This is a genomic window from Stratiformator vulcanicus (genome assembly GCF_007744515.1).
Lineage (GTDB): Bacteria > Planctomycetota > Planctomycetia > Planctomycetales > Planctomycetaceae > Stratiformator > Stratiformator vulcanicus.
On sequence record NZ_CP036268.1, the window covers coordinates 2742182 to 2799852 of the forward strand.

Annotated in this window: 38 protein-coding genes and 1 tRNA gene (2 of these 39 running past the window's edge); 14 read left to right on the forward strand and 25 right to left on the reverse strand. The window is 57.9% G+C overall.

Features of this window, described 5'->3' with window-relative positions:
- A protein-coding gene (locus Pan189_RS10780) for a hypothetical protein (protein WP_145363926.1) crosses the window boundary here: on the reverse strand, positions 1–317 show its 5' end (the start). It extends 574 nt beyond the left edge of the window; the window shows 317 of its 891 coding nt (coding positions 1–317); the start codon lies at positions 315–317; its stop codon lies off the left edge, out of view.
- A 112-nt stretch (positions 318–429) separates the two neighbouring features.
- On the opposite strand from Pan189_RS10780, the gene Pan189_RS21360 reads away from it, so the two are divergent.
- The 5 genes from Pan189_RS21360 (at position 430) to Pan189_RS10805 (ending at position 4694) form a co-directional block, all read left to right on the forward strand.
- The gene (locus Pan189_RS21360) at positions 430–594 is read left to right on the forward strand and encodes a hypothetical protein (RefSeq protein WP_310820323.1); all 165 of its coding nucleotides are present in this window, start codon (positions 430–432) and stop codon (positions 592–594) included.
- A gap of 92 nt (positions 595–686) precedes the next feature.
- Positions 687–1127 (forward strand): YkgJ family cysteine cluster protein, encoded by a 441-nt coding sequence (locus tag Pan189_RS10785; protein ID WP_145363927.1) that lies wholly within the window; start codon positions 687–689, stop codon positions 1125–1127.
- Positions 1128–1297: 170 nt separating this feature from the next.
- Complete coding sequence (gene hisS / locus Pan189_RS10790; RefSeq protein ID WP_145363928.1) at positions 1298–2656, forward strand: histidine--tRNA ligase; 1359 nt, start codon at positions 1298–1300, stop codon at positions 2654–2656.
- Positions 2656–3222: an HYExAFE family protein gene (locus tag Pan189_RS10795; protein WP_145363929.1), complete on the forward strand. Its 567-nt coding sequence runs from the start codon at positions 2656–2658 to the stop codon at positions 3220–3222. Before hisS ends, Pan189_RS10795 begins: the two co-directional genes overlap by 1 nt.
- A 224-nt stretch (positions 3223–3446) precedes the next feature.
- Positions 3447–4694 (forward strand): beta-ketoacyl-[acyl-carrier-protein] synthase family protein, encoded by a 1248-nt coding sequence (locus Pan189_RS10805; protein ID WP_145363931.1) that lies wholly within the window; start codon positions 3447–3449, stop codon positions 4692–4694.
- An 81-nt stretch (positions 4695–4775) separates the two neighbouring features.
- Here the strand turns inward: Pan189_RS10805 and Pan189_RS10810 are convergent, their stop codons facing one another.
- Positions 4776–6404 (reverse strand): HD-GYP domain-containing protein, encoded by a 1629-nt coding sequence (locus tag Pan189_RS10810; protein ID WP_310820324.1) that lies wholly within the window; start codon positions 6402–6404, stop codon positions 4776–4778.
- A gap of 274 nt (positions 6405–6678) precedes the next feature.
- Complete coding sequence (locus tag Pan189_RS10815; RefSeq protein WP_145363933.1) at positions 6679–7662, reverse strand: M50 family metallopeptidase; 984 nt, start codon at positions 7660–7662, stop codon at positions 6679–6681.
- Positions 7663–7948: 286 nt separating this feature from the next.
- Between Pan189_RS10815 and Pan189_RS10820 the strand changes: the two genes are divergently transcribed.
- Complete coding sequence (locus Pan189_RS10820) at positions 7949–10423, forward strand: zinc ribbon domain-containing protein (RefSeq protein WP_145363934.1); 2475 nt, start codon at positions 7949–7951, stop codon at positions 10421–10423.
- A 214-nt stretch (positions 10424–10637) separates the two neighbouring features.
- The gene (locus tag Pan189_RS10825) at positions 10638–12374 is read left to right on the forward strand and encodes a hypothetical protein (RefSeq protein WP_145363935.1); all 1737 of its coding nucleotides are present in this window, start codon (positions 10638–10640) and stop codon (positions 12372–12374) included.
- A gap of 157 nt (positions 12375–12531) precedes the next feature.
- Here the strand turns inward: Pan189_RS10825 and Pan189_RS10830 are convergent, their stop codons facing one another.
- The gene (locus Pan189_RS10830) at positions 12532–13650 is read right to left on the reverse strand and encodes a GNAT family N-acetyltransferase (protein ID WP_145363936.1); all 1119 of its coding nucleotides are present in this window, start codon (positions 13648–13650) and stop codon (positions 12532–12534) included.
- A 210-nt stretch (positions 13651–13860) separates the two neighbouring features.
- On the reverse strand, positions 13861–15882 hold the full coding sequence (locus tag Pan189_RS10835; RefSeq protein ID WP_310820325.1) for a HEAT repeat domain-containing protein: 2022 nt from the start codon (positions 15880–15882) through the stop codon (positions 13861–13863).
- Between the two features lie 166 nt (positions 15883–16048).
- Here Pan189_RS10835 and Pan189_RS10840 point away from each other — a divergent pair, with 166 nt between their 5' ends.
- From Pan189_RS10840 to Pan189_RS10850, 3 genes are read left to right on the forward strand one after another with little or no spacing between them, the layout of a single operon-like run.
- Positions 16049–16783 carry a hypothetical protein gene (locus Pan189_RS10840; RefSeq protein WP_145363938.1) on the forward strand — a complete coding sequence of 245 codons (735 nt, stop codon included), beginning with the start codon at positions 16049–16051 and terminating at the stop codon, positions 16781–16783.
- A 46-nt stretch (positions 16784–16829) separates the two neighbouring features.
- A complete protein-coding gene (locus tag Pan189_RS10845; RefSeq protein ID WP_145363939.1) occupies positions 16830–18584 on the forward strand; it encodes a fatty acid CoA ligase family protein in 1755 nt (584 codons plus the stop codon).
- Complete coding sequence (locus tag Pan189_RS10850; protein WP_145363940.1) at positions 18581–19588, forward strand: NAD-dependent epimerase/dehydratase family protein; 1008 nt, start codon at positions 18581–18583, stop codon at positions 19586–19588. Before Pan189_RS10845 ends, Pan189_RS10850 begins: the two co-directional genes overlap by 4 nt.
- An 83-nt stretch (positions 19589–19671) precedes the next feature.
- Here Pan189_RS10850 and lpxK read toward each other — a convergent pair whose 3' ends face one another.
- Complete coding sequence (gene lpxK, locus Pan189_RS10855; protein WP_145363941.1) at positions 19672–20763, reverse strand: tetraacyldisaccharide 4'-kinase; 1092 nt, start codon at positions 20761–20763, stop codon at positions 19672–19674.
- A 207-nt stretch (positions 20764–20970) separates the two neighbouring features.
- Here lpxK and Pan189_RS10860 point away from each other — a divergent pair, with 207 nt between their 5' ends.
- Entirely contained in the window at positions 20971–21972 is a 1002-nt protein-coding gene (locus tag Pan189_RS10860; protein WP_145363942.1) for a cation diffusion facilitator family transporter, read from the forward strand.
- Between the two features lie 57 nt (positions 21973–22029).
- Here the strand turns inward: Pan189_RS10860 and Pan189_RS10865 are convergent, their stop codons facing one another.
- Positions 22030–23628 carry a sensor histidine kinase gene (locus Pan189_RS10865; protein WP_310820326.1) on the reverse strand — a complete coding sequence of 533 codons (1599 nt, stop codon included), beginning with the start codon at positions 23626–23628 and terminating at the stop codon, positions 22030–22032.
- Positions 23629–23852: 224 nt separating this feature from the next.
- Between Pan189_RS10865 and Pan189_RS10870 the strand changes: the two genes are divergently transcribed.
- Positions 23853–24440 (forward strand): leucine-rich repeat domain-containing protein, encoded by a 588-nt coding sequence (locus Pan189_RS10870; RefSeq protein WP_145363944.1) that lies wholly within the window; start codon positions 23853–23855, stop codon positions 24438–24440.
- Between the two features lie 77 nt (positions 24441–24517).
- On the opposite strand, the gene Pan189_RS10875 is transcribed toward Pan189_RS10870, so the two are convergent.
- Positions 24518–26329, reverse strand: coding sequence for a PQQ-binding-like beta-propeller repeat protein (locus tag Pan189_RS10875; RefSeq protein WP_145363945.1), 1812 nt, complete (start codon positions 26327–26329; stop codon positions 24518–24520).
- A 78-nt stretch (positions 26330–26407) separates the two neighbouring features.
- Positions 26408–26866 carry a thiol-disulfide oxidoreductase DCC family protein gene (locus Pan189_RS10880; protein WP_145363946.1) on the reverse strand — a complete coding sequence of 153 codons (459 nt, stop codon included), beginning with the start codon at positions 26864–26866 and terminating at the stop codon, positions 26408–26410.
- 215 nt (positions 26867–27081) lie between these two features.
- On the opposite strand from Pan189_RS10880, the gene Pan189_RS10885 reads away from it, so the two are divergent.
- On the forward strand, positions 27082–28713 hold the full coding sequence (locus tag Pan189_RS10885; RefSeq protein WP_145363947.1) for an AMP-binding protein: 1632 nt from the start codon (positions 27082–27084) through the stop codon (positions 28711–28713).
- Between the two features lie 93 nt (positions 28714–28806).
- Positions 28807–28879 (forward strand) — tRNA-Ala (locus Pan189_RS10890).
- Between the two features lie 373 nt (positions 28880–29252).
- Here the strand turns inward: Pan189_RS10890 and Pan189_RS10895 are convergent.
- From Pan189_RS10895 to Pan189_RS10970, 16 genes are all read right to left on the reverse strand, one after another.
- The gene (locus Pan189_RS10895) at positions 29253–30743 is read right to left on the reverse strand and encodes a DUF1501 domain-containing protein (RefSeq protein WP_145363948.1); all 1491 of its coding nucleotides are present in this window, start codon (positions 30741–30743) and stop codon (positions 29253–29255) included.
- The gene (locus Pan189_RS10900; RefSeq protein ID WP_145363949.1) at positions 30740–34579 is read right to left on the reverse strand and encodes a DUF1553 domain-containing protein; all 3840 of its coding nucleotides are present in this window, start codon (positions 34577–34579) and stop codon (positions 30740–30742) included. The genes Pan189_RS10895 and Pan189_RS10900 overlap by 4 nt, the downstream gene beginning before the upstream one ends.
- A 57-nt stretch (positions 34580–34636) precedes the next feature.
- Complete coding sequence (locus tag Pan189_RS10905; protein ID WP_145363950.1) at positions 34637–35158, reverse strand: sigma-70 family RNA polymerase sigma factor; 522 nt, start codon at positions 35156–35158, stop codon at positions 34637–34639.
- A gap of 343 nt (positions 35159–35501) precedes the next feature.
- Complete coding sequence (locus Pan189_RS10910; RefSeq protein WP_145363951.1) at positions 35502–37151, reverse strand: arylsulfatase; 1650 nt, start codon at positions 37149–37151, stop codon at positions 35502–35504.
- 27 nt (positions 37152–37178) lie between these two features.
- Positions 37179–38678: a family 43 glycosylhydrolase gene (locus Pan189_RS10915; protein ID WP_145363952.1), complete on the reverse strand. Its 1500-nt coding sequence runs from the start codon at positions 38676–38678 to the stop codon at positions 37179–37181.
- Positions 38669–40066 (reverse strand): arylsulfatase, encoded by a 1398-nt coding sequence (locus tag Pan189_RS10920; RefSeq protein ID WP_310820327.1) that lies wholly within the window; start codon positions 40064–40066, stop codon positions 38669–38671. The genes Pan189_RS10915 and Pan189_RS10920 overlap by 10 nt, the downstream gene beginning before the upstream one ends.
- A 267-nt stretch (positions 40067–40333) precedes the next feature.
- Entirely contained in the window at positions 40334–41302 is a 969-nt protein-coding gene (locus Pan189_RS10925; RefSeq protein WP_145363954.1) for a hypothetical protein, read from the reverse strand.
- A 188-nt stretch (positions 41303–41490) separates the two neighbouring features.
- The gene (locus Pan189_RS10930; RefSeq protein WP_145363955.1) at positions 41491–42798 is read right to left on the reverse strand and encodes a DUF1552 domain-containing protein; all 1308 of its coding nucleotides are present in this window, start codon (positions 42796–42798) and stop codon (positions 41491–41493) included.
- Entirely contained in the window at positions 42795–44885 is a 2091-nt protein-coding gene (locus Pan189_RS10935; protein WP_145363956.1) for a DUF1592 domain-containing protein, read from the reverse strand. Before Pan189_RS10935 ends, Pan189_RS10930 begins: the two co-directional genes overlap by 4 nt.
- Before the next feature lie 54 nt (positions 44886–44939).
- Positions 44940–46364 carry a DUF1501 domain-containing protein gene (locus Pan189_RS10940; RefSeq protein WP_145363957.1) on the reverse strand — a complete coding sequence of 475 codons (1425 nt, stop codon included), beginning with the start codon at positions 46362–46364 and terminating at the stop codon, positions 44940–44942.
- An 83-nt stretch (positions 46365–46447) separates the two neighbouring features.
- Positions 46448–48931, reverse strand: a complete 2484-nt coding sequence (locus Pan189_RS10945; RefSeq protein WP_145363958.1) for a PSD1 and planctomycete cytochrome C domain-containing protein — start codon at positions 48929–48931, stop codon at positions 46448–46450.
- 168 nt (positions 48932–49099) lie between these two features.
- A complete protein-coding gene (locus Pan189_RS10950) occupies positions 49100–52351 on the reverse strand; it encodes a serine/threonine-protein kinase (protein ID WP_145363959.1) in 3252 nt (1083 codons plus the stop codon).
- A 24-nt stretch (positions 52352–52375) separates the two neighbouring features.
- A complete protein-coding gene (locus Pan189_RS10955) occupies positions 52376–52939 on the reverse strand; it encodes a sigma-70 family RNA polymerase sigma factor (protein WP_145363960.1) in 564 nt (187 codons plus the stop codon).
- 150 nt (positions 52940–53089) lie between these two features.
- The gene (locus Pan189_RS10960; RefSeq protein WP_145363961.1) at positions 53090–55453 is read right to left on the reverse strand and encodes a DUF1592 domain-containing protein; all 2364 of its coding nucleotides are present in this window, start codon (positions 55451–55453) and stop codon (positions 53090–53092) included.
- Positions 55454–55535: 82 nt separating this feature from the next.
- The gene (locus Pan189_RS10965; protein ID WP_145363962.1) at positions 55536–56810 is read right to left on the reverse strand and encodes a DUF1552 domain-containing protein; all 1275 of its coding nucleotides are present in this window, start codon (positions 56808–56810) and stop codon (positions 55536–55538) included.
- Between the two features lie 297 nt (positions 56811–57107).
- Positions 57108–57671 carry the 3' portion of a DUF1501 domain-containing protein gene (locus tag Pan189_RS10970; RefSeq protein ID WP_145363963.1) on the reverse strand. 927 nt of this gene lie beyond the right edge of the window, so the window shows 564 of its 1491 coding nt (coding positions 928–1491); its start codon lies beyond the right edge, outside the window — the gene reads right to left on this strand; it ends in the stop codon at positions 57108–57110.

Genomic DNA, 57671 nt, shown 5'->3' on the forward strand with positions numbered 1-57671 from the left:
CGCCCGGTGCCAACACCGAACCCCTGATCCTGTCCCAACTGGGCCGTGACCAATCCGGTTGGCTGCTCGACATTCGTCGCCGGTGAGATGTGGGGATCGGACCAGTTGAGCTGAAACCGTGCGAACTTTGTTTCCAAGTCGCGGACGGCTCGCTCTTGCTTGGCGACCTGTTCCTCCAGCCCGGAGATCGACTGCTCAGCCTGCTTGACCTGACTCATCCACGAATTGCGAACGTTGATCAGTTTCGAAGTCAACAAGACTGCCGCAACGCCCAGACAGAAGGCGATTCCAAGCATGACTTTGCCGAGGACGTGCATTCCGGCTTCCGGGTTGGGCTACCACGACCAAAGCGCGGCAACCATTCGCCACGCAAACACTGAATGTAATAAGTGATTAGAGTATCGGCGCCTCGCAGGGTCAAGAACGACCATGCGAGGAAGTTTTGCGTGGGGGGCCGATCTCGCCACGATAACATGCTGGCTCGGTGACGCCGGTCGCAACGATCGCAAGCAAACTCCCGATTTCGACGACGATCACGATGCCGCGGGCGAATCGCAAGGGCCGAATGGTTTCGCCACGGCGAAGAACCGGTAGAATTGGCCGCGGCGGTTGATCTGCTCAGGAGCATCACGGCGGCTCACTCGACCGCAATCAGGGAGATTCGATTGTTTGAACCGAACGGCCCAATGACACAGCGTGTCCGTAGAGAAGACCTGAAACCGGGCGAGAATCTGTGCTCGTACTGCACGGCCAAATGCTGTCGATATTTTGCGCTGCCCATCGAAACCCCCTCAGAGTGGAAGGACTTCGACTTCATCCGCTGGTATATGATCCACGGGCGGGTCGCGGTCTTCGTGGATGAGGGTTCGTGGTTCCTGCAGGTCTTTGCGGACTGCCGGCACCTCAAAGAGGATTACGGCTGCGGGGCGTATGAAAAGAGACCTCATATCTGTCGCGAGTACTCGACCGACAATTGCGAGTACGACGGTGACGGGACCCATGAACGCTACTTCGAAACACCGGAGCAAATTTGGGAATATGCTGAAGCGGTCCTCCCGCCGGCCGAGCGACGCAGCGTTGGCAAAACCCTCTCCCTGCCAGTGATCGAGCCTTTAGCGCCGCGCTAGTCGAAACATCAGGAATCCAAAACTCTGCGGACATCCCAAACCGTTACCGTCGTTTCCTCTGCGTCGTCCTGATTCGAGCCGACCTGTCATAGCAACTCTCGGTTGCTCTCGAAGTCCGCAAGCCCGACGTTTTCCACAATCCTTTTTCTCCAAGCGAAGCAAAGAGTCCGGTGGCCAAACTGATCCCCAATCGCACGCTCAAGGGGTTTCGCGATTTCCTACCGACGCAAGCGATTGCGCGAGAACGGCTGATCGACACCGCCAAGGCGGTCTATCGAAGCTACGGTTTCGCGCCGATCGACACGCCCGCGCTCGAGTACGCCGAAGTGCTGCTCGGCAAAGGCGGGGTCGAGTCTGACAAGCAGATGTTTCGGTTCGAAGATCAAGGAGGTCGCGACGTCGCGATGCGGTTCGATCTGACCATCCCGTTCGCGAGATACGCCTCGCTAAACATGAACGAGATCGGCACTCCCTTTAAGCGGTATCACATCGGAAGCGTGTGGCGTGGTGAATCTCCGCAGCGAGGCCGGTACCGCGAATTTACGCAGTGTGACTTCGACACGATCGGGACTCGGTCGACCGCCAGCGATGTCGAAACTCTGCTCGTCATCCACGATCTGCTCGATCGTCTCGGCGTCGAAAACTTCACGATCCGAATCAACAACCGGCAAGTTCTCAACGGGTTGCTTGAGCAGTTTGATCTGTCCGACCGCTCGGCCGAGGTGCTGCGGGCACTTGACAAACTTCCCAAGATCGGGCGAGACGCGGTGCTCGAAGAGCTTTCCGAACGGGCCGGCGTTCCGACCGCGGCCGCCGAGCAGATTTTGGCCTCCGTCGAACTCGAAGGCGAGCCAGAGTCTATTCTCGCAGAACTCGAATCGATGACGACGGCGAGCGAGGCCGGACAGAGCGGCGTCGCCACCCTCAGAGAGATTTTCGATATCGTAACACGTTCCGGCATCTCAGCGGGGAGGGTTCGGCTCGATCCCTCGATCGCGCGGGGCCTCGACTATTACACCGGCACGATTTACGAGACGTTTCTCGACGACCTCCCCGGCATCGGCAGTGTCTGCTCCGGCGGTCGGTACGATAATCTCGCGCAACTTTTCACAAATCAGGAACTTCCGGGTGTCGGGGCGAGCCTGGGCGTCGATAGGCTCTTGGCAGCTTTTGAGGAATTATCACTGATTGACGGTCGTTCGACGCCCTGCCGCGTGCTGATCACGCAGTTCGATCGGGGTCGGTTGGCCGATTACGTCGGGATCGCAAGGGAGCTGCGATCTGCGGGCATCGATGTCGAGCTTTATCCGGACGACAAAGCCATCGGCAAGCAATTGAAGTATGCCAACCGCAAAGGCTTTGCACTGGCGATTCTGGCAGGGGCAGACGAACTCGATGCCGGGATTCGGCAGCTCAAGGTCTTGAAGACCGGCACTCAAATCGAAGTTGAAGCCGAGCGTCTTGTCGACGAGATCAAAGAGCGATTGGCGGACGAGCGATCTTCGATCGGCAGCGTGGAAATCGAATAATGGCGATCCTTTCGAACCCGTACGAAAGTGCGTTCGAAGCCTACTTGAAGAGTCGGCAGATGCCCTATGTCGCCGTCGACGAGTCAAGAAGAGTATTGCTGCGAAATGCCTCGCTGAAATCGATCGACTTCGTGGTGGAACATCCGACGCGCGGACAACTGCTGATCGACGTCAAGGGGCGGCGTTTTCCGTCGGGCGGTCCGCGGTCAAAGCATCGTTGGGAGAACTGGGTCACGAACGACGACGTCGAAAGTCTCTCGAATTGGGAAGAAATTTTCGGCAATTCGTCACAAGCGATGTTCGTTTTCGCTTACGAATTGGGAGAGCCTCGATTCGAGGCCGAACACGCCGAAGTGTTCGGTTGGGACGATCGGAAGTATGCCTTTTACGGGGTGACTGTGGCCGATTATCAGGCCGCGATGACGTTGCGTTCCCCACGTTGGGACACCTCGTTCGTTGCCCGCGCCACCTTCGATCGTCTACGATTTCCGTTTGCTCAACTGCTCGCAACGAACGACGAAAACCACGAAGAGAATCACAACGGGCGAACATGGGTCAACATGTGATGGGTCACTTCCTACGACGACGAGTTCTTCCTGCCGCTCTGCTGATGTGGATCAGCGCGAGTTCCGCATTCGCTCAGGACGCAGGGGCCGTAACTGTTCCGCCCCCGGTCTCGACTCGCAATTACATGGTCGACGCCGCCATTTATCTCGCTTTGGCAGGGGCGGCTCTGGCCGCCGTTTGCCACTCGAGTCGACGAACGTAGATAGATAACGGCGTAAGGGTCATGCCTGGGTCGGCAGAAGACATCGTCATCACCGGTATCGGCTGCGCAACGCCGCTCGGTCCCGACTGGGAATCGTCGTGGCGTCGCCTCGCCGCCGGCGAAGTGGCAACTCGTCGGCTTGATGCATGGGCGATCGACGATGACGCGCTCCCTCCGGCGGCTGACTTCGCCGGCGCGCCGCTTTTCCCGGATTCGCGATTTCGTCCGTCGAGTGAATCGACTGATACCGCCTTTGCCGATCCGGTCTACGGGCTCAGCGAGGCGATACTCACCGAAGCCCTTGAGCGGTCGGGTCTCAGTGAAGGCGAACTTACCGATCCGCAGACGAGCTTGATCTTCGGCAACAGCAAAGGCTCGGTGTGGGGGCAGAGTATCGAGTCTCGTGGAATGGCGGCTGGGAATTCGGACTTCTTCAGTTTATTCCCCGCCGGTCCATCAACGTATTTGGCCGGGAAGTTTGGGATTCGCGGGCCGGTGTTGGCTCCGGTTGCGGCCTGCGCGACCGGCTTGGTCTGCCTGATTCGCAGCGCCGACATGCTTCGGCATGGCACCGCGGACCGCGTCATCTGCGGGGCGGCGGACGCGTCTCTTCACCCGGCCATCTTGGCGTCGGCTCATCGTCTTGGCGTCAGCTCCCACGAGGATGATCCGCGTAGAGCCTGCCGTCCGTTTGAGCGCCGCCGCTCCGGTTTCCTGGTCGGCGAGGGCGGAGCGGCATTTGTCTTGGAACGAAGGAGAGCAGCCGAAAAACGGGGTGCGGAGATATTGGCCGTTTGGAGGGGAGGCCTCTGTGGAACCGACCCCACGGCTCTGACAGCGTTGGATGAATCGGGCCGAACCCTCGGCGACCTGATGATCCGCACGCTGCAATCCTCTGAGACAGCTCCCGGGGATATCGACTACATCAATTACCACGGGACCGCGACAATCGCGAATGATCTGACGGAGAGCCGTGCCGTCCGTCGGGCCTTCCCGAGACACGCGGAACAGACCAAAGGTTCTTCCGCCAAAGGTCAGATCGGACACCTGCTCGGAGCGGCCGGAGCCGTGGAAACGGCAATGACGATTGCGGCGATCCGACATGATACCATTCCGCCGACGGCGAATCTCGACGAGGTCGATCCGGAATGCGGGCTCGACTACACGCCGCTGCGACCCGCGCTGCATCCGATCAAACACGCTCTGAAGCTATCACTCGGCTTCGGCGGGACGATCGCCACGGCGTTGTTGTCAGCACCGGACGGCTGATTGTTGCCGCGGGTGCCGTCAGACAATCTCTCTCGACGAATTTTCTTCGTCGACGAATCGAGACTCAGCATTCGAGCGAGATTAGCGATCCAGTGAAATTGTCGACAGACTTCCGTCGATCGGAGCACCCGCTTCTAAAGAATAGGTGGCATAGATGTTGAGAATGTCTTCTCGACACGCGAAATACGCATCGATGACATTGGGGTCCCACTGCTCATTTCGACCTTTCCGGAAAATCTCCTCAATCTTTTGATTGGGCATTCCCTTTCGATAGGGCCGATCGCTCCCCATCGCGTCGTAGCCATCGGCAACAGCAAGAATCCGGGCCATGAGCGGAATATCGTCGCCGGCCAGCTTGTCGGGGTAGCCGGTGCCATCAAAGTTTTCATGATGGTTCCGGACGCCGGGCAAGATGTGCTGCAAGTTGCTCAGGCCCTTCAAAATGTTGTACCCGATCGTTGGATGGGCTTTGACGGCCTCAAACTCCGCGTCGGTGAGTCGACCCGGTTTCCGCAAGATGCGATCGTCGATCCCGATCTTGCCGACATCGTGCAACAGGCCTGAGAGATAAATGTCTCGCAGGTCACCTTCGGGCAATTTCATGTGCTTGCCGATCCGCCGCGCGATCAACGCGACACGCTCGCTGTGACCGCGCGTGTAAGGATCTTTGGCGTCCAATGACGAAACGAGGGAACGGACAAACCCGATCAGGAGGTCCTGATTCTGCTGATACAGTTCGGTGTTGCGGACGTGTGTTCCCAGTATCGTCGCGACCGAATTCATGAAGCCGGCTTCAACGGTTCCGAATTCCTGTCCGTGTGTTCGATTGCAGCAAAAGACCCAACCCTTGCGGTGTTGGCCTTCTTGGATGGGGACGAGAATGAAATTGCTCAGCCGCGGGTAGTCGGCCCCCAGAAGCGTCTTGCCGACGTGGTTGCGAACGAGGGGCCTTGACCATTCGACGTCGGAAAACGACTCGATCAGTGTTTCAAGTTCCCGTGGTTCGAACGGCAAAACGCCGCGGGAATGAAGCAGATTTCGTCGCGATCGATCATTGATCAGGATCAGACTTCCGCCCGCGTCGACCAGCGCGTGCAGCCGGCGGACACACAGATCGGCCAAGGACGTCGGCCCCTGTGATACCTGCAGATTGCGACTGAGGTCGTGTAAAAGACTGATCTCCTCGTACGTATGATCCAGTTGGCAGGTCACATGGTCGAGTTCATCTTCCAATCGCAATCTCGCCGAACGTCCCGAGAGGTGCTCTGCCGCGAGCGTGATGAGTCGCTCGACGACGTTTCCAGACAGAGCCTCGCATTCGTTCCAAAAATGACGAAGCTGTCGAGCGGACCAACCGGCCTGTGAGCCGGCGATGATCAGGTCAGCCGGCGGCTCGCAGCGCGTTACTTGAGCGACGGATGCCTTGGCTGACGGAATGTATCCGAGCGCCGCATACCGTGTGCGATTCTCCACGCAAAATGGGACGGCATAAAAAACCATCCCCGCGTTGGTCTCCCACTTTTTCGGGTGCGTCAATTGTTGCAGTTCCTCTCGGACGCAATCGGGAATCATCGGCGGAAGTTGCCCGGCCACTTCGACAACGCACCGACTATCGATGCGGACTGCGAAAAACGGCAAACCAGTGCAGGCCCGCAGTTCGTCGACCGTCCCCGCAACCTGTTCCGACGCGACGGCCGGGAGGTCGGACATGGAGATTTCTGATCGGACTACGGTGCCGAGCGGCATAGCAAGACCTGTGCATAGAGAGGATTCTCTACAAGCTAGGTCACGGCAGGCCCCGATGTTCTGCGAACGCAACGTATCGGCCGGAGTGTGTTCGCTTTAGGAACGCCGATCGATACAGCGAAGCGATTTGCGCCAATAGTCCGGTCGCGCGGACTGTGACACGTCTGCGGGCGACACCCGCGGAGAAAACCTGCAATCTCAGCAAGAAACCGGTCGAAAGAAAATTTCGACTCAAGATTCAGCGATCGCCCTGTTGCCGATACCGCGCTGATGCGCGGCGCAATCGACGGCGCTCTGATTCCGTCAAACCACGTAGTCCGCTTTCGTGAACTTTCGACAGAAGGCGGTCGATCTCCTGTTCGTCGAGTGCATCTCGTTCTCGACGCCGTCGCTCTCGCCGTGTGCGGCGATCTCGGAGCCAGCGTTCCATGAAATTAGGCTGAGCCGTCGGCTCGCCCGCACGCTCTTGCTCGAGACTGGTGTATCCGGCTGAAAAATCGTACCCGAGAAATGTTTCGTCAAACGTTTCACTGTCGTCGCTGCGTTCCACTCGCGGCCGGTTGAAGAGCGCGAGGTAGCCGGAGATCGCCAAAGCCCAAAGTTGGCCACACGCCAGCGATGCAATCGCGAGTCCGATTGAAATCGCAAAACCGAAATGGTTTCGACGCGCCGGGACCGTCTTCACTTCAGGAAGGCGAACGGACAGCAGCTTGGCTGCATCGAGGGGCCGCGCGGGAATGAGGTTCAACAGCAACAGCAACCAGTTGACATGAAAATTGATCAGGCAGACTTCCGTGAATCCGACTGACGATCCGGCCTCGATCGGGAAGGTGAACGGATTCAGGCCGTCTTGCCAGACACCTTCGTGCAACACGGTCGGCAGGAAGGCCACAACGGCTAGCGAATGCACGACATAGCCGCCCATCGCAACGGCCAAACGGGAGACAATGGTCGGACCGCCTTCGATGCCAGACCCTTCGCCGCAGACACCAAACGACAATTCACGGACGTATCCGCCGGTCAGCCGCGCCGCGAGTGCGTGCCCAAACGTATGCACGGCGACCCAGAGGGCGTAGAATCCGAAGAAAGCTAGGCCCATTGTGAACCCGGGCAGACGGATCACCAAAATGGGGAGCAACAGTACTAAGACCCAACTCAGCCGGATCGGGACGCCGAAGAGCCGACCAATGCCGAACGTCCAACCTTCGACGCGTTCATTCATGAGAATGGTCTGAAGTGATTCGAGTGAGGATTCCGTCGAACGCGACCTGACTCCCACATGCCGTCTCGCCGTATTATAAATTTAGTCTGCGGACCGACCCTGTTCAATCGGGTGGTTGTCTCCGAAACCGCGAATTGAACCAATGTCGCAGCCGCAGCCCCAGATTTTCTTGACGAAACTTCGATGACGAATTCAACCGAGATCGTCGGCAACTCCGTTCGGCGTTGGGTTTCTGCACGCTTGGTTGACCTCAGACAAATACTGAAACTTCTGCTCGAAAGCTCTCATGGCTCTTAACCGCTGTCCCGCATGCAAGGCATCAGTTCTCGACGACGATGCGACGCAGTGCCCGTTTTGCGGTGCTTCGATGTCGGCATCGGCTGGTGGCACGACCTCCGGTAAGACGACTGCCGCGGCCTCGAAACCGCAACGGGCGCCGGCATCGCAGAAGAAAACAGCCAAAGCGGATGACCCGTTTGGGTCTGAACTCGATCCGGACAAAGCGGCGTCCTCAGCGATCGCCTTGGCTCCCAAGCCGATGAAGGGCCGGCGACATGAGGTCGTTTGCCCAATGTGCGAGACGGTCGGTTTCGCTCCATCAAAGGCGAGCGGAAGCAACGTCAAGTGCCGCAATTCCGACTGCATGGTTCCTGTTTTCAAAGCGCCGCGTTTTGCGATCGAGCCGGAACCGGAACCCGAATCGAAGTCTTCCGGATCTGGAATCACGTTCATTGTCGGAAGTGCAGTATTGCTACTGGCAGTGCTCGGCGGCGCCGGTTGGTTCGTATTCGGTTCCGGCTCCAATAAGACGAACCTCGGCGATGTGCCACCAAACGTGCAGCCGGTTCCGCCGCTAACGACGGACGGCATTAATAAAACGAACGGCGAAGTCAGCGAGAACCCAGAGACAAACGGAACTGGTGAGCCGACAAAGACGCCGGCGCAGATTCGAGAGGAGATTCTCGAAAGAACGCTGGCCCGCATTCCGGGAATTGCCAGGGACACATCTCAGAATCTTCGCAAGCAGGATCGTCGACGCGATGCAGCCCTCGCCTTTGCCGCCGCAAGCCGAGCCGATGGGGTGATGAATCAAATCGAAGCCTTGCGGGCGCTGACGCCTCCAATTCCGTATTTCGAGATTTCTCCGCTCGTCGCGTCTGCCTGGTCCAATCTGGAAGCCGGAGATCGCGATGCCGCATTGCCGCTCTTCACAAAGGCCGCCGAGCTTTCGGACGAAATTCCGCAGCGGGGGCCGAACGCCCTCGATGCGGGGATCGACCTTGCTGCGCTGGCAATTGCTTTGTCTCAGGATGATGTTGCCCGTAAGGCGCTCGAGAGCGTCCGCGATACGGCTTCTGGCGAACAAGCACGCTACGTCGCAGATCGAGCCGAAGTCCTGTTTGACGGACGCTTCGACAAATCGAATCGCGTTGCGTCAGTCTGGCGAATGCCGGGTCCTGCTTATGGGTCAGTGGCCTATCGACTTGCCGGACACGGTGATACTGCCGCCGCTTACACATGGGCCGCGACGATTACCGATCCCGACGGCAAAATCGGCGCGATGTCTGCACTGGCGGAAGTGACAGCCTGTCCCTCCGACTCCGCGAACGATGTCGACCGACCGCAACTGTCGGACTTGACCACGTTGCTCGCCGACGCGAGTCCGGGAGTGCGCGCCTTCGTCCTGTCCCGGGCCGGACGTGTTGCGATCGCGACGGGAGCAAATTCGAATGTCGCGGAATTGGTCGCGGCCGCCCGCACAGCGGCCGATGACATCCCCGATGCGGACGCGCCGCAGGAACCGACCCTTCGCAGCTTGACCGCAGCGGCCCCTCCAAATCCTGAAGTGTATTTTCTGCGTGCGGCCGCTCTTGCAGAACTCGCGAAAGCCGAAGCCGATGCAGGCGATTCGACGCGGGCTGAGGCGGCTCTTGATCGGTTGTTCGCGCAATTGCGCGGCTCGACGCCCGCTCCGACAGTCCTCGCTGATTTCACGGATCGCCTCGAATCTGTCGGCACATTGGGTATGCGGTCACAACTGGCCTCCGAACTCAATATTTCTTCCGACACCGAAGCCCGTAACGCCGTCAACGATTTCCGGCGCAACCTGCGAACGGCGACAGAATACGCCAAGCAGCGAAGTACCCTCGCCGTAGACTTTCTGGCAGAGTTCGCGGAACAGAAAAACGCCGACTTCGCCCAGAAGTATTTGGTCGAGATGGCTTCGTCCGATGAACTCGGCGTGCAGGAACCGCTCTCGCGAGTCGAAGCGGGGTGGACCGCGGCGTCGCTTGCCGAGACTTGGGGGATGCCAGATATCGCTGCGGCAACTCGGCCGAATGCCCAAAAGCTGCCACGGCCTTGGGAATTAGATGTCAGTGAGAAATCCGCTGAAGCAATGGCTGAACAGCAGTGGCGGCGGGCGGCCGAAGTCATCAACAAATCGGATGATGCGGTTGAAGACGGTTCGCGATGGCGCCTGGCCGCCGCGACAGCATTTGAGATCTACGAGCAAGCCGGGCTGAACGCGGCCCTCGACTTCACCCTGACCATCGAACGGGCGCACATTCGGGAGGCCGTCCTCGTCCCCCTTTGCACTCATATCGTCAAACGGGAGGGGCCCGCCGCGTTGGAGAGTGAGTCGCAGACGCGACGCGTACTCCCGACAGACCGGATCGCGATGTGTTTGGGAATCGTGCGCGGCATTTCTGAATCAAATCAAAAGGACACTCCGGAAAATCCCGATGCGGAATCCGCCTGATCGCTCTGACTCGAACGGATATTGCGATTCGGCATATTGAAGTCGGAAATTTCGCCGCTTTTCAGCGGTTGCCGCTGTGGTGTAGCATCTTGAGTTGTCGAATCGATGTGCCGAAGAGATCGCTCCCGACTGTAGCGACCGAACTGATCGTTCATCGGTTGACCCTCACCTAAAACTCTGTTGTCTCGCCTGTCGAGCAGCCGGAAAGCCTTTGATGCAGAGTCTCGAATCCTACGGTGCTTACGGCCGGTACTTTCGGCGCCCCGAACGACTCATTGGGCAAATCATTGCAATCGCCGCAGCGGTTTTGGCCGTAGGCTCAGCCGTCGCTGCGCCGCCCCAAATCGAATTGTCGATCGCCGATACTGATCGAGCCGGACGTTACGCGCGGCACCTTGCCGAGTTGGGGGCCGAAATTGATCGGCCACAAGGCGAAGTGCTGCAGCAGTTCATCGACATTTTCCTGATCGGCGTCGATACCGCTAAGCCGGCCCGAGCGGATCTCATTACCGATGAAGCGCCGACACGCTATCGCCTGCATGTGCCGGTGAAGGACATCAGAGATTTTCGAACTCAGAATTTGAAACCGGTCGGCATTCCGTCAAGCCAGTCTTTTAGGGACCGCGAGTTGTTTAAGCTTGGCGGGCGTCGCGGAGCCGCATTCGACGGCTGGATGCGCTACGGAAACCCCGCGGGGGGGGAATACGCGTTTATCGCCGAAAAGCAAGACGAGGTCCCGGCGACTTTGGCAGACCCCAGTGACGAAATCCGCAAAAAGCTAAACGGCCAATACGATGCGGTCTTCTCTCTGACGAACGATCCGACCGAAGAAGGATTGGAGCAAGCTGTTCAAGAGCGGCTCGGGCGCTATCTGGCCGAACGCGATGAAGCGATCGAGGCGTTAAAGCCCGCGAAAGGCGAGACGCCCGAAGAGTTTGAGTATCGAAAAATGCTGGCGAGCCATCAGTTTGATGACTACGCCATGCTGTACGCCGAATCCAAACTCTTGGAAGCCTTCTCGAAACTTGATATCGAGAACAATTCGGCTCGGGTCGACGCATCGCTCGAAGCCCTGCCATCGACGCGATTGGAAGGCATGATGAGGCTGTTGGGGCAATCGGCCTCGCGGTTCGCCGCCGTTCCGCTCGGGTCGAATCCGGTGCTCAGCGGCCGAGTGAACATCAAGCTCGATCAGTACCGCACCGATCAGTTTCTAGCGCAACTGCGAGCGTGGCGCGCCGCAACGATTTCCGGAATCAAAGCCGATCAAGATCGAACGGCGGAAGAGAAAACGTCGGGCGAGGATGCCGTCAGCCGACTGGTCGACTCGATGCGGAAGGTCGTGGTCGCGGGCTCTCTCGATGGCTTCCTCGAAATCGCTGACAGTACCGCCGGTCGCCAAACCTTCGGGGGAATTCATGTTCCGAACGGAGAGGATTTCTTTGAAGCGCTCAAGGCATTTGAGAACACGAAATCGATTTCGAAACTGGAACTGAATGTCGACAAAATCGGCGAGCTTGACGTTCATCGGGTTGGTGTCAGCGAAGGCATGTTCTCCGACTTAGTGACCTTGGCCGGCACTTCCGAAATGTTAGTGGCGATTGCCCCTGACACTTTATGGATGGCCGCCGGGCCTGATGCCCGCAATACGCTGGAACAGACGATCAATCAGCTCGACGGTGAAGCGGCGATCGCAGACGAACTCGTGTTTCGACTCGACGCCAAGCTCGCCACAATCGCCGATGCCGTCATCAACCAACTTCCCGAAACAGACGACCCGGCGATCCGACAGATGATCAAAGCCGCGCTGGCGACCGGCAATGATTCGCTCTTTCTCAACTTCAGCGTCGAGGACGCGAAAATGACCGGCGAAATGGAAATAAAGAGCGGCATCCTCGGATTCATCGGTCGCTATATCGCCCGCTTTTCGCGAGAGAATCTCGACGGCTGACCATCGCAAACGCCTCTGCGTCCAAACAACTTGCGCAGAAGGCTCGACGCAAGCAGAACAGTCTCACGGAATCGATGCGTTTACGCTGCTGCAAGCATCGAGAGCGGATAACTCAGGCGTGTGGCTGAAGCCGTCGACTCTGTCGGCTACATGCGCTCTAAGTCCCCACAACGCGGAGTTCCGGCGCCGGACGGGTCGGCGTCTCATTACGATGCCACAATTGCGATGCCGCGCGACCGATCCGAAGAAACTGAGCCTTCGTGCTGTACTTCGCAAAGCAGACCCGCTGCGACAGCGGCAGTCGCTCCAGCGCCCAGCCATCCAGAGGATGGTCGTCACTCTCCGACCAAGTCACGTCACGGTCGCCTCGTCGACCGCCGTCGACGAGCAATTCCTGGACAAGCTTTGACGCGACGGTCGTTCGATCATGATCGGTAACCGCACCATAGATGGAGACCACACGGTCGCCGACGACCGCATTAATCATCGAAGCAACGGGTAGCGAATCGCGGTATAGCAGACAGATATCGGCCCGGCCGTCTGCCGACAACGATTGGGTGATTTCCTTCAGGAAGTCTCGGCGTGTCTGACTCACCCGCGGTCCGCCCGAAATATGAAAGGCTTCTTCGAGCAGGGTCTCGATGTCATCTGCGCTACCGGGGCAAGTCGGCCCGCTGCGATGGCGCACGAACTCGTAGCGATTGTCGTGACCGACGTTGTGCTGGCTGCGATAGAGGGACAGACGTGTTGTCGCGTCGGTCTCGGCGAGAAAGTCTGGCCAGCGGGCAACGATTTCAAAGCGTCCCAGCGAACCGACCGCCTGCGTTGCCGGTCGCCACCCCGCGAATCGCATCGCGGTATGAACTCGATTTCCGCTCAGGCCGTCGAGCGTTCTTTCGGTGATCTCGATCACGTCCCAGTCGGCACGTCGGTGCCGCAGATACGTCATTGCCGATCCGAGCGTGGCTGACCGATTCTTGCCGACCACGCCGCAGAGGCCTAAACCCGGTTCATCCGGCAATCCGAGGATTCGCGGGGAGCCGTCGCGGAATGAACCCCGCTTGAGAACGAGCGGTAATATACCGAGAACGTCGCCCGCAGCCTTCGCCACAATGATGCGAGGTTCGATAAATGACGGGCTTGTCCGGCAATAAGCGCGATACCAATCGAGCGTCTGCGCTACAGTCGGCTCGGCCGATTCTACCCACAAGCGCGACCAGTCGTCGGCCAATGAGTCGAGTTCGGAAAGTGATCGAATTTCGGTGACAGAAAGCATGTCGCACCTGCGAGTGGGTCAGACCTCAATGGCTGACTCACTTACGCAAACGTAATGCCAGCGACGCAAGGACCAAAAAATCGGCTCCGGTGGCTGACTAATCAGCAAATCTGGCTGCAGTTTCGTTAGAACCGGAAATGTCTGGTTCGAACAAACGACCGCCCGTGTTGCCAATTCGCCGCACCGCAACATCAATGTGGCGAAAAGGAGTCACTTGCTACCCAGTGCTTTTTCGATTTCCGCTTTCACGTCGGAATCGGACTCGGTTTCCAGATGCTGACGAAGTGCCTCAGTGACATCATCTCGGTCGGCAAAGATCGCGAGCGCATCGACGACACCTGCTCGGATCTTCGGTTCGGGGTGCTGCAGACCGGTCAGCAAAATCTCGACCGACTCGTCCGGCTTCGGACCGCCGTCGGTAATCTTCACCAGAGCCCACGCCGAGATCAGTTTCTCAAATTCGTCACGGCTGTTGAGGTTCTGAACGAAGACAGGCACGACTTCAGAAGCGGACTTCCCGGCCAAACCGAGCGCGTAGGCTGCCGCGTAACGAACCGAGGGGGTCGGTGATTCGAGCAACTTGACAACAGTGGGGAGCAAGTCGGGACCGATCGCTCCAATCTTGGCGAGGGCGACAACCGCTTCGCCCTGTACGTCAGGGCTCGAGTCCGACAGCCGAGCCGCCAACGCGGACTTTGCCACAGCCGCACGCGGCCCGATTTCGCCCAGCATCCGAGCCAACTCGACTCGCACGCGTGGAACCTCGTGATCGAGTTTCGCGATGAAAAGCGGGATGGCCGAAGAAGCGACGGCTTCGTCATCAGGCTTTAGTTGCACTAACGAGTACGAAGCCGCCAAAGGCAACAAGTCCTCCGACGTGTCGTTGACGAGTTGTTTGAGAAGCGGCACGGCATCGGCATCACCAATATTGCCCAGTGCGTAAACGGCACCGGCCCGTCGTTCGTTCTTGGGATTCTTTGCGTATTCGACCAACCGTTCCACAGCCTGCGGGCCGGCTTTCTTTCCGATATCAGCGATAGCCACGAAGATTTCGGTCAGCAAATCGCCATCAGCCTCATCCAGCAAATCAAGGATTCGTGGTGTGGCAGGAGCTGCATCGGGGCCGATTTGCGACAGTGCCGACAGGGCTAACGCCCGGCTCTGCATTTGATTCAACGCCTCGGCTAGTGCGTCGACTGCAGGTTTTCCGATTGACGCGAGCGAATCGGTCGCCGCCAACGCTCTGGCCGGCTCTGAAGACATCAGATCATCGACAAGCAGAGGGACCAATGGCCCGGCTTGTGATCCGAGACGTCCGGCTGCCGTAATCGCCTCAATTTGCACCGAGTCATCGGGATCCTGCAGCAACGTCTTCAACGGTTCGACGACCTCTTCGGGCGAAACAGCAGCGAATTCTCCCATCGCACTCGCGACAGCCAACCGCACGGGGACGGCCTTGTCTTCGGTCAGCGATGCCACTTCGGGAACATAGTTTTCCGAAATTGCAGCCAGACAGCGGACCGCTGACGCACGCAACTGTGGGTTTTCCGAATTGATCAAATTCTTCAGCGGGCCGACCGCTCCGCTCGCGGCGGAACCGATTCCGGATAAGGCCTCGGTCGCGTAGATCGAAGTGATCGGGTCACTCTCAGCGATGGCTTTGGTCAGCGGCATCGCGGCCGGTTCGCCAATTCGCGAGAGTGCGTACGAGGCGTCTGCCCTCACCGTGATCTTCTGGTTGTTCAGTTCGTCGATAAGAACGTCAATGACTTCGCCGCGTTTTTCCCCATCGACACCGATCGAGACGAGGGAGTTGGCTGCCGCGAGCCGCAAATAAGCGGACTCGGCCGTTAGAAAAGATTCGAGACCCGATAGCACTTCGTCGCTCTTCTCGCCGATGCGTCCCAACGCGACGATGGAGGAGTGCTGGAGCACCGGCGAATCGGTCTTGAGCAGCGGAAGCAAATCAGGAACGGTGGAACGAGCGGATTGCCCCATGCGACCGAGTGCGATCGCGGCTTCGTGCTGGAGGACCAAGTCCTCGCCGGAAAGGAACTTCGCTAATTTCGGCACAGCCGCTTCGGCGAACGGTCCTAACTCGCCCAGCGCGACGATTGCCGCAAGTTGGTCCTGCCGCTCTTCAGAATCCAATCCTGCAATCAACGCGCTAACGTCAGGCTCGTCGGCCTGAGCGCCATCAGGCAGTGCCGCGAACGCAACGATGGCGAGCATCCCGCCCGCCAAGAGTCGGAGGTCGGGAAAATCTGGACCAATTCGACGCACACGTCACCTCTCAGTCGATTAGGAGTGGAAACTCACCGGTTGCAGTCGTTAGTTTATAAGGAGTTGAGGCGTTCGCCAGCATCGGCGGAGGCAAATAGAGAAACAGGGGGGAATCGTGGGAACGCAACTGAAACTTGTCGCGCTGTCGATCGCCGCGATCGCGATGGTAACGTCTGAGACAATCGCTGAGGCTCAGGTCTTCGGTGTGACCCGTGGTTACGGCCTGCGAGGGGCCGGCCCATTCAGTCGCACCTACGGGCCGGGTGCCTACCGCGGCGGCTTTGGTTACGGCGGATATGGGGGATACGGCATCGATCCGGTGACCGGGAGTCGCCTCGGCGCCGCCGCCATGATCCGGGCACAGGGCCAATACAACGAGTCGACCGCCAATGCGGCCTCGACACTCGAGACGGCAAGATCGAAATACATCGAGAATCAGGTTGAATGGCTAAAGGCCTATCAGGAACGAAAACGACTTGGAGAAGCGGAACGCAATCGCGAATACGACCAAGAACGAGCAGCTCGCGACCAGTGGCTGGCGAAAACTTCCGGGCAAGAATCTGAGCGGCTGACCAATTCAGAGTACAATGAGCGAACCGGCGAACTGGACTGGCCGATCGTCTTCGACACCCCACGCTATGCGAAGGCCAAAGAGACGATCGATCAGGCGATGGTCATCGACGCCTACTCCTCAGGTGCGGAACGGGCGACGAAACAGGTCATCGATCTGGCTGAGGAGATGCTCGAAGCATTGAAGGGAGAGATTGCGGTCCTCGATCCGGACGAATACATCTCAGGCCGACGATTTCTAGAGCACCTGATCGGCGAATTGAAATCGCGACGCGGTTAAGAACTTCCCCGGTCAGTCGAAATCGATTTCCGCACGGATCGCGTTGATGCAGCCAAGTGCAGCGAGTCTTGCCGATTCGCAGTCCGAATCGGCGCCGAGTGACGATTCGAATATTTCAACGCGTTTGCGGCAATGGGCCGAACAGCAGCCGCACTCACTCGCGATTATCGAACCGAACGGACGTGACCGGCTCGGTCGCCCGATTGTTCGTCAGCTCTCGTTCGCTGGGCTCGACCGAGAGGTGGACGAACTTGCCGCCGGGTTCTCAGAATATGGAATCCAGCCCGGCGACCCCATCGTCTTGATGGTGAGAGCCGGGCTCGATTTTATTTCTCTCACGTTTGCCCTGTTTCGAGCGGGCGCTGTCGTCGTGCTGATCGACCCCGGAATGGGGCTCCGCTCAGTCTTTCGCTGCCTCGACGAAGTCGATCCCGCCGGATTCGTTGCGATCCCGCCTGTGCAAGTCGCGCGAGCGCTGCGATGGAATGCCTTTCGGAATGCGACGAAAAACGTCTGCGTCGGTCCGAAGGTATTCGGCTCGGAATCGATCGCCGCAATTTCGAAGCTGGGACGCGGGAGACTCTCGCAAGATGGTCGATCGCGGTTCAACGTAACGACCGGTGACTCGGACCCGGCTGCGATCATTTTTACCAGCGGCAGCACCGGTCCGGCGAAGGGAGTCTGTTATGAGCACAAAATGTTTGCGGCTCAAGCCGAGATGATTCGCAGTCGATTCAAGATCGAGCCCGGAGACATCGACCTGCCATGCTTTCCCCTATTCGGACTGTTCGCCGCAGCAATCGGTGTGACCACGGTGATCCCGGAGATGAATCCGACGAAACCGGCCGAAGTCGACCCCGCCAAGATCGTCGATGCGATTCGTGATTTCGGCGTCACTCAGGCCTTCGGTTCGCCCGCGGTATGGAACCGCGTCGGCCCTTACTGCGAGAAAAACGGGATTCGGTTCCCCGGCCTCAAGCGCGTGCTCTCGGCGGGAGCACCGGTTCCCATTTCCGTGTTGGAGTCGATGTCGCACTGCCTGACATTCCAGGGCGCTGAGTTGCATACCCCCTATGGAGCGACCGAGTCCCTGCCGGTGACGAGCATTGGCTCGCGGGAAGTGCTTGAAGAGACGCGTGCGCTGACGGAGCGCGGTCGAGGCACTTGCGTCGGCCGTCCCTTCGATGGCGTGGCGGTGAAGGTCATCCAACCGGTCGATGGTCCCATCGATTCCATCGACGACGTCGAAACTCTGCCAGCGGGAGAGATCGGCGAGATTATCGTGTCGAGCCGCTCGACGACGCGGCAGTACTTTCGTCGCGTCGAACAGACGGCAGCCGCCAAAGTTGATGACCCGTCGGAGCCCGGACGGATATGGCACCGGATGGGTGATATGGGTTCGCTGGACGATCAGGGCCGCCTCTGGTTTTGCGGACGAAAAGCGCACGTCGTTCATACGAAATCAGGCCCCCTCTATTCCGTTTGCTGTGAAGCACCATTCTTGACGCTCGATTTCGTCGGCCGGGCTGCCTTAGTCGGGGTGGGGGATCGAGGAAGCCAGCGACCTGTGATCGTCATCGAATTGGCTAAATCCTCGGGCCGTAAAACTTCAAATGAAGAGTTCATTGATCGGCTTGTCGCGAAAGCCGCCGAGCACGATGTCACACGGTCGATTGAAAGATTTCTGTTTCATCCCTCGTTTCCCGTCGACATTCGTCACAACGTGAAGATTAATCGAGAGGCTCTGGCTGAGTGGGCAAAGACCCGCGTTGCCTCCGGCGAGATGGCGGAGCGGAAATGAGTGGTTTGAGCCTCGTCACCGGCGGCGGCGGTTTCCTCGGCCGATACATCGTTGAGCAACTCGTCGCGAAGGGGCTTCCCGTCCGCGTGTTCTGCCGAGGTGACTATGACTTTCTGGACGAATTAGGCGTCGAGACTTTCCGTGGTGATTTGACCGATGAGAACGCGATCCGGGCGGCTTGCGAAGGCTGCGAGACCGTGTTTCACGTGGCGGCGCTTCCCGGCGTTTGGGGACCGCGGTCGGTCTATGAGGCGACCAACCTAACCGGCACAGAGCATGTCATCGAAGGATGCCGAAGTGCCGGAGTGCGAAAGCTGATTTTCACAAGCTCCCCCAGCGTGGTTTTTGACGGAGCCGAGCATGTCGATGCCAACGAAGAAGTGCGCTATCCGGCCCAATACCTGTGCCACTACCCGGCGACAAAGGCGGCTGCCGAGCGGGCCGTCTTGAAGGCCAATGACCCTCCCAATTTGGTCACTGCGGCCTTACGACCTCATCTAATTTGGGGACCGCGAGATCCTCACCTCCTGCCTCGACTCATCGAACGGGCGAAATCGGGCCGCCTGCGTCGGGTCGGCAGCGGGGAGAACGTCGTTTCGGTCGCCTACGTCGAAAACGCCGCCGCCGCCCATTTGCAGCTTGCCGATACGCTCGAAGAAAGTTCACCCGCCGCGGGCCACGCCTACTTCATCAACGACCCCGATTCCGTCCTGCTCTGGGATTGGGTCAATGAACTGCTGGCGATCGCAAATCTACCGCCGATCAGACGCTCTATTTCTGCAAAGGCAGCATACGGAGTGGGAGCGATGTTGGAAGGGGCTTGGTCAGCTCTTCGATTAAGCGGAGAGCCGCCCATGACGCGATTCGTGGCTCAGCAGCTTTCGCGATCCCACAGCTACTCGATCGAAGGAGCCCGACGCGACTTCGGTTATCAACCGCTCGTCGACCACAAAGAAGCGATGCGACGGACGACTCCCTATTTGAAGCAACTGGGAAGCCGCTGAAGAGGCGGCGGTATTACCCATCCGGCAATTCCTCGGCGATGCGTCTTTGTCGTTGAGCCAAGCGAAGCAGCCCGGGTGGCGCTTCACGCTGCGACCGACCCACGTTCGGGCAATACATTTCGCAGTGCTCGAATGACCTCTTCGGGCTCTTGCGAAAACGTCGTCCCGATTTCGACGGACCACAGCGGTGTTTCACCGAGAGTTGTGCGTTCGATTTTCACGAGGTCTTTCAATGTGCACAAGACCGCGTCGACGGGTTCGTCGCGGAGTTGATCGATCAGTCTCGCCAAATCGAGGGCTGTGTAAGCATGATGATCTCCAAATTCCTTTAGCCATGCCGGTTCGAAGCCGCTGGCCGAAAGCGTTTTTCGGAACGCGACCGGATTCCCGATACCGCAGAAGGCGCCAACTCGATTTAAGGCGAGTGACTCGACCGGTTGAGTCTGTCCGTGAGCGTTCCGCAGGCCGACGACGGGAAAGCTGGTTTCGAGGATCGGCACCGTTTGGTGATGCAGCGCGATCGTCTTTTTGATGTTCGACACGTCGTCCTGACTGACAGCATCGCACCGCGTGAGCAATACGATATCAGCCCTCCGTAGCGAACTGAGAGGCTCTCGCAACAACCCCCGCGGCAACAGGTGTCCGTAGCCCCAAGGATTCGTCGCATCGATGAGGACGATATTCACGTCGCGATGGAGACGACGATGTTGAAAGCCGTCGTCGAGGATCAAGACGTCCAATTCCGCGACCTGGCACGCGTGCTTGGCGGCGGCAACGCGGTCTCGATGCTGCCAGTGCGGAACCTGCGGGCAAATGGTTCGAAGGACTCGTTTTTCATCATTGCCGGCATCGCTTTCTGACAGCGAATTGCCGCGCGAACTATAACCACGGCTGATCAAACCGACGCGATAGCCCCACGACGTCATCAACTGGGCCAAATGGCCGACCACCGGAGTCTTCCCCGTACCACCGGCGGTCAGGTTTCCGACGCTGACGACCGGAACCGGGGCCCTGCCGATTTCGCCAGATGTTACGCGAACGTCGTATTGCAGATTCTTGCGCGCAATCACCCCGCGATAGACATGCGAAGCAGCCCAAAATGCGCTTCGGGCCGCGCTTGGCAAAATCCCCCGCGAGGTTCCCGAGATCGTATCGAGATAGGCACGCTCGATCATCGATCGAATTTCGTTGCATTAGCGAGGTAGAGGAGTCGGCAAAGCTCTTGTCCGACATCAACGCGCGGGTTGTAGTCTGAGAGAGGTGAGCGCGTCCAGAAAGATCGTCAGGTCGATCGAGTTCGAACTGTCGTTCTTCAAAATTTCGGGCCGTCAAAATTCACAAGGGCAATTGCCAGTTCGGGCAATTTGCGGCAGTCTTTGCGTATGCTCGCCGCACGATCAAATTCTCATCACCCGCAAGACGCTCCAACCTCGTCTGAGGCCAGCGTCGAGTTTCCGGAACCGGTGGCCCCGCCTGAGGAGGTGAGCGAGGCGCGGACCGGCCGGACCAATCGACTCCTGTGGATTGCCGGGGCCGGCATCTCGGTTCGGCTGCTTGTCATTGCCGCCGAGTTGACGGCCGTCGTTTTGCTTGGATCGGCTGCGTTATTCGTCGATGCGATGGCAACACTGGCGGATGTCATCGCCTCAATCGGCCTGATCGTCGCGATCAAGCTGGCGGAACGACCGCCCGATGACGACCACCCGTTCGGACACGGCCGCTATGAGCCACTAGCCGGGCTGCAGTTGGGGACGTTGATCACATTGGGCGGCGGAGCGCTCTTCATCTCGCAATTGATTTCAGCGGCGCAGCCTCATCAGGCCAAGACTTATTCGATCGTTCTGGCCATCATCCCTGCCGCGGCCGCGGTGTTGCTGGAGATCGCCTGCCGCTGGGTCCATTCGTACGGCCGCCGCGAGAGCAGTTCCGCCTTGATTGCTGAAGCCTATCACTATCGGGTCGATGCGATTACGAGCGTTTTGGCAGCGGTCGGCATGTTGGTCGCGGTCCTGCTTCCGAATTTAGGGCACTTGACCGATCACGTGTTTGCCTTGCTGTTGGCCGGAATCATGACGTGGCTCGGAATCGGCGCCTGCCGCGAGAACATGCACCAACTACTCGATCGCACGCCGGACGAATCAGCATTTGAGCGTGTGCGTACCGCGGCTGCGCGAATCGATGGCGTGCTCGACATCGAGAAAATTCGGATCCAGCAGGCCGGGCCCGATGCCCACGTCGACATTGACGTCGAAGTCGACCCGCAGATGACGGTCGATGACGCCCACCGAATCGCCCAGTTCGTGCGGCGTGAAATCCAGTCAGACTGGCCGTTTGTTCGCGAGGTCGTCGTGCATATCGAGCCCTATTTCGCCGACGACCATTAAATGGTTCTCAGCGGAGTGAGGCGTTCGACAGGCAGGCACTCGAAGTCGGAAACCGAATCACGCCGCCTTCAAGGCAGTGCCGGCTGCGAATGCGACTTTTCGCGGCAGTCGAACACGGAACGTACTTCCGCAGCCCTCGCCTTCACTGTGGACTTCGATCGTGCCGTCATGGTCGGAGACGATGCGATGGCTGATCGACATCCCGAGGCCGGTGCCGCGACCATCTTTCTGTTTGGTGAAAAACGGTTCGAAGAGGTTTTCCAGCGTCTCCTCGCACATCCCGCAGCCTTCGTCTTCAAAGACCATCGTGCAGCTTTCGGATTGCGACTCGATCGAAATGGTAAGCTTCCGCCCGGCATCCATCGCGTTGAGCGCATTCGAGACGAAGTTCAGAATGACTTGTTTCACTTCCGCCCCATTAACTTCCGCCGTGCAGTCTTCGACCGGCGAGAAATCAATTTCACGGTCTTTAAAGCGGCTCATGTGTCGAACCATTTCCAAGACCTCGCCGACCAACAGGTTGAGATCGTGAGTGGTTCGCTGGCCGTCGTTGCCGCGGGCAAAGTCGAGCAGGCGACGCGTGATGCCCTGACAGCGAAATGACTCCCGCTGCATCATCCCGAGATACTCTTTGAGCACCGTGCCGCTTTCCTCCGGAATTTCTTCGCGAAGTTCGGCAACGCGGTACTCAAGTGACTCGGCTGCCATCGAGATTGCCGAGAGCGGATTGTTAATTTCATGGGCGACACCGGCCGCGAGAAAGCCGATTCCGGCCAGTCGCTCGCTGCGGACGAGTTGTCGACTGCGTTCCTGAACCTGCGAATCGAGGTCATCGCGAACTTCACGGAAGCGCGCCGTCATCTGATTGAACGCTTCCGCCAATTCGGCGATCTCGTCCCCGGTTTCCATTTTAATCGTGTAGTGAAAATCACCCTGTGCGACTCGGCGAGCACCCTTGTGCAATCGGCGGAGCGGGGCGAACACTTGCCGGTATACGAACGCGATCAATCCCATAAACAGGATTGCGACCAATCCGCTCGTAATCAGAAACCAACGCACGCGAAAGTCGTAGCCGGAGACCGCTTCTTCGACCGTATCTGCCAGACCCTGCTGCGGATCGGGAATATCGAGTACGACGGTTTCGAGTACGCCGATCTGACGGATCATCAGTTGCAGGCGACGTTCAGGATTCGGCTGATAGGGTAGCTGCTGGTTTTCCCGATCGAGGGCGTTCAACTCATTTGTGATTCGCACCAAACCGGCTTCGACGAATCGACGCTGCCGTTTGACGAAATCACTGGGAGGGAGCGCATCATACCGCTGCCAGAATTCGGCGACGGCCGCCTTTGCCCCGTCGAGCCGTTCGTGAAATTTTTCCTGCCGGGCCAGCAGCGCCATATCGTCCGGCAGTGGAACCACTTCAATGAGCGGCTCGAACATCTCACCGATTGCCGAATCGAGCGTGGAGCGGTGCGGCATTCGGTTGAGAGTGAAATCCAGTTCCTGGACGGCTTCGTGATACCACTGCAGACTGAGAAATCCGACCAGCGACGAAGTCGCGATCAAGGCCAGCAAAATTGCCAGCCCGATTGCCATCTTGCGACGGATGCTCCGCCCCAGTCCCACCGTGCGCTCCTTCGAGCCGGGATTCGACACCTGATCGGGCGCAGAATCTGCTCATCCGTAATGGTTTCTCAGTTCAAACCGAAACCTAGCAATCTGGCCGATTCCGATATACCCCGAAATCTGATCGGCCAGCCGGTCCTGAATAGTCCATTTCATTGTCGCAGAACCAAATCTGGCATTACGCTGACGAGTCATGCATCATCAGGCTTCCGGAACCATTAGCCGCAAATTTCATCGCGTTTGGAGATACTGACATGAATCTGGCCTCGCGCTCGCCACTGGCTTCGATCACGCTCGCGATTCTGCTCGCAACACCGCTTAACGCAGCGCTGTCTGACGAATTCGATCAATTGCGATCGCAAGGGGCACTTGTTCTGCCGATCGCTCAGGAGGACGACCGAATCGATGTCGGCTTCCACCTGAGTGACGCCAAGGTCTCCGGTGAGACGCTCAAATTGCTGCATCCCTTCGCCGAACGCCTCGTGGCCCTCAATTTACGCGGCACCGAGATCGACGATGCGGCGGCCAAAGAACTTGCACCGTTGACGGCGCTCACGAAATTGCATTTGGAGAAAACGCAGATCACCAACGCCTCACTGCCGCATTTTCTCCAAATGAAAGAACTCGAGTACCTCAACGTCTATGGCACCGAAGTCGGCGACGCCGTATTGCGCGTCGCACGAGAATTACCGAAACTCAAAAAGCTCTACGTCTGGCAGACGAATGTAACCCCGTCCGCTGTCCGCCGGTTTCAGCAATCTCGCCCCGGTGTCGAAGTGATCGGAATCGATCTGATGAGCGACTTAGCAATGCGAACGCCGGTTGCGGCGCCGTCGCCGTAGGTCGAATATTTCGAAACAGGTCATCCGCTGCGTAAGGAAGAAGGGTCTCTCGACCAATCTCTTACGCACTTCGCAGATTATTCTTCGCCGAGTTCGGGTAGTTCCTCCGCCGCTTCCGGCGATTGGTCAATGACGGTCAACTCAAAGCAGACGGCTTCCTCCGAGTTCCGGCAATAAAGCCGACCGTTGGCGAAAGCCGGATTGTTCCAGGTCTTTCCCGACAGGGCGGGGAAGGTCGCAACCTCTTCAAACTTGTCCGGATTGATCGCCACGAGTGCCAAGTCGCCCGGGTCCTCCTGCTGGACGAGCAGGTGGTCACCGATGGCAATCACCTGCCCGTATCCGTAGCGGCCCTTCTTCCACTCGCGTTGACCCGTTTCGAAGTCGTGACAGGCGAGGATCGCTTCGTCGAATGCGTACAGAAAACCGTCGCGGAAAATCGCATCACTGAATTTGATTTTGAGCCGAGACGTTTCATAGTCCGGCTCAACGACCCACTCACCGCCTTCCACCGCGACATTCAGCAAAGCACTGCCGATCCCGTAGCTGCAACTGATGAAAACCTGAGTTCCGTCTTCGGACACGATCGGTTGGATCGCATTGACCTTCGGCATATTGACCCACGGATATTCCCAAAGGAGCGTCCCGTCAGCCGGATCGAATGAGCTGATCCCCGCTCCGTCGAAAATCAAGAGTTGCTCAACGCCCCTGAGCGTCTCGATCCTCGGCGCGGTATAGCTCGCCCGGGCGTTGCCGTTTGCCCAGACGATTTCCCCCGTCGCTCGATCGTAGCGAATGACGCCACGTCCCTGCTCGCCGCCGGGATTCACGAAGACGGCGTCGTCCGTCACAAGGGGACTGCCCGCCATTCCCCACTCGATATTTTCGACCGGGTCTTCCGACTCGGGAGCGGCGGCGTCTTCGAGGATATTGCGGCTCCACTTCTCCCGACCGTTCGTGGCGTCGAGACAGCATAAGTGCCCTTCGGCTCCCAACGTGAAAAGCTCTCCACGATCAAACGTCGGCGTCGCACGCGGCCCATCTCCTCCCACCGCTTCGGTGAAACGAGACTCGACCCGGTAGGTCCACACCTGCCGGCCGGTCTCCGACTCGTACGCGACGACAACCTCTTCCGGCCCTCGTTGCTCCTGCGTGAACGCCAGATCGTCCACGACCGCGAAGGACCCCCAGCCCAGGCCGACCGGATGACGCCACAATTCCTTCGGAGGATTCATCTTCCAATCGGGGTCAAGCATAACGTCCCGAACGTCGCCATCTCTTCGCGGTCCACGAAATTGCGGCCAGTCGTTCCCGTCGACGACGAGTTCGAAGGTCTTGCTTTCGGTAATGCGTTTTCCCACTTCGTCAAAGTGAGCCATCGCGCGTTGTTCTGCCGTCGGAGTCCACGCCCAAGCCACTCGCGCCGGGATCATCGCACCGTCGAACTGTTCAATCCGTACTGAGTATTTCAGCCCGGCCAGGACCCCCGCGACCAATAGGAGCCCGACGATCCGTGATTTCCACGTCAATCCGGATCGGAACAGCCACCACAACAAGAGCGCGAAGCAGACAGTCGAGCCCGCCACGACGAGCGCGAAGCCGCGTACTGTCGTATCACTGTCGAAAAGCCAATCGCCGGCAAACCAGATCGTGGCGAGGACGGCCGCCCCAAACAAGAAGATGATTGCGCCGGGCTTCCAGCGGAATTTCTTCTTCGCCAGCTCCAAAGGCTGAGCTGCCTTCGCACCTTTGTTGGCCGTCAATTCTCTTTTGGCCGTCAAATCTCTTTCAACCCCCTGCGCGGGAGTGAGTGGATCATCATTTGGGGACTGCTTGCTGTTTTCGCCCATCGGTTCCTGCCGCCGACCCGAATCGTTGTTTGATTCCATAGCAGGACGCTATTTGGATTCCGCCCACGGGGCAAGCGATGTCTTCAATCCCGTCAGTCTCGAGATATCGATTTCGAATCAGTCCAAGAACCGCTCACGCTCCGCTGGTTTCGGCATTCGGCACGACTCCTTTTTCCCGAATAGTCGATACCGCACGGCGGCGACACCGGCATAACCGAGATCTCGAATCGGGGCCGGAATCACCCACATCGCATAGCCCAGCAACGCCCAACCGCCACCGAGACGGCACAACATTCGGACGACGGCTCCACTGTGTCGATGCAGGCCCTCTTCATCGCGGTACACAACGCTCTTGAGACGTTCTCGCCATTCGTCAGGAACAATCGCTTTCGCCGTCTCGCCTTGCAACGGTGCGAACAAGAATTGGCCCTTGCCGTCATGACGCAGCAAAAAGTCCACGAATCGATTGCACATGCCGCAGACCCCGTCGAAAAAAACGATCGGACGCCCGTCATTCTTGACGGGTTCCGTACTCGCGGGAGTCGTGTCTGGCGAAGAGGTCGCAATCGGCGTCATTGGCTCGCCCAAAAAGATCGATGTGTGCGTGTCATTCTAGTATCAAAGTCCCTCTCAGAGTGAACCGCATTTCTCGAGCGGCCATCACACCCTGAGTTACTCACGAGTACTCAAGTCGGTCCAAGTTGAGGTTGGCGATGCAGGACCAAACGCAAATGGCTATCTTACCGAGACTGATCGCCTTGTTATTTCGCGTCCAAATTTAGACCAGTTCCATGAGCGCTCCTGATACCGCCACGACGTTCGACGTTCCCATCTGTCAGTTCATTCGGCAGTGCAAATCAGCAGGCTCCGAACTCAAAGTAGCCGACTCCACCGGAACGGAAGTCTCGGGCTCCAGACTGTTAATCGGAGCGATTGCGTTCGCCCGACTGCTGCGACGGCGTCATCTCGATGCGAACGAGAAGACGGTGGGCGTGATGCTGCCTCCCTCAGCCGGAGGAGCGATCGTCAACGCCGCCCTCGCCCTGGATCAACGAGCCGCGGTCAACCTGAACTACACGCTGTCCGAAGAGGACGTGGCCTATTGCGTCCGAGAAGCGAAGATCAGTCACGTGATCGTAAGTCGAAAGTTTCTCGAAAAGCGGCCGATGAAATTCGAGGTGCCGCTCATTTACGTGGAGGACCTCCGCAAAGAAATTGGATCGATCGACAAAGTGATTGCCGCGTCGATTTCGAAACTCCCACCGTCGTTGATCGAAAAGGTCTTCAAACTCGACGCCATCTCCCCTGATGATCTATTGACGATCATTTTTACCTCCGGCTCAACCGGAGAACCCAAGGGAGTCATGCTCTCTCACCGCAACGTTGCGGCCAACCTGAAATCGATCGGCAAGCTTGTTCACCTTTATCCCGAAGACGTGATGCTCGGCGTCCTGCCGTTCTTTCACGCGTTCGGATACACAGCCACAATGTGGTGGCCGCTCTGCCTGACGACCAAGGGCATTTATCATTACAACCCGCTCGACGCCCGCACCGTTGGGGAACTTTGTAAGAAATATCGCGGGACGTTCCTCGTCGCGACTCCGACATTCCTGCGGTCGTATCAGAAGAGGTGCAGCCCCGAACAACTCGGCACGTTGGAAGTCGTGATCGTCGGGGCAGAGAAATTGCCTGCCGAGCTGCGCGAAAGCTTTTCCGCAAAATTCGGCGTCGAACCCTCCGAAGGCTACGGCGCAACCGAACTGGCCCCGGTCGCATCGTGCAACATTCCGGACCATCGGGCGATCGACAATTCCCGTACCGCTACGAAGCATGGCACTGTCGGGCGACCTCTTCCCGGTCAATCGGCGAAAATTGTTGACCCTGAGTCGTTCAACGACCGTGGTCAGGACGAGGAAGGGCTGCTGATGCTCAGCGGCGAGAATGTGATGCGAGGGTACTGGAATCGCGACGAAAAAACTGCCGAGGTGATTCGAGACGGATGGTACGTCACTGGTGATTTTGCCCGGATCGACGATGAAGGCTACATCCACATCACCGGCCGTCAGAGCCGGTTCTCCAAAATTGGCGGCGAAATGGTTCCTCACCTCCGTATCGAAGAGGAACTCTCCCGTTTGTGCGGCGATTGCGATGAAGGAAATTTGAAAGTCGCCGTGACCGCCGTCCCTGATCCGAAAAAGGGCGAGCGTATCATCGTGCTGCATACGGGATTGGATCGCCCCGTCGAGGAGATTCTCAAAGAGTTGGAACAAGCGGGACTCCCGAACCTTTGGTTGCCCGGCCGTGACTCTTTCTACGAAGTCGAAGCCATTCCGGTCCTCGGCTCGGGCAAATTGGACCTGAAAGCACTCAAGCAAACGGCGATGGATAAGTCGGGACAGTCGGTCACAGCCCAATCTGCCTAACTCCGTCCGAGCCATCCGCTTGACACAAATTTGATGCGTTGATAACGTCCAAAACGCGAAAGATTGCAGCTCGACTGCAAACCTTCGCCTCCAGGGGGATTAGCTCAGCTGGGAGAGCGCTTGCATGGCATGCAAGAGGTCAGGGGTTCGAGTCCCCTATCCTCCATTGACGTAAAGCTCGGTTGAATCGCAACTTGCGATTACCCGCCTCTCGCGGCGGTGCGACCTCTTACCGGATTAATGCCGGAGAGGCAGGTTGTTCCACATGCGATCGAGGCTCTTCTCTTTGTCGCTCCACAAGCCTTCCGGGCAGGCTGTCGTCACTTTCGACGGCCGCAACCACTAACTTCGGACAGCACGGCTCGGCCTAATGCGAGCGGCCGATCGGGCGGCTTTGGCTGCTGAAGTCGGCTCGATATTCGGCGCGACCGTCGATCAGGCCGATCGTACTTCCTTCTCTAATATGCCCGTTCAACAGGGCCAATCTCTGATTGATTTAACTCATCTCTATTCAACTCGTCGTGCAGATGTTGGTTAATTCATGACAGAATTTCTTTGACGACCCGGGCCGGCTCGACTCCGGTGAGGCGTTGGTCAAGCCCCTGATACTTAAAGCTTAGTTTTCGGTGATCGATGCCCAATTGATTCAGGATCGTGGCGTTCAAATCGTTGATGTGGACTGGGTCTTGCGTGATGTTGTACGAGAAGTCGTCGGTCTCGCCGTGGACGACTCCGCCGCGGATGCCACCTCCCGCCATCCAGGTGGAGAAGCACCGCGGGTGATGGTCGCGACCGTAGGTCTTCGCGGTCAGCTTGCCTTGGCAGTAGGTGGTGCGGCCGAATTCGCCTCCCCAGACGACGAGAGTCTCTTCGAGGAGCCCCCGCTGTTTGAGGTCCTGCACTAAAGCGTAGGAGGGCCGGTCGATGTCGCCGCATTGCAGCGGAAGATCGCGCGGCAGCGAATTGTGCTGATCCCAGCCACGGTGGAAAATCTGCACGAAGCGGACATCCCGCTCCATCATGCGGCGGGCGAGCACGCAGTTGTACGCGAATGTCCCGGGCGTCTTCGCCTCCGGGCCATACAGATCGAAGGTCGACTCCGGCTCGGTCGAGAGGTCGGTCAATTCGGGGACCGAAGCCTGCATGCGAAAGGCCATCTCGTACTGCGAAATACGGGTCTGCGTTTCCGGATCGCCGACTTCGTCATAGAGTTTGCGATTGAGCTCGCCGACACCGTCGAGCATGACCCGCCTCAATTCGCGATCAACTCCCGGTGGGTTGGAGAGGTAGAGTACCGGGTCGCCTTGAGAGCGAAGGGCGACGCCCTGATGTTTCGACGGCAGAAAGCCACTGCCCCACAAACGCGAGTAAAGCGCTTGGGCGTCCCGTTTGGCGGACCAGGTCGAATTCAGGACGACGAACGTCGGCAGGTTGGCATTCAGGCTTCCAAGCCCGTAGCTGAGCCACGCACCGAGGCTCGCCCGGCCGGGAATCTGACTGCCGGTCTGGATATAGGTGATCGCCGGATCGTGGTTGATTGCTTCGGTCCAGACCGAGCGCACGATCGCGATATCGTCGACCATCTTGCCGATGTTCGGCAGCAGTTCGCTCACTCGCGTGCCGTTGTCGCCGCATTGTCGAAAGTCGTACTTCGACGGTGCGATGGGCAGACGATCCTGACCCGACGTCATGGTCGTCAATCGTTGCCCCATGATGACCGACTGAGGCAGGTCCTCGTCGAACATGTCCCGTAATTTCGGCTTGTAGTCGAAAGTATCGATCTGCGACGGGGCTCCCGACATGAAGAGATAGATCGCCCGCTTCGCCTTCGGTGCATGGTGCAAGCCGCCGGTCGATGTATCGCGACTGGTCTCTTTGCCGGAAGCAGTATCGGCAACGGTTGGCCCCAATAGGCTCGCGAGAGCCGCGGTACCGAGACCGCAGGCGGAGCGGCCGAAGAACTGCCGACGGTTTTCCAGCCGGAGATGGTTCGCAATTGGCGAGGCAATTTGTGTTTTTTGATTGTTCATTGCTTCGTGACGACCTCGTCGAGATTGAATAGCTGATTGACGACCATCGCGACGGCGGCGGCTTCCGTCGCTTCGAGAGATTCGTTTCGCGGCATTTCGCCAACCGACAAAAGGTCGGCTGCGGCGTCGGGACGGTTCGCAAAGATGGCACGGAATCGACCAAGCGACTCGCGGAGCACGTCCAGCTCGTCCGCGTCGATCGGTCGGGTCGTGACCCGGTAGAACAGTTCGGACAGCAGCGCATCGTCAGAGGCCTGTCGCTCGGACAGCACTTTTTCGGCCAGCACTCGCGCCGCTTCTACAAACTGCGGATCGTTCATCAGCACGAGCGCCTGCATCGGCGTGTTGGTGCGCTCGCGCCGGACGATGCACGACTCGCGATCGGGGGCGTCGAAGATCGCCATGTTCGGTGCGATCGCCGTCCGCTTCCAAAAAGTGTAGAGGCTGCGGCGGTATAGCTTCGGGCCGCGATCCCGAGAGAAGTTTGCCGTGTTGCTGGTCGGGTAGGCGACCGTCTGCCACAGGCCGTCCGGCTGATACGGCTTCACCGGAGGCCCGCCGATGTCTTCGACGAGCAGCCCGCTGAGGGCCAACATTTGATCGCGGACCATTTCCGCATCGAGCCGGAATCGCGGGCCGCGGGCGAGGTAACGGTTTTCCGGATCGACCTCAAGGTGCTCCGGCCGGACATTCGAGGCCTGACGATAGGTAGCCGACATCACGATCTGCTTGATCATGCGCTTCGTATCCCAGCCGTGCTCAACGAAGTCGATGGCGAGCCAGTCGAGCAGTTCCGGGTGCGAGGGCGGTTCGCCCTGCGTGCCGAAGTCCCCGGCGGTCTTGACGATGCCGGTCCCGAATATCTGCTGCCAGAAACGATTCACCGTCACCCGCGCCATCACGGGGTGATCGGGTTCGGTCAACCACCGGGCGAGTCCGAGCCGATTGAGCGGCGCGTCTTCGGGCAGCGGCGGGAAGACTTCCGGCACGCCGGCGGTGACGTCTTCAATCGGCTGATCGTATTCTCCTCGACGCAGCAACTTCGCCTTCGGCGTTTTCCCTAGTTCGTTCATCACGAGCGTTGTCGGCGCGTCGAACTCGATGCTGAATTGCTCATCCTTCAGTTCGCCGTCCCGGGCGATCAGCGACTTCACCTCGTCGTCCGTTCGCAGAAGTGTGTTCCGCAGGAGAAGTTTGCGGTCCGCCTCCGTCCGTTGCTCGGGCGACTTCGCGAGCGATTCGAGCACGTCATCATGCCGTAATATCTCGCGAAGCTCTTCCATTCGGAGCAGTCGGTCGTAGAGCCGGACGTCGTCGACGCCGATCGGAGCCGTGCCGATCAAAGCCGGAGCCGACGTCACCCCTGGAAAATCAACATCGACGAACCGCGCGTCACGTGATTGCAGTTCGCCGTCGACGTAGAAGTTGGCTCCAGTCGAGAAACGCTTCCCTTCCCACGTAACGACGACGTGGTGCCACTCGCCCGGCGGGATCGGTTCGCCGCTGATGACCTTATAAATCGTGCCGGAGGAGTCGAACAGTTCGAGGGCCGGTCGGTTGTTGCTAAACAGCACGAAGCGGAAACCGGGACCGTTCTTCTGATCGCTCATGCGGGTCACGATGTACGTGAATTTTTCCCGCTGCGGTCGGACCCAAGCGGCAATCGACATCGCCTTATGGATGTCCCATTCCGCAAGGCCGTCGACGACGAGTTGATTCGACTTCAATACCTCGACCGTCTTTCTCACTCCCCGCTGCTTCGAACGGGCAACCGGACCGATCTTCGCCGCCCTTACTTCGAGTTTGGCCGGTGCCCGATCGCCGCGAACGACGGTCGCTTCATCCCTCAGCTTCGGTGCCGCGACCGGATTGGACGGCAACGACGGTCGGCCGCGCGTCCGCGCTATAAATTCGAACGGCCCATTCACGGCCGGTTCTGCGCCCGGCCGGGCTGCTTCGACGGGACGTTCCCGCGACGGCGGACCGGCGCGCGAGAGCGACGCCGAGATCGGCAGGTGCATCACGAGTCCGTCCGACGAAACAGGATCCTTCCGCAACGTCTCAGCATGACCGGCCACGAAGGCCGCGACGTCGTCGACCGTTCGTTCAAGCTCCGCGACTCGCGCGTCGACCTTTTGCTCAATTTCGCCAAGCTCCGTCATGATCTGATCGATCCGCTCCAGCTTGTCGGGGGCAATCGCGCGGATCATCGGTGGCGTATCCTTCACGTTCCGATCGAAGCCGTTTTGCGTCGTGTTGTTGAAGAACGCGTAGAGCTCATAGAACTCTCGCTGCGAGAGCGGGTCGAACTTGTGATCGTGGCAGGCGGCACAGCCCGCGGTGAGGCCGAGGAAGACGGTCGCCGTCGTCTCCGTCCGATCGACGGCGTAGCGGTGCAGCAGTTCGGCTTCGATCGAACCGCCTTCGTTGCTGGTCACGTTGTTGCGGTTGAAACCGGTCGCGACGAGCTGCGGATTACTCGGCTCCGGCAGCAGGTCGCCGGCGAGTTGTTCAACGGTGAATTGGTCGAACGGCATATTGTCGTTAAATGCCTTCACCACCCAGTCGCGATATGGCCAAATCTCGCGGTAGTTGTCGAAGTGCATGCCGTGCGTGTCGGCGTATCGAGCCGCGTCGAGCCAATACCTTGCACGGTGCTCACCAAACGTCGGTGACGCTAGTAGCCGATCGACCAGCCGCTCATACGCGTCGGGCCGCTCGTCGTTGACGAATACTTCGACTTCTTCAGGTGTTGGAGGTAAGCCGGTCAGGTCAAACATGACGCGACGGATCAGCGTGTACCGGTCGGCTTCTCGCGATGGCGACAGACCCTTACGGTCGAGTTCACGCAGGACAAACGCGTCGATCGGATTACGCGCCCAGTCCGAATTGCTCTCCGGAAGGGCGACTTTCTGCGGAGGAATAAATGCCCAGTGCTCTTCCCAGCGGGCTCCCTCCTCGATCCAACGGCGAATCAGGTCAACCTCCTGTTTCGTCAATGACTTCTCTGAGTCGGGCGGCGGCATTACGAGGAACTCGTCGTCGGAGACGATCCGCTCATAAAGCGAACTTTCGTCCGGACGAAAACGGGTGATGACCGCACCGGACCCTTCACGGTCGTCAAAGGCACCGGCTTCAAGATCAAGTCGCAGTTCGCCTTCACGAGCATGGGCATCCGGGCCGTGACAAGCGAAGCAGTTGTCTGAGAGGATCGGCCGGATGTCCCGGTTGAACTCCACCTTGGGTACTGCCGAGCCGGACCGGGCCGGGGGCCGGTTCTGTGAACCGACGAGCATAAACGCCGGCGGCAGCCGCCGATCCTGATAGAGGTCGGCAGCCACCACGCTCTCCACCGGCCGCCTCGCCTCACGTGGGTCCGGCGAAAGGGGTTTGGCTGTCGACATATGCCGAAGCTCAATATCTCGATGCCCTTCGACTTCGGGAGCTTTAGCACGTTCGTTGTCGATTGCGACCGAGGCGTCCGGCTTGGCCGTCCGAGTGCCATCGACACTGACGGCGAACGCGAGTCCCACCGCAAGTACCGCCGCAGCCCCGGCAAGCGTCGCTACGACCCGTGAACTCTTGAGAGGCGGGCGTTGCGTGGCGTTGCTCGAAGAGGTCTCTTCGAAGATCGCCATCAAGAGACCATGCTCATACAGCAACTGCCCGTGCAGATGACAAAACTCGACGTAGGTTTCCCGCAGCCCCTCATCGCGCAGCAACTCCCCAAGACGATTCCGCTTATCGACAGTCCACTCACCGTCGATCATCTCGACCAGAAGACGCTCAAACTCGGCCCGCTGCTCAACGGTTGATAGGTCAGTTGGTGCTGACATCGTTGCTCACTTTCCGGTCGGAGCCGGAGACTGGTTTCAAGTTCTCTTCGATTGCTCTCAGCTCCCGGTTCGCGCCGCCTGTAAGCATTCAATCAGGTTCTGTCGGGCTCGAAACAGGAGCTGTGAAATTGCGTTCGCCGTTCGTTCGGTCTCCGCCGCGAGATCGTGAACCGACACCCCTTCGAGATAACGCTTCAACACCAATTCTCGCTGTTGATCGGGAAGCCGTCGCAAGCAGTCTTCAAGCCGCTCCCGCCGATCGTCGAACGAATCGTCCGCGCTTTCGGAATCGGCTTTGATCGCCGTTAACACCGTCTCGTCGAAGACATGCCTGTCCCGCAATTGGCGTTGCTGATACGCCATAAATTGGAAATGCGCAATCCGGAACGCCCACGCCTTGAAGCTGGTGCCAATTTTGAACTCGACCGACTTCCGCCACAAAACGACGTTCGTCTCCTGCAATATTTCTTGCGCCACATCGCGATCTGCAGAAAGTGAAAGTAAATACCCGAACAGTCTCGGCTGGAAAGCCGTGATCAACTGCAGAAATTCGCCGCCACCGTCGTTCTCGTTCGACATATCCCTAGAGCTGCTGCGAGGACTTCGTCTGAGGCAGATAGCGGGAGCCGGCGGAATCTTATTCTGTTTATCGCTTCGCAGCGAAGATTTCGGCAATCCGATGAATTTATCTGCATTTCATGCGGTTTTCGCCTGCGCTAAATCGGACTTCAACGTTGGCTCGTCGAAGCACATCGCGGCTTCCGCGTAGTTCCCGGCTCTCGCCTCCCGTCGGCAACGCTTGGTATCTCACCAAGGTTTTGGGCGTTATTGCCGACACTACGATCGAACAATGATTTTTTGGATCAACGAAAAGAAGGCGTCCGAGCCATCCGCAGCGTAGGCCGGATATAGCCGAACGTCATCACTTCGGAACATCCTTCTCAAATTGATCATAGCCACCGATGGCCAGCAGTTTTTCCCAATCTTCGACCCCGCAGCGATCAGCCCAAGTTGTATAAGCTTTCGAGAGTTCGGCAACTAACTCGGGCTGTTGTGCAGCAATATCATTCAGTTCGGTGCGATCAGTCCGGAGATCATAAAGTTCCCAGGCTCCCGTTCGAGGACCGGTGCCGACGACGCTGCCCTCCTCGTGGACCTCGTTGTAATAAGACACAAGTTTCCAACGCCCATCACGCACAGCCCGATTGCCTTCATGTTCCCAAAAGAGGCGGCGATTGGTGGAAGTGCCTGCACTATTCATCGCGGGGAGCAATGACTGCCCCTCTGGCGGCAGAACGTCGACTCCATCCCGCCGACTCAACGCCTCAGCGTTGGCTGCGTCGAGTATCGTGGGTAACAAATCTTGCACATGCCCGATCTGATCATGATTAATATACCCGTGAGGAATACGCTCCGGCCAATTTGCAATGAGCGGTGTCGCGATGCCCCCTTCGTGAACCCAGTGCTTAAACAGTCGGAACGGTGTGTTGCTCGCGTTCGCCCACGGGAGCAGGTATCCGACGTATGATCCCCGTCGCCCCGCAACGCCTTTTTTCTCAGCCCCCACCGGTTCCGCGCATCCTCCATTGTCGCTGAGAAATAGGATTAACGTGTTCTTTCGCGTGCCGCGTTCCTCCAACGCTTTAAGAACCCTGCCAAGGCCCTGGTCAGCCCGATCAATCATCGCCGCATAAGCTGACATCCGCAGGTCCATCTCGTCTTGATCGGCCTCGGACCAGTCGTAGCTGTCTTCGTGACGCGGCGACAGTGTCACGTCGTCTGCAAAGAGGCCCAGTTCGCGCTGCCGATGCATTCGCGATTCGCGCAGCACATCCCAACCGTCGCGGTATTTGCCGCGATACTTCGCGATGTCTTCCGGCCACGCGTGCAGCGGCCAGTGAGGCGCCGTGTAGGCAAGATAAAGAAAAAACGGCTGATCCGCTTTGGCCTCTCCAACAAACTTCGCGGCGTACTTAGCGAAATAGTCGGTGGTATAGAAGTCATCGGGTCGCGGCCAGAACGGCTCATCCTGAAGTTTAATTTGATGACGCTTAGGATTGAAAAACCGACATGCGCCGCCCCAAATACCGAAGAATTCGTCAAACCCACGATCGGTCGGCCGCTGTCCGTCCCGGTGTCCGACGTGCCACTTCCCGGCCATAGCGGTTTGATAGCCCGCCTTCTTAAGACATTCCGCGATGGTGGCGGTTCTCGGCAAGAGGTATCCGCTGTACTCCTCCAACCCTTGGCGCCCGACCAGCGGTCCATTGTACTTATTCGTCGGTTCCATGTAGCCGATCCCCGCCTGATGCGGATAGAGACCGGTCAGCAATGCCGCGCGGGTCGGACAACACCGGCCCGCATTATAAAACTGAGTGAATCGCACGCCCCCCGCAGCGAGCGAATCAATATGCGGCGTCCGAATCTCAGAGCCGTAGCAGCCGATATCGGAGAAGCCCATATCGTCCATCATGATCAGGACGATGTCAGGACGGGAATCGCCTGCGATACCGGCGCGTGAATTTAAGAGCAGAAACCCGACGTTGACCGCCAGAAGAACACGAAGCGACATTATTGTGACCCGTCGAATCTCAGAATATTATTCGCGGCGCAACGGCCGATATCTATAGTATTTGAATTTCGCTGTTGACTCACCCGTTGCGAACAGGGCAGGGCGCAGTGTCCCGCCCTTCGAGACTTCGGCACTCGGCCACAGATTCTTCCAATCGCCGTCTGCGTTTTTCACCCAGAAGCTGACGTCCTGTCGATCGTTGACGATGCGGAGCGTTAAGAAGTCTTGCGGCGTCTCGACTGATTGGACGCGATTCGGTTTTCGGAAGCCTTTTTGGATGCGACTGACGCTGCCATTGCGGTCGACCTGCATCCCGATCAGCGATCCCGGGCTTGCGAAGAGTATTATGCCTGCCGTTCCTGAACCGCCGACGCGGAGTTCAGTCTCGATCTCGTAAGCTTCGTCGAAGGTATAGGAGCAGAGAGGACGAGAGCGCCCCGGATCAGCACCTCGGCCCTTCAAGGTTAATTCTCCATCGGAGACATTGATTCGGTCATGCTCCCATTTGCGATGAAACTGCCAGAAAATACCTGGCTGTTCGCTTTCGAACTCATCGCTCGGGTCGACTTCTACGGCTCGCCATGGAAGCGACTCTTCGGGCCATTCATCAGGAACGCGGTACCATCCGTCATCGGTCCATTCCAGCGGCTCAACAAGCGTGGCTCGGCCGAGAGTCCGTTGTCCGTTCTTAAAGCCGTGCAGCATCATCCACCAGTGCCCGCCAGGACCTTCGACCGGCGTACCATGCCCCTTAGACCACCATGCTTCAGTACGATCCCACGTTCGGACAATAGGATTGTAAGGCGACTCTTCCCAAGGCCCGAGCGGCGTCCGAGACCGTGCCGCGACAATCATGTGGCTCGTCGAGGGTCCGCCAGTGCCTCCCATCGCGCTCGTCAAATGGTACCATCCGTCATGCTTTGTAAACTTCGGTGACTCCAGGCACTCGCATTCGATCGTCCAATCGAGGGGGATTTTCCAGCCGTTATAGAACGACTTTAATTCGGTCGTTGCCCGTGTTCCATCATCACTGAGGCGAACGTATTTGCCATCGTTGAGCATCAGATAGCGAGACCCATCGGGAGCCACAACATGTCCGGGGTCGATTAACTTGTCGAAGACTCGCTTCGGTTCCGACCATGGTCCGGCCGGATCGGTCGCCGTCGTCACAAAGATGTCCCAAACTGAATCAGTCAGCGGGTAATAGAGGTAGTAAGTTCCTTCATGCTTGACCAATTCCGGCGCCCAGACTGAGCCGTCCGCCCGTTGTAAGGCATGTGTCAACGGCTTCCAATCGCGCAGATTCTTCGAATGCCAGATTAATAACCCAGGCTCAAAATTGAAGCTGGAGTGCGTCATGTAATAATCTTCGCCGTCCTTAAGGACAGTCGGGTCCGCCCAATTTCCAAGCAAAATCGGACGGGCCTCGGTTGGGCGAACCTGAATCTCGTCGGCCGAGGTGGCATGCATCGCGGCGACAACGGTTGAAATAACAACGGCGACACAAAGGAGTCTCGTTATCGCCATCGTTTTCCCTCCGGATATTCCGGACCGATCTGCGGCCGGGCGGGGACGCGTGCGTTTTTCATCTTTTCGTCGAGGCGAGCGGCAAGTTCCGGATGCAATTCGGCGAGATTCTTTGCCTCGCTGGGATCATCCTCCAGATTAAATAGTTCCAGAGGAGCGTCAGCGCCGTCGCGGACTACCTTCCACTGCCCCTTTCGCAGTGCGCGCTCTTGCTTAAGTTCCCAGTACATGTGTTCGTGCTTTTCCTGCCGATCGGTTTGACCGACGAGCGTTGGAACAATGCTGATGCCGTCAATATTTTGGGGAGGCGCGTCAGCGATGCCCGCTAACTCGCAAAGCGTCGGCATTACGTCCGGAAAGTAGGTGGGCAAGTCAGAATTCGACCCGGCCGCAATATGGCCCGGCCAACGCACGAGCAACGGGACGCGTATGCCGCCTTCATAAACTTCGCCCTTATTTGCCCGAAAATGGCCGGACGAATCGAGTTCGCCTTCGAATCGCTTCGAAGCGCCGTTATCCGATGTGAAGAATACGATGGTGTTCTCGGCCAATCCTAGTTCATCAAGCAGGTCGAGCACCGCGCCGGTTTGTTCGTCCATCATCTCGCAAAATGCCGCGTGCCCACGAGCCTTCAGTGACCACCGCTTGTCTTTAAATTTCAGCCAGTGGGGATCGTTCTTCGGTAGCTGAAACGATCCGTGTGGCGGCGTCCATGGGACGTAGCAAAAGAACCGCTCATCAGCGTGCTTGCGAATGAACTTTAAAGTCCGATCAAAAATGACATCCTGAGCAAACTGCCGACGCACGTTGAGTTTTTCATCAATTGGATCAACGCCTTCGCGATCGCCGTTGATGCGATGCGGATTGCTGAGCGGCAATTTCTCGCCTGTATCGATCAAATAGCGTGGAAAATAGCTGTGAGCGTGTCGCTGATTGTAGTAGCCAACGAACTCGTCGAAGCCCTGCCTTTCGGCGGCTCCGGTCGTGCCGATGTCGCCCTGTCCCCATTTGCCGAACCCGCCGACGACGTAATCAGCCTTATGCAACAGCTCGGCGATGGTGATATCTTCTTCCAGCAGTGGAACGCCACCGTCGGCATTGTCACGGACCGACGTGTGGCCGTTATGATAGCCGGTCATTAATGTGCACCGGGCCGGTGCACAGACAGGCGCACCTGAATACGCCTGAGTGAATTTCATCCCGTCGGTAGCGAGACTGTCGATTCGCGGGGTCTCCAACACTTTTGAGCCGTAGCTGCTCAAGTCGGCCGCTCCCATGTCGTCGACCATGATGAAGACGATATTGGGTGGCTCACCCGAGCCCGCCGCAAAGCAGTGCGTGGTCGAAAGGAATATCGCAAGCGCGAAACCAGAGCGGAGCAAAGACATCGGCAGACTCATCGGCGAGGTACTTGTTGCGAGCACAACAGGATTTGGCCCGCGGAGGATACATCAACACTATTTTGTGCGTCGACATCCGTGTCAAGCATGGACGAGAATCGCCATCCGTGAATTTGCTGTCTGAGCTGCAATTCGTATCAAAAGCATGGGATCGAAAGGCCAAGAGCTTCTACGAATGTATTGCAGCACCGTTCGAATGAAATGATCGCACTCTCGGCGAGCGTATTTGCCGATCTGCCGTGATAATCTCCGACGCTATTTACGGTCGCCCGGCAGCAGAGTCTCGGAATCGACGACAATCCGATTACCAGTGTTCTGCAACTTCGGCTTGGCCTCGCGTAGCCGCTTCATCGCATCAGAGTTCCAGAACTTCTTCGAGCATTCGACGTGCGTCAGCGTATCATTTTTTGCCAAGTGCTCGATGCCGTCTTCCCAGACAAACATCTTCTCTTTCCAGTGATGGAAGCCGAACGACGTGAGCTGATCGAGGCGGGCGACGTGCTTGAGGCAGCGGTGGTCGAAACTCTTGCCGTAACCCGGCTTGAGCGCGAATCGCTTGAGGTTTGGCAGTGCATCGACGGCCTCGCCGATTTCTTCATTATTCATCGTCGTGCGATGAAGTTCGAAGTCGACGACTTGCGGGTTGCGACGCAAGAATGGCAGAGCCTTGTTGGTGGCCGAAGCGATGTCGAGTTCGAGCCGGATCATTTCCGGAAACGTGTCAAGCTGATCAACCTTGGTGCCGTCGAGTCCGAACAGATGTTTTAGTTCCAGACGTTCCAATTCTTTATGACCATTAAGATTGAGCATGAAGCGGCCCGTGTCATCTCCCTTGTGATTCTCGATACAGAAAATCTTTAGATCGGGCCACTGCTGGAGGACAACGAAGGCATCGTCCGACAGCGGTTGCTTGAGCAATTGCAGCTCTTTCAGGGACGGAACGACCGACAGTTTCTTAAACGTCGCGTCGTCGGCCCCGGGGCGTGTTTCCGGTTTCGTTCTGCTAAACGCCTGATGGTTGCAGAGTAAGAGCGAGACGAGATTACCCTCATCGTCAAAGACGGCATCGCAGCGTGAAACCTGCGCGGCAAGGGCGTCAACGACTGCCTTCTGTGCGGGATCGGGGGTGACGCCGTTAGGAATGTGCTCTTTGAGCGACTTGTCGGCGGCGAACGCCATTGGAGCAGCGAGAATTAAGAGTGTCGGAACGCTGAAGCGAAACATGGATGTAAAAATCCCTGAAAAAAGTAAAATAATCTGCGTCCCAGAACGGTGGGACGACAGCGATAGTCAATAATTTTCTAAACGGCCAAGCAGTTGCGAGGTCAATCGCAACCTGGATTGACTGCGAAATTGAGCCGTTTATTTCGGTCTGAGTACGCCACCAGTCATTCCAGTGTGATTAATTTCAATTACGCCATAATTTCTTTAACAACACCGGTACTGTCGGCGAAGCGAGGAGCTTCGACGCCGGAGGCCTGAAGTAGCGAAAGCCAAAGATTGGCGATCGGCTCATAGCCTTTAAATTGATGATGAAAGCCGGTCTTCAGATGACCGCCCAATTTGCCAGCTACCACCACGGGCAGGTCGCGATAGCTGTGAACGCGACCGTCGCCCATGCCGGACCCCATCACGACGGCGCTGTTGTCGAGCAGCGTGCCGTCGCCTTCGGGAATCTGCTTCATTCGCTCGACGATGTAGGCGTACTGTTCGACGTGAAACCGGTCGATCTTCGCCAGCTTCTCCTTGGCCTCATCCCCTTTTGTGTGGGTCAGCACGTGGTGATTTTGCGGTTTATCAAATACGCCGTGATACATCCGCGGCGTATCCCAACGCTCGGGATCAATGACCAGCGTGGCGACTCTCGTCAGGTCGAGTTGAAACGCCAGAACAATCATGTCGCCCATCAGGCGAATATACTCGCCGCGGCGCTCCGGAGCAGACTTCGGTCGCTCGATCGGAATCTCAAGATCGCGTTCCTTAAACTTTTCGGCCGCCTGAATGCGGTTCTCGATCGACCGGACGGAGTCGAGGTATTCGTCGAGCTTAAAGCGATCGGCCCGCCCCAATTTCGTTCGCAGCCGCCTCGCGTCTTGCGAGACGACGTCGAGAATGCTTTTGTGCGACGGGTCACCGGCCGGATTGCCGAACAGTCGCTCGAAAACCTGACGCGGATCTTTCTCGACGTTCGCGGCGTAACCCGGACCGATCCAAGAGATCGATTCGAAATAGCGCGTCTCGCGGATGTCCTTACGATCGTTGCAGCTCAATTCGATCGATGGAAACAGAGAGTCCCGTCCGACCTGCCGAGCGATTAACTGGTCGAGCGAGACATTGGTCGGGAAGCCGTTGTCGAGAGCTTCACTCGGCGGCGAGCTCGTCAGCCAACAGCAGCCGGCTTGAGCATGGACGCCGGTACCACCACGCATTGTGCGGTCGAGTCCGGAAAAGAGCAGCAGGTCTTCGCGGAGTGCTTTCAAAGGCTCGAGCGTCGACGGCAACTCGTAGTCGTGGCCCGACTTCTCAGGATGCCAATGCTTCTGATTAACACCGTTGGGCGTATAGATGAAGACTGCCCGCTGCGGAGCGCCGCCGGCGCCGGTGCGCACACCGGCTCGAGCCGGTGTCGGCAGCATCATTTCCATCCACGGCAGGGCCAGCGAGACGCCAGCGCTGCGAAGTACGGTGCGGCGGCTGATGCGATACTTCGAGCGGCTCATATCTGCTCGCTTTCTACGTTCCGAATGTTGCGGAACGGATAGCTCTTGGTGATTTCAATGACGATGGTTGAGAAGCGATAGTCTTCTTTGCGAGCCGCCTCCATAATCTCGCGAACCGTCGCGGCGTCGTAGTATTCGAGCTGGCGGCCCAGGGCGTAAGACAGGAGCTTCTCGACAAACCCGCGGACAAATATTTCACGCCTCTCGGTGACAAGTCGCCGAAACTCGGCCGGCCCGTCAAATGATCGGCCATCAAGGAGTGTTCCGCTGGAGTCGATTTGCTGCTTACCGTCCTTCTCACGCCAGCGGCCCATCCCGTCATAGTTCTCAAGGGCGAAGCCGAGCGGGTCCATGCGATTGTGGCAGCCCGCGCAAGCCGGATTGTCGCGGTGCGACGCCAACTTCTCTCGCAACGTTAGTGACGGGTCTTCCACATCTTTAATTTCTCCAGCATTGGGTAGGGGCGGGGGCGGCGGACGGTTAAAGACGGTTTCCAAAACCCACGCTCCACGCTTCACGGGGCTGGTCCGTTCGGGAAAAGATGTCAGCGTTAAAGTCGCTCCCATTCCGAGCACACCGCCGCGGCGGCCGTCGGGGAGCTTCAGGCGAAAGAAACTCGGTGCCTTACCCCACTTTCGTTTCTTTTCGAGCTTTTTGGCATCTTCACCGAATTGTTCGGGATAGGCCGCGTGAAGTTCATCCTTCAGGCCATAAACTTCGGCAATCCATTCGTCGACATAGGTGAAACCGGGGTCGATCAGATCAACGACACTACGATCCTCGGCCAAAACGGTCTCGAACAGCAGCAGCGCCTCGATCATATAGGGCATCGTGAGCGTCGCCTTCTCGCCGCGATAGAAGTTACGAAACGCCTTTCGATCGGGCCGGACGCTGATGAGCGTATTGAGATCGAGCCACTGGACGGCGAATGACTCGGCGAGTTCAATGCTGTTGGGGTCGTCGAGCATCCGGCGGACCTCCGCCTCGATTCCCGATTCCGTCTGCAGCTTCCCAGACGCCGCCGCCTCAAACAATTTTTGATCGGGCATGCTGCTCCACAAAAAATACGACAACCGGCTCGCCAGTTCGAAATCGTCCAGCGGACGGACCGGATCAGCAGTCATGCCCGAAGGCTCGATGAAAAACAGGAAGCTCGGCGAAGTCAGCACGCCCGTAAGGGCTTTCTTCATGGCATCTTCGAAGCCGTTGCCCTGACCGATCGCGTGATCATAGAGCTGCATATAGAGGTCGACCTCTTCGTTCTCGACCGGGCGGCGGAACGCGCCGTTCATAAAGAACTGCAGTCTCTGCCGGGCGACGTCGCGTTCGGAACCTGCGGAGGGACTGTCGATCAATTGCTTGAATCGCTTGCTCTGTTTGGGCAGTTCCGGATGCTCGACGATTCGGGCGGCGAGCGTCATATATTTTTCGAGCAGGAGCGAGGAGACATTAAGCACGTCGCCCCGATTCGAAAAACCATGTTCGGCCTTGTTGTCGCCGGGGATGCCGCCATTGCGGAGAAACGGGTTGACCGTGCCGTTCTCCGACCAGCTGAGACTGACACCGTCGGGCATTTTGTCTTTGGCGGGCTGAAAGTAATCGCGACTCCGCAACGGCACCCGTTCCGGAAAGGGATAGATGTCCTTGTCGAGATCAAACAGGTCGCGAATCGTGTTGTTGTATTCGAGCCGGTTGAGCCGGCGAAGCACGGGATCGCCCGGATCGCGAACGCCGCTCTTGCCCGGCGCTGCAAGCACGTCGTCGATCCAGACCATCATGTCGTGCCGCTCCTTTGCGGAGGGCTTATCGCTCTCCTCGGGCGGCATATTCATCGAGTCGATCTCGTCGAGGGCTTTCTTCCACATCTCACGATCGATCAGGACCTTCTCGAGCGAATCAAATTCGCCGAGCGCGAAGTTGGCTTCGGGGAACTCATCCGCCTTGCCGTGACAGCCCGTGCAATAATTTTCTAAGAATGGCTGCGCCTTAATCGCAAAACCGTGCTGCAAATCTTGAGCTGCCGACTGCTCACTGAGTGCGAAACAGATCGAGATGATCAGGCAGATTGTCGATAGAATTCGAATCATTCGTTTTCGGTATCAATGAATCGTGCGTTAACCAGCTTGGGCTGTGGGAGCTTCTTAAGCAATAATATCTTTAACCACCCGTCCATAGACGTCGGTCAACCGAAAGTCTCGCCCGGCGTAGCGATAGGTCAATTCTTTGTGATTAATGCCCATCAGGTGCATGATCGTGGCGTGCAGGTCGTGAATGTGGACCTTGCCGTCGACCGCGAGGTAACCGAAGTCATCGGTTTGGCCGTGACTAACGCCGGGCTTCACTCCGCCTCCCGCCATGAAGATCGTGAAGCCATGCGGGTTGTGATCGCGTCCGGCGTTGCCGCGATCAATCTGGGCAACCGGGGTGCGACCGAATTCGCCGCCCCACACGACGAGCGTTTCGTCGAGCAGGCCGCGTGATTCGAGATCGGCGAGCAGCCCCGCGACCGGTTTGTCGGTCTTGGCACAGCTTTCGGGAAGGTTTTTGTCGATCGATCCGTGGTGATCCCAGTGATAGCCGCTGGAGACCTGCACGAAACGGACACCTGCTTCTGAGAGCCGCCGGGCCATCAGGCATTGCCGCCCGAAGGCATCGGTCGGCTTTTCGTCGACGCCGTAGAGCTCACGCGTTGCTTTGCTCTCGCCGCTGAGGTCCATTACCTGCGGTGCTTCCGACTGCATCCGATAGGCGAGTTCGAACGATTCGATCACGCCATCAAGTTGGTCGTCGCGTCCCACACGCTCGCGGTGCAGTCGACTGAGTCCTTGGATCACCCCGAGTTGATCTCGCTGCTCGCCCAGCGACATTTCGTCGTTTTGCAGGTGGCGGATGCTGGCGCGTTCGCCTCGAACGCGAATCTGTGTCCCTTGGTGAGCCGCGGGCAGGAAGACGTTCGAGTAGTTTCGCACGCCGCCGTGCATCATCGGGTAATCGATGGTGATGAACGACGGGAGATTTTGGTTCTCCGTCCCGAGGCCGTAGCTCATCCACGAGCCGATCGACGGCCGAATGAAATTGGCCTGCCCGGTGTGATAGCGGAGTACGGCCTGCCCGTGCGCTTCGCCCTCGGTGTGCAATCCCTTAAGAAAGCAGAGTTTATCAGTTTGCTTGGCGAGGTGCGGCATGAGTTCCGACACCCAATTGCCACTCTCGCCGCGACGTTTAAAATTCCACTTCACACCGAACAATTTGCCGAGACGATCAGGACGAATTAGCCCCGGTAAATCGAACGGCAACTTCTCGCCGTGCCGGGCGTTGAGCTCCGGCTTCGGGTCGAATAAATCCATCTGGCTCGGCCCGCCGTGCATGAACAGAAAAATCACACGCTTGGCTTTAGCCGGAAAATGCGTCGATTTCGGTGCGAGCGGACCGGTGGGCGCGGCCTGTTTCGCCTTCGCATCGGCACACATGCCGGCGAGCGCGAGATAGCCGAATCCTGCTGCCGAGGTGCGCAACGCATCGCGACGGCTGATCGGTCGGGCAAAGTTGTGGCAGGCAGTTTTCATATTTAATTAAGCGATTCGAAGTTCGCGTTGAGTGAATTCGTCAGTCGTTTGGGGCGGCGTTAAGAATTCGATTTAGAAATTAGTCAGTCAAGATATTGGAACTGCGTGCTGGCGAAGATCGCCTGACACAGCAACGTGAGTCGGCTGAGACGCCCATCGGTTTCCTCAGCAGCCGCTCCACCGGAGGTCTCGACCTTAAGGAAAGACGCGGCAACCGCGGTCTCTTCAGGCGTCGGCAGCCGACTGACGATTTCGAAAAACGCCTGCCGGATCAGCTGCTCATCACTCGGCTGATCAAGCGAAGCGAGCAACCGCTGCGCGGTCCCTTCGCTTGCCTTAAACATGAACGGACTGTTGAGCAGAAACAGTGCCTGAGGCGCGACCGCCGTGACCGGACGCTGCGGCGTCGTCACTTGTGGGTCGGCGAAATCGAAGATCTCGAAGAATTCGGGAAGACTGTTGCGAATGAGGGGAATGTAAATGCTGCGTCGGTTGTCATCAGATATTTCGACAGGCTGGCTCCCGCCGCCGAGCGAATTCGGCGGGTACTCCGAGACAACTTGATTAACCCGCCCCCGCTCCAGGAGCCCGGCGATTTTAAGCATTCCGTCGCGGAGCGACTCAGGCCCCAAACGTCGGCGATTCATCTTCCAAAGCAGACGGTTCTCGGGATCAACCGCGTAGCCATGCTCGTTGTGGGCGGTGTCCATTCCGTAAGTCCGGCTGAGCACGATTTCTCGAACAAGCCACTTCAGACTCCACTCATGCTCGATAAAACCAGTGGCGAGATGATCGAGCAGTTCCGGATGACTCGGTTCTTCGCCACGGATTCCGAAATTGTCGACAGTCCGGACGATCCCCGCCCCCGTCAGCAAGTGCCAGACCCTGTTCACGTACACGCGAGCCGTCAGCGGATTGTTCGGCGAAGCGATCCACTCGGCGAGTTCGAGGCGTCCGCTCGCTGATGCATCGACGGTCGGCTGACCCTCCCACGATGCCGCGCTCAGGAAGCCGCGGGGCACTTCGTCGCCTAAGCTGTGCGGTTCGCCACGAATTCGAATTGCTTCGTTGGCCGGTTCAGAAACGTCTCGCACCGCCATGGCCATGAGCGGCTCTTGCTGCTCGAGCGGCTCCATTTCAGTGAGAAGTTTGTCGAGCTTCGCTTGCTCCTTTTCAATTTTTCCTTGAACTTCGGCGGCGTAAGCGTCGTCTCCCGAGCGGATCGCCCCCCGCAGTTCAATCGCGAGATCATCAAGCTGGCCGCGGCTGCGAGCCACGTCACCGCGTAAATCGCGAAGTTTAAACTTGTGCTTGGCGAGGAACTGCTGGACCTCGTCGTCCGTCGCGTCCCCGACTGCCCGGCGGCTCCAGTCCGATTCGTCGGCCTTCGGGTTGTCCCAGCGGCCGTCGAGCGTGACGGTGCTTCTTAATATGCCCGCCAAGGCGTAGTAGTCGGCCGTCGGTACGGGGTCGAACTTGTGGTCGTGGCAGCGCGCGCACCCGAGTGTCAGCCCGAGCATCGACTTTCCGATCGTATCGATTTGCTCGTCGATCGTGTCCATCGTTAACTCTTCTTTGTCGAACAGCCCCAGCACCTTGGGACCGAACATCAGATAGCCTGTCGCGATCACATTCGCGTCGCGATCCTCCCGGTTGCCGGCCTCCATCAGGTCACCGGCGATTTGCGCCTTGAGAAACCGGTCAACCGACATATCCGCGTTGACGGCGTCGATTACCCAATTGCGGTAACGCCAACCGTTGTAAAACGGCACGTTGTGGCTCGACCCGTTCGAGTCCGAATAACGCGCGACGTCGAGCCAATGCCGGCCCCAGCGTTCACCGAAGGCTTCCGACGAGAGCATCTCATCGACAAGCTGCTCCCGCGTTTCCGGCGAATCGTTTGCAATGATCTCTTGGACCATCCGTTCCGCAGGCGGCAGGCCCGTCAGATCGAAGCTGACCCGACGCAACCACTGCAGTCCGTCGGCATCCTGAGCCGGTTCCACTCCCTCTTGCTCGAGGCGCGAGAGAATAAATTGATCAATTGAAGACCGCGTCCAATCTGTGTCGGAAACCGATGGCAAGCCGAAGTTTCTGAGCGGCTGCAAGGCCCAATGATCCAAGCCTGCATTCGGGTCCGCCTCAGCCACTTCACGGACTTTACCAGTACGTGGATCGGGCGCGCCCATTCGCACCCACTTTACCAAGGCCGCAATCTCTTTCTCTGGCAGCTTGCCCTCGGGCGGCATCTCGAAGTTTTCACGCTCATACCGGACCGCGTCGATCAGCAGCGACTTCTTTGGCTGACCAGGAGCGATCGCGGGGCCGTGGTCGCCCCCCTCCATCCAGCCCTCGCGGGAATCGAGAAACAGGTTCCCGTATGCAAAATCCGCGTCCTCCGAATGGCACTCGTAGCAACGCTTGATGAGGATCGGCCGAACTTCCCGTTCGAAAAATACTTCCTGCTGTCGCGTAATCTCTGCCGAGCCCACCGACGCGGCCCCGACCACCAGCATCGCACAGACAGTCTGCACTGAAGCGAAACGGGTAATTTGACGTAAGCTCATACCAGATTGTCAGTTAGAGGCCCACAGGGGGGGGGGGGGCATATCGCATCCTGCGACTTGCAGGTCGATCTCAACTCACCCTGCTGAATAGGCGGAATTACTAAGAGATGCGGGCGCGAAAAATCCAAAATCTCATTGGATTCGCGGCCACGCCGCAGTATTGAAATTCTACGGTATTTCCCAAGTAGAAACCGCGATTTCACCTTCAGATTTACTGAAAGAACGAAGGCGACCCCCGTTTGCCGTAAAGCGGACTCGCAGAACAGGCCCGGTATGACCGCGTAGTTCTCGGATCATTGCTCCGCTCAATGTATCCCACAGCCGCACTGCCTCATCCTGCGATGATGTCGCGATCTGCGAACCATCAGGCGAGAAGGCGAGGTCTGTGATCGAAAGTCCATGCCCTCCCGCGACAACGTGGCGGCGACCACTTTCGATTTCCCAAACATAAAGATTTCGGTCGAAACCTCCGGCGGCGATCCATTTCCCATCAGGGCTGAATTTCACGACACGGACCTCTCCGGTCGGCCCGTTCAATACCCGCTCAACTTCGAGCGTGCCGTCGATTAACAGAACGTTGTGTCGCTCGTCGGTTGCGGCAAACCGCTGTCCGTCAGGAGACCCGACCGAACCAAAGATTTCGAAATTCTCTTCATCGAAAAACTCTTTGGAGTCGCCCGTCGCGATGCGATGAATGACTCGTGTGCGCCCGGTCGAGGTGATGAGTCGATCGCCAGCGACATCCCAATACGCACCGCGGTTCAATTGTGTCGCCTCGATGTCGAGCGGCACGACCCGCTCGACGAGTTTTAATGCCGGCAAAGTGCGTAGCTCGACGACTCGGTCACGTCGAACCAATACGACATGCTGTTCGGTTGGCGCGATTGCGAGATTCTCGATTTCGACAGCCGGTGCCATCGTTTGAATCACAGAACCCAGTTCGCTGTCCCAAACTCTGACGTTGCCGTCACGGCAGACTCCGACGGCGATATCGCCGGACGAGGGAATCGCCAGCAATGTGCGATCGAGTTGAAACCCGGATAACGAAAGGACATCTGAGTGTGGCAACGCGACCGTAGTCTGACGAAGCGGCGACGGAACGGACGAAGTCTCAACCGGACCATACCAAGCTCTCACGGTCCGATCCCGACTGGCGGTTAGCAGCGTACGCGAAGTCGGCTCGAAGGCCAGTGCGGTGACGATATCGGAGTGACCTCGAAGCGAAAGCACAAGTTCGCCGTCACTGACATCACGCAGTTGAATCGACCGTCCGGAGCCGGCGACGGCAAGTCGCTGTCCTTTGTCTAAGAACTCAACCGCCACCCCACCCTCGGGGATCGAATATAGTGGCTCCTGTCCTGTAATACTCCAAATGACCGTTTCCGTCTCGCTGACCGAGGCAATTCGGTTAATCGGCGAAGCGATCGCGATGTCGCGAATTGGGGTTTGGTGGGCCGAAACCTCGCTGAAGGATGTTAAAGCTCCATTCGATCCTCCCAGCATCAAATCGGTCCCGACCGCGATAATCGCTGCATCGGCCCCCGGCATTAATTGTCCGGAAGTCGAAGAGCTGGGTTCAGACTGAGATATCTCTAATTCCACCTCCCAGCCGTCGTCCCAAGTTGCATACTGGAAGAAGATTGGGAGTTGGTCGGGATTCGAACCACCGATCATTAGTCCCCGTCCGGTTGAATCGTCTACACTCATTGACTCTGTTCGATTCCAAGGGAGTTGCTTTTCGGCCAGCAACTCGCTCCCATCGCCACGCCAAATTCTTAGGTATCTCGTAGACCGCGTATCGAGAAGTTGATCATTGGCGTCGTCAAATGCGACGGCGTGAATGTCTCGCGTGGAGTCTTGCAGCACCGCCGACTCGCCTTTCCCGGAGATTGCGGAGAGTTTGAGTTGGCCTCGACTCCCGCCGACAACGAGGCCCCGCTTCGACGAAACGTCAACGCAGAGTAGACCCGTTTCGTGGGACTGGACGACCTTCGGAAATAAGCCGCGTGTCCGGGATTGCAGATAGTGCCACTCCCATCGCCGAAGGCTCTCATCGCAGTCATTCAGCGCTTCCCGAGCCGCAGCAATATTTCCCAGCTCGAATTCCCGGTCGGCCAGGCCGATCAAATTAATATAATTGCGACGTTCGGCGACTTCGAAAGCGCTCTCCGCGCGGTCCCGCTCTACGAGAGCGCGTTGCCACTGCCATGAAATACCGGCATAGGCGGCGACAATACTAAATATTGAAATTAAACCGAAACTGGCTGCCAGTGGACGACGCTTCGCCCATTTTCCAAGGCGGGTTGCTGCCGTCGCCCGCCGGGCTTGAACCGGAAAGTCGCCCAGCCAACGCTTAATATCTTCGGCTAAGTCAGCAGCGCTGCCGTAGCGTCGTTCAGGTTGAAACCGCAGGCACTTTCCGCAGATTGCAATTAGGTCACGGGGGACACGCTTAAGTTTTTCCTTAACCGCGACCGGAAGTCGCAGCATGACATCTTCACCCTCAGTGACTTTTCCGTCTGAGAACGCAGGCGTTGTTCCGGTCAGCAATTCCAGCAACGTCATTCCGAGGGAATAGACATCGGCCGCCGTTGTTACCTCCTCTGTCCCCGCCGCCTGTTCCGGCGCCATATATTGCGGCGTTCCGATAATCCGCCCCGGGAAGCTTTCGTCACTACCCCCGATCTTCCCCGCGAGACCGAAATCGGTAATGCAGGGTTCGTCACGGGCGTCGATCAGCACGTTGGAGGGCTTTAAATCGCGGTGAAGAATACCGCGATCATGGGCGTACTGAACCGCTTCGGCCAGCTTCGCCATCAACTCCGCGATCTTGCGATAGTTGCCGACATATTCCGGAATGCGGTCCGCGAGGCTGCCTCGTTCGAGCAGCTTCATAGTAAAATAGTGGAATCGCCCGACCGTCCCGACTTCATAGATCGGCACGATATGAGGGTGAGTCAATCGCGCGGTGGCCGAAGCCTCAAACTGAATCAACGCCTGGTCCGCCGGTGACGTGAACTGATCGGTCGCGATCACCTTAACGGCAACGGGTCGTTCCAAGCTCTTTTGCCAGGCTCGAAACACCGATGCCATCCCACCTCGCGCGATGACGGCACCAAATTGAAAGTCGTCCAGCGTCGAAGTTCCCGCTTCGACAGCCGCTTGCCGGAACTCTTCGAGACTGACTTGTCGATTCGAGTCCGCCCCTTGAATTGCCGACTTCAGGTATCGGGTCTGCTGATCGACCGATTCCAAATCATCGAAAAACTCCGACAATTCGTCGGCAAGGTCGGAATGTTGTGCCAACAGCTCCGCGCGGTCGACCGTTTCACCGCGCTCGATCCGTTTCATCACATCGAGCGTGATTTGGTCGAGCTTCGCTTCGATTTTAGAATCGTAAGAAGCTGCGTTGCCCGCCATGAGGCTCTCGCGAAAATTGGTCAATCAAGATGTTGGTGGACCGAGTTGATCGCGGAGGCCTCTCATTGCCCGACGCAGCAATCCGCCGACGGCCGATTCCGATTTGCCCATCTCTTCGGCGATTTGATCGATCGAAAATCCATAAAGCCGCTGAAGTATAATGGCAGAGCGCTGCTGTTCCGGCAGGCTTTCAATCGCAACGCACAACTCGCTGATCTGCTCGTCCTTGATCATCAACTGGCTGGGACTGGGACGCTCCATCGCCAACCATTGTGTGAGTCGATTCGTTGAGCGATCGAGTTCCAACTGGAGCGACCTTTCAAGTTCGACGTCTCGCTTCCCGTGGCCGAAACGCCTGACTTGATCGATGACCGTCGATGTCAGAATTCGTCTTAACCAAGCGAGCAATTCTCGCTCGGACTGACCGCGAAATTGGTCGCGATTCTCATGAGCGTAGAGCATCGTCATCTGCACGATGTCCGACTCATCCAACTTTGTCTTCAATCGGCGATGCAGTTGATGCCGCGCCAATAGCCGCAGATAGCTGCGGTATCGGTTAAGCGTTGGTGTGGGCGTTGGCGTTTGCATGAACCGTAAACCTGAACCGACTTCAGCCGACACGCTGGCATCTTATTCGTTCGGCTCGAGCAAAGAGACTAACTCCGAGACGTATTCTGTCGATACACCGTAACGCGATTCAAGTCTCGACTCTGTCCGCGATTCGGTATTCAATTCACTCTATTTATTGCGGAAAGCGTCGCTCTGAATGACCTGATGGAGCAAAGAGCGGAATGGGTAATTGTCATTGTCGAGATTGGCCACGATCTCTCTCGCCTCCTCCTGTCCTTGATAGTCCAGTACGCCGCCGGTGGCGTAAACCATCAGTTTCTCGGCGAAAGACTCCACGAGCGGTTTTGGTTCGCGTAATAGCAGTTCTTTGAATTCTCGCACGTCGGAGAAGCGTTCGCCGTCGGAGCTGATCCCGCTGGCATCAACGTCCGGGCCGACATTAAATTTCATCATCACTCCGAAGTACCTCTTCCCGATTCTCTTGCCCACGCTGCCCCATGGCGTGCGATAGAAAGACCGCTCAAGACCAATGGGGTCGAACTGCTCCAACGCGAATCCGGGCGGATCGATTTTCCGGTGGCAAACATTGCACGACTCGACGGAGCGGTGCTTCGCCAATTGCTCACGGATGGTCTTGGCACCGCGGGTGTCCGGCTCGATTGCAGAGACCGTCGGAGGGGGCGGAGGAACTTGCTGACCGAGGATGTTTTCCAACACCCACGTCCCGCGTCGGATGGGGGACGTACTCGTGCCGTCGGCGGTCACTTTGAGGACGGCAGCCTGCGTGAGGACACCGCCGCGTACGCTGTCGGGCGGCAATGAAACACGCTCAAACTCTGCCGTTTGCCCGGCCGGAAGGTCTTGCAATTGATAGTGTCGGGCGAGCCGTCGATTCATCATGATGAAGTCGGAGTCAATGAAGTTGAGCACACTCAAATTGTTTTGGAGCAGCTCGTTGAAGAACAGATGGCTCTCCTTCAGAACTGACTCATGCAACCAGGCGTCGTACTCCGGATAGAGTTTGCCGTCGGGATTGGTCTCTTCAATCTCCCTGAGTTGAAGCCATTGACCGGTGAAGTTCTCGGTAAACCTTTGCCCTTTCGGATCGCTCAGCATCCGCTCCGCTTCGGCACGAAGCACCCGCGGCTGCCGGAGTGAACCATCGGCCGCTTTTGCCAGCAGTCGCTCGTCGGGCATGCTGCTCCACAGGAAATACGACAACCGCGACGCTAATTCGAAGGGGCCCAGCTCGCCGGGTGTCTCTTTCAAATAAAGGAACTCCGGAGAGCAGAGAATCGCCTTAAGGCCGATGCGGATTGCCTCCTCAAATGAATAACCCTCGTCAAGCCGCTCGAGAGAAAGCGAGACAAAGTCGTCGACCTCTTCGTCGGTGACGGGTCGGCGAAACGCTCTTTTGGCGAAACGCATCAGCACCGGGCGAACGTCAGGTGCGGCCGCTTTGCTGATATCGAGATCTCCGAACAATAGTTGATGGCTTCGTGGCGGCCATTGGTCATGCAATGGCCCTTCGACTTCCATCCACCGGACGCCGATCGCGTGATTGGTGACCTTACTCGTATCCTTAACATATGCATTGCCGAGGTCGAGCGGGTTGGTGGCGATCGTCTGCCCCCTCTTTAAGCGGACATCACACTCAATGATCGTATCGCCTTCCGGCTTGACATCGTAAAACCCGACCTGCTGGGTGTCTCCCGTCTTCACGATCAGATTCCCGGCCTTCACCGCCAGCGTGCACAGCTCGCCTTTGGACTGATGTTGATAAGTCGAGAACTTAAAGCGATAGACGCCGGAAGCTGGGGCGTTGAACTCCCCTCGGCCGCCCCACGTGATTCCATAATTTCCGGTGAAGAGAATGATGTCGGTGCCGTGCTTCTCCCGAGCGTATCCCAGCCGCCCTTCTTTGGGCAGAAATCGCTCCTGCATTAATTCCGGACGCTTGTGCGTGACGATCGCTTCATTAAGAGCAAGATCGGCGGCGTTGACATAGCGTTCCAGCAGCACGGGTGAGAACGAAAGCGCTTCGCCGATGTTGTCAAATCCGTGCGAGGTCGTATCAGCCGGCAACCAGGACTTAAGCTCCTGATGAATACCAAGGAGGTCCTGCATCGTGTATTGGTATTCGTAGCGATTGAGCCGCCGCAAGACGACGCGTCCCTCCTGTTTTCGCCGGTCGCGTGAGTGACGTTGAAGTGAGGATTCAATGACCCTCACAGCGCTAATTTTCTCGACGTGCGAGGGGGCCGGCATTTCCGGCGGCGGCATTTCCCCAGACCGGACTCGGCGGAGCACATGATTCCACCGAGTCAGCGTCTCGCGATCGCCTAAATTGAAATCCAACTCGTCGAGCCGAAGTCCGACCTCCGCTTGGTCGGGACCATGACATACCATGCAATGAGTGCTGAAGAAATTACGTAGACGACCTTGGCTGAGTTTATCGAAGTCGTCGGCCGCCTCGATCGGCTGCATTAATAGAATAGGGAGGACGAATGCGCCGAGTACGATGCGGTTCATAAGATGAGATCGAAAGAGAGGTCAATTAATACAAATAGGTCGGAAGTGCATCGCGGCGAGCGGCCAACTCCGCAGGCTTGGCTCAGGTAGTCATTTCGAGGCCCGACATGGTGCCGGTACTCGAACCAAAGCTGTCGGTTTCAAAACCCAGCCTCTGAAGCATTGAAACGTACAAATTAGATAGCGGCGTATTCTTCTGATTGTCGAAAGCCAAGTGCCCTTGATGCTTGAAACCTCCCCCGGCAAGAATCATCGGAATATTGGTATTACTGTGCGCCGCGGCGTTCCCGATGTTGCTGCCATATTGAATCATGGTCCGATCGAGCAAGGTCTCTCCCTTCTCACTCGTCGCTTTCATTTTCTTCAAAAAGCGGGCCATGACTTTCATCTCTTCGTCTTCGATCAACTTTAACTGCTCGATCTTGGTCGGATCTTTGCCGTGGTGCGTCAAGTTGTGGTGCTCCATGCTGACGCCTTTAATTGGCGGTCGACCGCCACTTCCGACCTCTATCGCAATGACGCGTGTCGAATCGGTTTGAATGGCGAGGTGAATGAGGTCAAGAAATAATTCCGTCCTGCCATAAACAACACTCCGGTCGTCCGGATTTTCCGGTTTCGACATCTTTACCTTCGGCTTTGGAGTGTGGACCCATTCTTCGTTTTGCTTTAGTCGCTCTTCGAGCGTACGTACCGAAGTAAAGTATTCGTCAAGTTTGGCTCGGTCGCCAGCTCCCAGCGAACGCTCCATCCTCTTCGCGCGTTCCATGATGACATCCATGATGCTCTGGCCGTCCTGCAACGATCGGACCTGTCGCGCAACGCTGTCCTTTTTTCCCTGGAGGAAGAGTTTCGCGTAGAGGTTGGCCGGGCTGCTCACCGGAGGGATTCGCACACCGCCGGAGGTCCATGAGAGGCCGCTGCGAGCATCGCTTCCGACTGCGAGCGTCAAAAAGTTGTAGCGGGTCTCGGGCGGCAACCGTTCGGCAATATACTGGTCAAGCGAAATCGTATTGCGAAAGCTCGACCCGCCGGGGCCCGGTGCCGCCGTCAAATAGGAATGCGCCGCGTGGTGACCACCGGAGACGTCCGGGTGGGAAACGCCGGAGAAAACCGTGAAGTCACCACGGAGGTCATCGAGGGACTTCAGATAGCGGGTCGACTCGTAGTTTTTCCCGGCAGTCTCGGGAAAGAAGTCGCTCGGGAGGTAACCAAGCGGTGTGTTGATGCACACCATCCGACGTGGTTGCTCGTCTTCCTTGGCTGCTGCCGTCGCAGACCTCGGCTGCATGGCGTCGAGCATCGGCAGGGCCAACGCAACACTGCTTCCTCGAAGAAACGTCCGACGATGAATTGGCATTGAGTTGACCTGATGTCTAATGAAAGGCGAAAGGCTCCGACAATGCTCTACTAATCAACCAGATTCCGGTCGACAATCAGAAGCACAGTCTTGCACATTGAGGAATCGGACGAGGCTAGCCGCGAAGTTCAAGTAGAACGGCAAAGGCTCTCCCCCCGACACATTACAGTATTTCGCCCGATTTGCCAGTTTTCTTTCGTATTGATGAATGGCGCGACCATCGTCATTCACTTCGTAGCTCAACCTTACCCGACCGGATGTCGGGCGAATCCACTTGACCGAAAGGACCAGGGAAATTCACGAAATAATCCCCTTCACGACATGCCCGTGCACATCGGTCAGCCGGAAGTCGCGACCTTGGTAGCGATAGCTCAGCCGCGTGTGATCGATGCCCAGCAGATGCAGGATCGTGGCCTGCAAGTCATGTACGTGGACCGGGTTCTCGGCCACGTTGTAAGAATAATCGTCGGTCGCGCCATAGGTCGTGCCCGGCTTGATGCCGCCACCAGCCATCCACATCGTAAAGCAGCGACCGTGATGATCGCGACCGTATTTCTCGCGGGTGAGTGCCCCCTCGGTAAAGACCGTGCGGCCGAACTCACCGCCCCAGATAACTAACGTCTCATCAAGCATTCCACGCTGCTTGAGGTCCTTAATTAAGGCCGCCGAAGCCCGATCGACGTCACCGCACATTAAAGGTAGGTCGCGGGGAATGTTTTGATGATGGTCCCAGCCGTTGTGATAAAGCTGGACGAAACGCACACCTCGCTCGACCATCCGGCGGGCCAGCAGGCAATTCGCGGCGAACGTGCCTCGCTGCTTAGCATCGTCACCGTAGAGCTCGAATGTCGAAGCCGGTTC

Bases quoted from the DNA above. Each gene is read 5' to 3' on its own strand.
- Pan189_RS21360 (WP_310820323.1), top strand. From the start codon at position 430: ATGCGAGGAAGTTTTGCGTGGGGGGCCGATCTCGCCACGATAACATGC.
- Pan189_RS10785 (WP_145363927.1), top strand. From the start codon at position 687: ATGACACAGCGTGTCCGTAGAGAAGACCTGAAACCGGGCGAGAATCTG.
- Pan189_RS10795 (WP_145363929.1), top strand. From the start codon at position 2,656: ATGGCGATCCTTTCGAACCCGTACGAAAGTGCGTTCGAAGCCTACTTG.
- Pan189_RS10805 (WP_145363931.1), top strand. From the start codon at position 3,447: ATGCCTGGGTCGGCAGAAGACATCGTCATCACCGGTATCGGCTGCGCA.
- Pan189_RS10810 (WP_310820324.1), bottom strand. From the start codon at position 6,404: ATGTCCGACCTCCCGGCCGTCGCGTCGGAACAGGTTGCGGGGACGGTC.
- Pan189_RS10815 (WP_145363933.1), bottom strand. From the start codon at position 7,662: ATGAATGAACGCGTCGAAGGTTGGACGTTCGGCATTGGTCGGCTCTTC.
- Pan189_RS10820 (WP_145363934.1), top strand. From the start codon at position 7,949: ATGGCTCTTAACCGCTGTCCCGCATGCAAGGCATCAGTTCTCGACGAC.
- Pan189_RS10825 (WP_145363935.1), top strand. From the start codon at position 10,638: ATGCAGAGTCTCGAATCCTACGGTGCTTACGGCCGGTACTTTCGGCGC.
- Pan189_RS10830 (WP_145363936.1), bottom strand. From the start codon at position 13,650: ATGCTTTCTGTCACCGAAATTCGATCACTTTCCGAACTCGACTCATTG.
- Pan189_RS10835 (WP_310820325.1), bottom strand. From the start codon at position 15,882: ATGCTCGCCATCGTTGCGTTCGCGGCACTGCCTGATGGCGCTCAGGCC.
- Pan189_RS10845 (WP_145363939.1), top strand. From the start codon at position 16,830: ATGCAGCCAAGTGCAGCGAGTCTTGCCGATTCGCAGTCCGAATCGGCG.
- Pan189_RS10850 (WP_145363940.1), top strand. From the start codon at position 18,581: ATGAGTGGTTTGAGCCTCGTCACCGGCGGCGGCGGTTTCCTCGGCCGA.
- lpxK (WP_145363941.1), bottom strand. From the start codon at position 20,763: ATGATCGAGCGTGCCTATCTCGATACGATCTCGGGAACCTCGCGGGGG.
- Pan189_RS10860 (WP_145363942.1), top strand. From the start codon at position 20,971: ATGCTCGCCGCACGATCAAATTCTCATCACCCGCAAGACGCTCCAACC.
- Pan189_RS10870 (WP_145363944.1), top strand. From the start codon at position 23,853: ATGAATCTGGCCTCGCGCTCGCCACTGGCTTCGATCACGCTCGCGATT.
- Pan189_RS10875 (WP_145363945.1), bottom strand. From the start codon at position 26,329: ATGGAATCAAACAACGATTCGGGTCGGCGGCAGGAACCGATGGGCGAA.
- Pan189_RS10880 (WP_145363946.1), bottom strand. From the start codon at position 26,866: ATGACGCCGATTGCGACCTCTTCGCCAGACACGACTCCCGCGAGTACG.
- Pan189_RS10885 (WP_145363947.1), top strand. From the start codon at position 27,082: ATGAGCGCTCCTGATACCGCCACGACGTTCGACGTTCCCATCTGTCAG.
- Pan189_RS10895 (WP_145363948.1), bottom strand. From the start codon at position 30,743: ATGAACAATCAAAAAACACAAATTGCCTCGCCAATTGCGAACCATCTC.
- Pan189_RS10900 (WP_145363949.1), bottom strand. From the start codon at position 34,579: ATGTCAGCACCAACTGACCTATCAACCGTTGAGCAGCGGGCCGAGTTT.
- Pan189_RS10905 (WP_145363950.1), bottom strand. From the start codon at position 35,158: ATGTCGAACGAGAACGACGGTGGCGGCGAATTTCTGCAGTTGATCACG.
- Pan189_RS10910 (WP_145363951.1), bottom strand. From the start codon at position 37,151: ATGTCGCTTCGTGTTCTTCTGGCGGTCAACGTCGGGTTTCTGCTCTTA.
- Pan189_RS10915 (WP_145363952.1), bottom strand. From the start codon at position 38,678: ATGGCGATAACGAGACTCCTTTGTGTCGCCGTTGTTATTTCAACCGTT.
- Pan189_RS10920 (WP_310820327.1), bottom strand. From the start codon at position 40,066: ATGTCTTTGCTCCGCTCTGGTTTCGCGCTTGCGATATTCCTTTCGACC.
- Pan189_RS10925 (WP_145363954.1), bottom strand. From the start codon at position 41,302: ATGTTTCGCTTCAGCGTTCCGACACTCTTAATTCTCGCTGCTCCAATG.
- Pan189_RS10930 (WP_145363955.1), bottom strand. From the start codon at position 42,798: ATGAGCCGCTCGAAGTATCGCATCAGCCGCCGCACCGTACTTCGCAGC.
- Pan189_RS10935 (WP_145363956.1), bottom strand. From the start codon at position 44,885: ATGATTCGAATTCTATCGACAATCTGCCTGATCATCTCGATCTGTTTC.
- Pan189_RS10940 (WP_145363957.1), bottom strand. From the start codon at position 46,364: ATGAAAACTGCCTGCCACAACTTTGCCCGACCGATCAGCCGTCGCGAT.
- Pan189_RS10945 (WP_145363958.1), bottom strand. From the start codon at position 48,931: ATGAGCTTACGTCAAATTACCCGTTTCGCTTCAGTGCAGACTGTCTGT.
- Pan189_RS10950 (WP_145363959.1), bottom strand. From the start codon at position 52,351: ATGGCGGGCAACGCAGCTTCTTACGATTCTAAAATCGAAGCGAAGCTC.
- Pan189_RS10955 (WP_145363960.1), bottom strand. From the start codon at position 52,939: ATGCAAACGCCAACGCCCACACCAACGCTTAACCGATACCGCAGCTAT.
- Pan189_RS10960 (WP_145363961.1), bottom strand. From the start codon at position 55,453: ATGAACCGCATCGTACTCGGCGCATTCGTCCTCCCTATTCTATTAATG.
- Pan189_RS10965 (WP_145363962.1), bottom strand. From the start codon at position 56,810: ATGCCAATTCATCGTCGGACGTTTCTTCGAGGAAGCAGTGTTGCGTTG.